The sequence below is a fragment of the Flavobacterium sp. W21_SRS_FM6 genome, assembly GCF_052119645.1.
Lineage (GTDB): Bacteria > Pseudomonadota > Gammaproteobacteria > Enterobacterales > Alteromonadaceae > Paraglaciecola.
The window spans coordinates 1-57,671 of record NZ_JBGQOM010000016.1; the positions used below are offsets into that span (position 1 = coordinate 1).

Here is a 57,671-nt window from a genome sequence, read left to right on the forward strand (position 1 = left end):
TGACCGTCTAGCGCTTTTATTACTTGATGTTTTCATAAAGAAGTCCTCTTTATGTCAACTTATTTCAGGATGGGACAAGAAGCAAAAAAAAAGCTAAGGATCAACCTTAGCTTTTTTTTGCTTCACTTGTATTCTTTAGTGATTTACAAACCGGCTAACAGTATGGATAACGCCACGAAGCTCGGCCAAGCCCTTCAAGCGCCCCACATAACTGTACCCAGGTTTAACACCTGCTTGATGTAATTCGTCCTCAAGTAAATGACCATGATCGGGGCGCATTGGGATAGACAAGTATTCTCCTCCGTCAGCAGCTTTATAACGACGTTTCTCTTCGTTTAGTAACGCTTCAACTAGACCTACCATATCATTATCACCGTCTAGATGGTCCGACTCGTAAAATGAACCATCAGCTTCACGGATCACGTTACGCAGGTGCACAAAATAAATTTTTTCACCGAAGTCGCGGGTCATTTGTACTAAGTTATTATCGCCTCTGGCACCATAAGAGCCGGCACACATCGTCAAGCCATTTGCTGGACTAGGGCATGCATCTAACAAAGCTTGTGCATCAGAAGCAGTAGAGACCACACGGGGTAAACCAAATAACGAAAAGGGTGGATCATCAGGATGAATACACATTTTCGCGCCTACTTCTTCGGCGGTGGGAATAATAGCCTGCAAAAACAAAAATAAATTTTGTCTAAAACCTTCTGTACCTAAATCAATAAATTGTTGAATGGCTGCACGGATACTATCACGGGTATAAGAGCCCTCGCCGCCAGGTAAACCAGCAATGATATTTTTCTCAAGTGCCTCACGCTCATCGTCATTCATATTCGAGAAGCGCAGCTCTGCTTTTTGTTTAACCTCATCAGAATAGCTCTCTACTGCACCAGCACGTTTGAGTAAATACATGTCGTAAGCGGCAAAATCGGTCATTTCAAACCGCAGTGCATGACTATTATTTGGTAAACGGTACATCAGGTTAGTGCGTGTCCAATCTACCACTGGCATAAAGTTATAACAGATGGTGTAAACGCCACAAGCTGCTGCATTTTTTATGGATTCTTTATAATTTTCAATAAGCTGGAGATAGTTTCCGGTCCGGGTTTTAATATCATTATGTACGGGAATACTTTCAATTACGGTCCAATCTAAACCAGCCTGCTCAATCATTCTCTTACGCTCAGCAATCGCTTCAACCGACCACACATCGCCTGTTTTCACCTCATGTAAAGAAGTGACTATGCCCGTCGCACCAGCCTGACGAATCTTTTGCAAACTAATCGAATCACTGGGTCCAAACCAACGCCATGTCTCAATCACGTAAATACCCTCCAGATAAATATAGAGCAGGCTAACTCCCCTGCACTAATGATAAACATTATGTTTTAGTTGAGTGAGTATACGGCAACAAAATTGGCTTGACCACATTTCAACAATAATTCTATGGCAATTTTTAACTGCCCTTTATTGGCATAACTGGCAATATATGGCCTTGTCATAGTGATAAGCAGGGGTAATTGCGCCTAAAATTGGCCTGACCAAAAGAGAAGCAAGTTATATTTTGGTTGATGACTGCGCCGGTTTTAGGGCAAGAGTATCCATAAGCACTGTCGTAGACTGGCTTTGATACCAATCATTTACCACTAAGGCCATATTTCTCACCCTTAATTGACCAAAATGGCGCTCTCGATTCTTCGCCAAAAACACCAGCAATTTATCAGGATCTTGTAAGCGCTGCTTAAACCTGAGCACGGTACTGTGTGCAGTTATTAAGGGATACCGCGCATCCATGCTGTGCGGTAAAGCACTTTTAGTAATGTGTTGGCGTAATTGGTCTCGTAACTGATTTAATGAATTATTACTGGGATAGCCGCACAACACGATACCGCTTTCAGACAAGGTTAAACCCGAAAACTCTATCGAAAATGGTGGCGTGTTTGCAACAATAGGCCGAATCAAGTCGATATAAGCGGCCTCATTTTCACCCGCTAATGTGTAATCCTCGATACAAGATAAAACCGACATCACCGTAACATGCAAATCGCTAGAAGGATAAGCGTACTGACCGGGCTCCACTTGACTAACCTCAGCTAAAAATTTCTGTATTGATTCACTTACAGGTGAGGTAATGCGGATCAGTAAAGTAATACCTCTTCGCGTGTCTGTTCTGCCGCTCAGGTATGGGTCGATTAATATCTCGTTGCGAGCAAGCAGAGGAGATGCGCCTTGCCACATATTGCGGTAAATCTGGGTAATCTCTTTATTTTCTGACATGTTCACACTCAGTAAAAAGTTCTTAGCCTGACTATTTGTCATAGTAAGGCGCTTTATTTAAAAAGCATATTCAAACAGTCACTCACTACAGAATTTGTTTGGTGTATTAACACCCATACCTAAGTATCACCTTGTAGATTTTTCAATCAATTTTAATAGGGTTTAATAGGTTCATCGAAACAGAGCAACTCAAACACTTTGTTTCAAACCTAAACCTAGCTACTTTACCTATTTGAGGAATTGACCATGTTGAAAATCGTTAAAACTTCTATCGCTTTAGCCGCCGCTTCTTTCATTGTTGCTGGTAATGCTCATGCTGATATCAACGAAGCACTACAAAACATCTGCACTATCGTGAAAGCTGACGATAAAGGCGAATTGCGTAAAAAAATGAAAATGGTCCAGTCTGACTACCGTTTACAATTACAAGATTATTACTCAGGGATTTCATGTGGCGGTCAAAGCTTAATTCGTACGGCCATGTTAAACGGCGCAGTAGAAACCGGCACCTTGATGGTTAAGAAAATGCCTAAAGGTGACTTAAGCTCTCCAGAAGCTGACGGTAAAACCGTGGTGGCTTGGGCAGCTGAAAACGGCTTAGATAGCTCACCTATCGTTGCCGCATTAAACGAAAGGATCTAACAACAGTTACGAGATTAGCGCCGCGAGTTGCAATCTGTAAACTGCGGCTGCGAGCCTCGCTACTGATTAACCATTCAACATGGTGGGTGAAGCGTAACACCTTCTCCTAAAAGAACGGCCTCAATTGGGGCCGTTTTTTTGTTTACTCTTGTGGCTGTGTCACTTTTTTACTAAACCAATGACTCACTGCCCCTCCAATCATCATCGCTATCGCTAAGCCAATAAAAATAGGGACTTGAATACTGAGTTCGTCAAGATTTTGGGCAATCCAGCTGCGGATAAATGGCAGAAATCCTATAGAAATTGCAATCACTACAGCACACGCAAAGGCAGCACGTTTTTTTGGCTCTGGATTGGCTCGACTGATCAAATGCACCCCAACAAAAAAACCAAGTAATACACCGATAGCGGTATACATCGGCCAGGTTTCTGAGCTTGTAAGAGCTTGGCTGAGCAAAGGAATTTCTCTTAAACCTTGGGGTAAACCCAATACCAATCCGGTAAATGCCCCAATAATCAGATCTTTGTTCACGTTCATCCAATAAGGTGCTTTCATTTATCTACTACTTCTCCAATCACGTAAGTCACTTCTCCAAGCGAATGGCTAATTAGACCTAGAAAACGAATAGTCAATATCCTATAAAAAATATAAGGTTAAAAGCTATTGGTTTTTATAATAATTAAATATTAATTAATAAAGTAAGCCAACAAGGTACTGCAGCCCCAATAAACGCTGCTTATGTGACAAAAAAGAATGAGTTATAACTAACAATACAAATTAATTTTGCATATAAATTAAACTTTTTACCTAAACTTGGCGTCATACTCTCTGACAGCGTAGTGAACTGTCATTTAAAATCCCTGGACCGCAAAGTCGTAAACAGCTTTGCGGTTTTTTTATGCCTTGAATTTATGGGACCAAGCAAATAAAAGCAGCAATATGCTTGTTGACGTTTTCAGGCTGTTCATGATGCAACCAGTGGCTCGCATCGGCAAATCGCTTAATCGCAAGGTCTGGCACATAGTCTTCTAGCCCGTTTAAAATAGCGTTTTCAAAGGCTTCATCCTGTTCGCCCCATAACACCAAAGTAGGAATAGTAATGCGTATGTTAGGTATTTTGACACTTTGCAACGCGGCTAAGCCGTCGCTTTCCCTAATGAGTGGCGGGTGCTGGGGCATCATGCGGTAATAAGCCAACATGCCCTCAACGGCTTGTGGTTGCTGCCATGCCGCTAAGTAGTTAGATTTTTCCTCCTCATTAAAAACAGCATAAGTGGTGCCAGCAAATACCATCTCCCTTAAAAATTCAAAATCATTCTTTTTGACCTGAGCGGGTCCATCTTTGGCTGTTAACTGGTGAATATAATGACTTTTTTGCTGCTGGCGGGGGTTGATGAACATTTCCCGAGTAAAGGTACTGGGATGGGCAGCATTGATAATAATCAGTTTAGTGAATAGCTGAGGATAAAACGCTACTAAGGGCCAGGCAATAGCACCGCCCCAATCATGGGCAACCAAGTACACGGGCTCATCCTGACGATGGGCTTGACACACTTCTTCAACAAACCGTGCCATAAAGGCAATGAGCTTTGGCAGTTGATAAAACGATGAGTCCAGAGGTTTATCACTCAAATTGTACCCTGGTAAATCTGGTGCGATTACCCGAAAGCCTTGAGAAAAATACTCGATTTGATGATGCCAACTGGCCCAATACTCTGGAAATCCATGAAGAAAAATAATGGTTCCACGAGGTTGAGGAGGGGTCGCTGCGACATAATGCAATTTCACCCCATCGATATCAATATATTGATGTTTCATTTAGCGTTCCTTGACACAAAAAAAAGGAAAAAAAAAGCGAATGACTCACAAATATTTGCCCGTCATTCGCCTTTACCTTTTAGCAATTTTTCAGCTAGTAGCGTCTAAAAAGCCAACCATTTCTAGCCTAAATAAAACATCTCTTGATCCATACTCATTAGGTTATCTGCGCCTGAATCCATTGATGAGACTAACGAACGAGTGCGGGTTAGCAAACGGTCAAAGTAGAACTTTGCTGTATGTAACTTCGCTTGGTAAAATGCTTCATCACCAACACTGTTGCTGTAGTCACCTGCGTCGATTTTCTCCTGCGCGGTAACCGCCATTTTTAACCAAAAATATCCAACAGTGACATAACCTGAATACATCAAGTAATCCACTGAAGCAGCACCTAATTCCTCTGGATTTTTAGCTGCGCGCTGCAAAATATCACCGGTGATTTGTGCCCACTCATCACAATGTTTATTGATCGAGTTAGACCACGCATTAAACTGGCTCTTGTCGCGAATACTTAAACAGTACTCCTTAATTTCTTGAATAAAGAGTTTGAGTAACTCACCGTTTGAACCGGCAACTTTACGGGCCAGTAAATCAATAGCTTGAATACCTGTGGTACCTTCATACATTGTACAAATACGAGTATCACGGGCTAGCTGCTCCATGCCCCACTCTTTGATAAAGCCATGACCGCCGTATACTTGCATACCATAACTGGTTGTTTCTTGAGCAGTTTCTGTTAAAAACGCTTTTAAGATGGGCGTTAACAAAGCGAGTTTACCCTCACCCACTTGTTTAGCTTTCTCGTCATCTGAATACAAACCCACGTCCACTAACTTCATACAGTAAAGCGCCATTGCACGCTCACCTTCACGCAAGGCCTTTTGCGTTAACAACATACGACGAACATCTGGGTGATGGATAATAGGATCAGCCGGGCCGCTTGGATTTTTTACGCCCGATACAGAACGGAACTGCAAACGATCTTTGGCATAGCTTAACGCACCTTGGAAAGCCGCCTCTGTTGCTGCTAAGCCCTCTAAACCAGTACCGATACGCGCCATGTTCATGAACGTAAACATGCAGTTTAAACCACGGTTTTCGGTACCGATTAAATAGCCTTTAGCGCCATCAAAATTGATCACACACGTGGCGCTGGCTTTGATCCCCATTTTATGTTCAATCGAACCACAGGCCACCGCATTGCGCTCGAGCTTTTCACCATTTGGACCTGCGTTAAACTTAGGTACCACAAACAATGAAATGCCTTTTGTACCGCTAGGTGCGTCAGGTAAACGCGCGATCACAATGTGCACAATGTTTTCTGAAAAATCATGCTCACCTGCAGAGATGAAAATCTTTGTCCCTGTGATGCTATAAGAGCCATCGCCATTTGGAACTGCTTTGGTTTTCAACATGCCCAAATCGGAACCACAGTGAGACTCAGTTAAACACATGGTGCCAGTCCACTTTCCTGATACCAAGTTAGTTAAATATTGTTTTTTCTGTTCTTCACTGCCGTGTGCTTTCAAGGTTTCCATGCAGCCATGGCTTAAACCGGGGTACATAGCCCAGCTATGATTGGCGCCAGAAAACCACTCAGCGATGATTGAGCCTAAAGAGTAAGGCAGAGCTTGGCCGCCAAATTCTTCGGGCTGAGTCATTGAAGGCCAACCACCATCAACATACTGTTGATACGCTTCTTTAAATCCTGCGGGAGTGGTCACAACACCGTCTTTCCACACACAGCCTTCTTCGTCACCACTGGCATTAATCGGCGCCAACACGTTTTCAGTAAATTTAGCCGCCTCAGAAAAAATCGCTTCAACCATATCGGGCGATGCGTCATCAAACCCATGCTCAGCATAATGTTTATCAAAACCAAGCAACTCGTTCATCACGAATAGTGCGTCTTTTTGTGGGGCTTTATAACCTTGCATAAACTACCTCTTATGTTCTTTTACTTATAAAAGCTGATAGGGGTTTATCAACTAATCATTTCATTGTGCTTTTTATTTCAAGCGAGCAGCGACTAGAAAACTTCAAATAAACCCGCTGCGCCCATACCACCGCCAATACACATAGTACACACCACGTACTTGGCTCCACGGCGTTTACCTTCAATTAAGGCATGACCTACCATTCTGGCACCGCTCATTCCGTATGGATGGCCAATAGAAATAGCTCCACCATTTACATTGAGCAACTCGTCAGGAATACCCAATTTGTCACGGCAATACAACACTTGCACAGCAAAGGCTTCGTTTAGTTCCCACAAACCAATATCGTTCATGGTTAAGCCGTGTTGCTTTAATAGTTTAGGAATAGCAAACACGGGGCCAATGCCCATTTCATCAGGTTCACAACCCGCGACAGCAATACCACGGTAGGCACCTAAGGGCGTCAAGTTTGATTGTTCAGCCAATTTGCCGTCCATAATGACACAAGCAGAAGCACCGTCAGACAATTGACTGGCATTACCCGCAGTGATCACACCACCTTCGATAACAGGTTTTAAACCCTGCAAGCCTGCTAAGGTAGTATCAGCGCGATTACCTTCGTCCTTACTCAGAGTGACTTCTTTGAAACTTTCTTCTTTGGTCTCTTTATTAAAGATCACTTGAGTAGCGGTGACTGGCACAATTTCATCGTCAAATTTTCCTGCTGCTTGGCCAGCTGCAGTGCGCATTTGGCTTCGTAAAGCATATTCATCTTGCAGCTCACGGCTAATACCGTAGCGTTTCGCCACAATTTCTGCCGTCTGTAACATCGGCATATAAATATCTCTGTGCTTTTTCACTAATGCAGGATCAACCATTCTGTGGGTATTCATGCTTTTGTTTTGCACCAAGCTGATAGAGTCTAAGCCACCGGCTACCATAATAGGCACATTGTCGGTAATGATGTGTTTTGCTGCTGTGGCAATGGCATACATACCTGAGCTGCATTGACGGTCTAAGGTCATTCCTGAAACAGAAACGGGTAAGTCACCTGCTAATGCAGCCAATCGACCTATATTCATACCGCCGCTGCCTTGAGTTAACGCACTGCCCATGATGACATCATCAACACTGGCAGGATCAACACCGGCACGTTTAACGGCTTCGCGAATAGCGTGACCACCAAGGCTTGGTGCCTCTAAATTATTAAAAGCCCCTTTATAAGCGCGGCCAATCGGCGTTCTGGCAGTTGAGACAATTACAGCTTCTTTCATAATATTTACTCTTATTTTATTACCAAGCTAACTGATTAACTTAGCGTAGGTTAACATTCTAAAATTGGATTACAGATCAGAAAAGCGTTTGCCTTGCTCTGCTAATTTTTTCAACAATGGCGCAGGTTTAAACCAGTTTTTACCATGTTCACCCAGTTCGTCACGGTATTTACACATTGCGTCGTAAACGGTTTTTAAACCAATTTCATCGGCGTATTGCATAGGACCACCGCGATATACAGGAAAGCCATATCCGTAAACGTAAATAACATCAATATCACTGGATTTTGCTGCTATGCCCTCTTCTAAAATAAGTGCGCCTTCGTTTATCAAAGGGAAAATAATGCGTTCAAGGATCTCTTGGTCACTGATATTGCGTTGCTCAACCCCTAAACGCTCTGCTTCTTGTTTGGCTATTTCTGTTACTGCAGGATCTGGAATGGGTACACGGCTTCCTTCAGCATATAAGTAGGCGCCCTTACCTGCTTTTAAACCCACTCGGCCTTGTTCAACCAAACGGTCAGCAATGACGCAGTAAGAGGGGTCATGTTTAATAAACTCTTGACGAGACTGACGCACAAAATAACCAATATCCTGACCGGCCATGTCACCCATAGTGAAGGGCCCCATTGGCATACCAAAATCGTAAATTACCTTATCGACATGCTCAGGATTGGCGCCTTCAAGCATTAGTCTATTGGCTTCACGGCCATAAGATTCGATCATGCGGTTACCTACAAAACCAAAACACACACCCACTAACACCGCGACTTTATTAATTTTCTTCGCCATCATCATGGTGGTTTTTATCACATCCGCTGAGGTCTTTTCACCTTTCACGACCTCAAGTAGTTTCATCACATTGGCAGGGCTGAAAAAGTGCAAACCAATGACATCTTGAGGGCGTGTAGTGGCCGCAGCAATTTCATCTAAATCCAAAGTAGAGGTGTTAGATGCTAAGATGGCGCCAGGCTTGCAAACCGCATCCAGTGACTTAAATACCGCTTGTTTCACTGACATTTTTTCAAACACTGCTTCAATCACTAAATCAACATCAGACAAATCATCATAGCTTGTTGAACCACCCAATAACGCCATCCGCTCTTCAACTTGGGCTAAGCTTAACTTGCCTTTTTTCGCTGAATTTTCATAATTTTTACGAATAAGGGCCAGGCCTTTATCCAAAGCGTCTTGTTTCAGCTCAAGCATCGTGACCGGAATACCCGCATTCGCAAAATTCATCGCAATACCGCCACCCATGGTACCAGCACCGATAATACCAACTTTACGGATGTCTCTGGTGGGCGTAGTTTTGTCGTAATCTTTTACGTGTGATGCTGCACGCTCGGCAAAAAAGAAATGTTGTTGGGCTCGGGCTTCTTTGGAGGCCATGCACTCCATGAACAACTCGCCTTCGCGATCTAGACCTTGTAAAAATGGTAGGCTTACCGCAGCTTCGACAGCTTGTATACAGCGTTCAGGGGCAAAAAAACCTCTGGCCTGTTTAGCGATTCCTTGACGATATTGTGTAAACAACTCAGCGGGAGCTGTATTGGGATCGATAGTTACTTCACTGGTTCGTTTGATGATGGCGCCATCGTTAATCACTTTGTTGCAAAATGCCATGGCTTCATTTAATAACGATTCAGCTTGCTCGACCACTAAATCAAATACCCCTGGTAATTTTTTAGCAGCAACCGGGCGACCAGACACTATCATGTCTAAGGCTTGGGCCACACCCGCTAAACGAGGTAATCGTTGGGTCCCTCCCGCGCCGGGTAAAATACCCAAATTAACTTCAGGTAATCCCACTTTGTTAGCGGCAAAGGTGACACGATAATGACACGACAATGCCACTTCTAAGCCACCACCAAACGCAGGGCCGTTTAATACAGCAATCACGGGCTTACTGGCGTTTTCAATTAAATCTAATACTTTGGGTAGAGGCGGCTCGAAATCACCACCTGAAAATTCGCTGATATCAGCGCCCCCCGAAAACAAGGTTTGTTTAGACGAAATAACAATCGCTGCGACAGAATCGTCAGATAGGGCTTGTTCAATTGCGGCTATTAATCCTACGCGCACTGATTTAGATAAGGCGTTAACCGGTGGATTTTGCATCCAAACTAAAGCTACGTTCTTATTATTACCCTGCTCCAGTACTTCGTAAGCAACGGCTTGCATTGAATTTTGTGTCATAAACAGCTCCAACCAGATCATATTAAGTGCAGTGATACTAGGTCAGCATAGCCAATCATCCAAATTTATTGGTTTTATGTAGACATATAATGATGAGTTATAGCTAAGCCCCATCCTTGTATTCATTAAACTCATACTGATTTATCAGTGTACGCAAGTTGACTTTAACTACGCCATTTGATGTTCTAAGCGCGAAACAAGTTTTTTACATTAATTTCACAATAGGGTTTATTTTGCACTATTTAACCACTCCAGCAGTTTGTTTTGCCGATGTACCTGACTACAGGTTTGCGGAGCATTATATAAAGGTAAGTGATCAAGAAGGCGAATGGTTGCATCTGCATTACGTAGATGAAGGCCCCTGTGACGGCGAAATTATATTAATGTTGCATGGCGAGCCAAGTTGGAGTTTTTTGTACCGAAAAATGATTACCCAGATGGCGAGTCAAGGCTACCGTGTTATTGCCCCTGATTTAATTGGTTTTGGTAAGTCAGATAAACCCACGCAACAATCAGACTATACCTATCAACGCCATGTCGATTGGATCAGAGCCCTACTTATTAAATTAAAACTAAGTAGCATCACTTTGGTTTGTCAAGATTGGGGCGGCTTGATTGGTTTAAGACTTGTGGCTGAGCACCCAACATTATTTGCCCGAGTACTCGCCGCGAATACCATGTTACCCACCGGTGATCACCCCGCTAGTGAAGCATTTTTACAATGGAAGGCCTTTTCGCAACAAGTCGAGATTTTTCCGGTCGCAGGCATTATCAAAGGTGCAACGGTGACAGAGCTCAGTAAAGAAACCCTAGCGGCTTACGACGCGCCTTACCCCGACGAACGCTATAAAGCGGGTGTGCGACAGTTTCCTTTATTAGTACCTGTAACACCAGACGATCCAGCGAGTGCCGCTAACAGAGCTGCGTGGCAGGTGCTACAGCAATTTACTAAACCTTTTATCACCGCCTTTAGTGACAGTGATCCTATTACTGCTGGTGGCGATAAAATTTTGCAAAAGTTGATCCCTGGCTGTGCGGGACAAGCCCATACCACGATTAATAACGGCGGACATTTTCTTCAAGAGGATCAGGCTGATTCACTGAGTCAAGTTTTGCTGATGTTCATCCTAGCCAATCCGCTCAATATACAATAAAAACCAATATAGAAGGACTTCCAAATGGATGAGTTACTCGATTTTACTGGGCAAGTAGCCCTCATTACTGGCGCGGGCAGCGGCTTTGGGCGTTTATTGACCTTGGGTCTAGCAAAACGCGGTTGTCGCCTCGTTATCAGTGATATTAACGAAGCCAATCTAGCGCAAACGGTTGCATTGACCTCAGATAATAAAGAAAACATTGTGAGTCAAATTTGCGATGTCGCCAATGAACTCGATTGTAAAGCCATGGTAGACAGCGCAATGCAACACTTTGGCCGAGTAGATATCGCGGTAAATAACGCTGGTATCGCACACGAAATGGCCCCCTTACATTTATTGACAGCTCAAACCATGGATAAACAGTGGGACGTCAACGTGAAGGGTGTGCTCTTTGGAATGAAGTATCAGATTGATGCAATGATGGCCCAAGGCTCTGGTCATATTCTGAACGTTAGCTCAATGGCCGGTATTGGCGGGGCACCAAAAGGCGGGGCATATGCTGCGGCTAAACATGCGGTAGCAGGACTAACTAAAACTGCAGCCATTGAATACGCCAGAAAAGGGATACGCTGTAACGCTATTTGTCCTTTTTACAGTCCTACCGCTATATTGAAAGGCCATGACTCTCCAGAAAGCCAGGCACAACTTGCCCGTGGCACACCCATAAAACGTCTAGCACAACCACAGGAAATCGTTAACACCATGCTACTGATGTTATCTCCGGGTAACTCGTATATGAATGGACAAACCATCGCCGTAGATGGTGGTGTATCAGCGTGGTAATAAGCGCCTATTTAACACAGCGACCTGCAGACAAGGTCTTGTATTTTTCAACATTATAAATATTTAAAAAGGATAAAATGATGCAAGCATTGATGATGAATTCACAATTGATGATTTCTTCGATTTTAGTTCATGCTGAGCGCAACTTTCCAGAGACTGAAATTGTGTCGGTTACCGCTGATGAACCACTTCATCGCTATACCTACCAAGACTTCGCTGCACGTTCACGCAAATTGGCTAATGCGCTTGAGAAGTTGGGTGCCAAATTTGGTGACCGAATCGGCACGTTAGCCTGGAACGATTACCGGCATTTAGAGCTTTACTATGCAGTTTCAGGCAGTGGTATGGTATGCCACACCATCAATCCAAAACTTTTTCCAGACCAAATCGCCTACATTATAAAGCACGCACAAGACAAACTGTTGTTTGTTGATGTATTGGTTATGCCCCTCCTTGAAGCATTGAAGCCACACTTATCAGAGGTAAGCGGCTTTATTGTGATGACTGACAAAGCGCATATGCCACAAACCAGCTTAGAAAATGTATGGTGTTATGAAGAACTAATAGCAGAGCAATCAGACGTATTTACTTGGCCTCATTTTGACGAAAATACCGCAAGTAGTATGTGTTACACCTCTGGCACAACAGGCAATCCAAAAGGCGTTGTTTACAGCCATCGTTCGACTCTATTGCACGCTTTAGGCGGCTCTTTACCTGATGTCACAAATGCTTCTACCCATGAAACCATTATGCCTGTCGTTCCCATGTTTCATGTTAATGCTTGGGGTATCCCCTACGCGGGTATCATGGCGGGATCTAAATTAGTATTGCCTGGGCCCAAAATGGCAGACGGTGAAACCTTACAATTTTTGATTGCAAACGAAGGGATTACCTATAGTTCTGGCGTACCCACTATTTGGTTGGCCTTGTTGGATTATTTGGATAAATCTAAAACAAAAGTCCATAAATTAAGCCGAGTAACGGTAGGTGGAGCCGCATGTCCGCGCAGCATCATCGAGCGTTTTAAAGCCTATGGTACAACCGTAGTTCAGGGCTGGGGGATGACAGAAACCAGTCCTTTAGGCACCGTATTTTGTTTAAAACGTGGTATGGAAGATTTAAGCGATAGTGAACTGGTGGATTTGCAATGTAAACAAGGTCGTGGAGTATTTGGCATTGAAATGCGCATTGTCGATGAAAATAACCAAGAACTGCCTTGGGATGGTGTTGCTTTTGGCGCACTTAAAGTTCGCGGACCTTGGGTGGCGAGTGGTTATTACGGCATGTCACAAGAGCCTGGAACCGAAGGGTGCCCAGTAGATGAACATGGCTGGTTTGAGACAGGGGATGTGGCTACTATCGATCCCAATGGATTTATGCAAATAACCGATCGCACTAAAGATGTCATTAAATCGGGTGGCGAATGGGTCAGTTCGATTGAAATAGAAAACGCGGCCCTAAGTCATCCCAAGATAGCTGAAGCGGCAGCGATAGGGCGCTATCATCCGAAATGGACAGAACGTCCTCTACTAGTCGCTATTTTGGCGGAGGGTGTGGAAGCCACTGCCAGTGAGATTATTGCATTTTTGAGTCAAACACTACATAAGTGGTCATTGCCTGACGACGTCGTATTTGTAAAAGAATTGCCCCACACCGCTACCGGTAAATTAAATAAATTAGCCCTTAGAAAAACCTTCGAGGATTATCAATTTCCTGAAAGTCATTAACTCCTGACGACATACATCGACCCTCGTTCATGGGTCGTTGTATGTCTTTCATTCCACTTATTGACATATTTTTTAACGCTTTAAAACTTGCTTTTGACCCTCATTAAATTACTGTTCAGCGCTTTTTTCTTAAAATTATAAACAAGGATACCTTATGACGTTTTTTCGTATGCGTTTTTGGTTCTCGTTGATGTGCTTACTATCATCGACTGCCATGGCTCAAGAGACGAATTTTCGACTCACCGACAAAGTTACCCCCACGTTCCAACAAATCAGTCTAAAAATTGATCCCGATTCGCCTTCGTTCAGTGGCGAGACCACCATCACGATCAATGTTAATGAAGCGACCGATACCATTGAGTTTTATCAATTAGACCTTAACATCATTAAAGCCGAGTTATTGGATGGTGCGACCACCATACCGTTAACGGTTAGCGCTCATGCCTACGATATTCAGCATGCCAAAGCGGAAAAGGGCCTAGAGCCTAAGTTATACAAATTGCATATCGTGTTTGATGGCAAAGTCAACACCACCTCTGATGGCATGTATTTATCTAAGTTTGAAGACAACAACTACATCTTTACCCAATTTGAAGATATGCACGCCAGAAGAGCGTTTCCGAGCTTTGATGAACCCGCATTTAAAATATCTTATCAAATGACCATCACTGCCCCAGAAAAACTCACGGTACTCTCTAATACCTTGGTGAATAAACGCCGGGTAAAAGAAGGCTGGCAAACGGTTGAATTTAACTTAACCAAGCCAATGCCTTCCTACATCATTGCGTTTGCAGTGGGTGAGTTTGACTCCGCAGAAATCCCTGATCTGAAAGTCCCGGGTAAAATATACACACCAAAAGGCCAAGCGGGCCGCACTAAATTTGCCGCCAAACATACGGCGGGCATTCTAGCCAGTTTAGAAAATTATTTTGGTAGCCCCTACCCTTTTGAAAAGCTCGATTTTATCGCAGTGCCTAATTTTACCCATGGAGCGATGGAAAATGCGGGCTTAGTGACCTACCGCAGTAGCCTATTATTGTTGGACGACGAGCCCCGTTTAACTGAACAACGTAGTCCTTTAAATGTTATCGCTCACGAGCTTGCTCACATGTGGTACGGCAACCTTGTCACCATGGCGTGGTGGGATGACCTTTGGCTGAACGAAGCCTTTGCCTCTTGGATGGCCTCCAAAGTCATGATGGAGCTTTATCCTGAGCAAAACTTTCAAGCAGCTTTAGTACAAGAGGGCGCCTTTGGCGCTGACTCAAGCCCCACTGTAAAGCCAGTTAAAAAGATTGTAAAAAGTCAAACAGATGTGATGGACGGTTTAGGCCTCAATTACAGCAAGGGTGAATCGATCTTAACCCTGATTGAATCTTTAGTTGGTGAAAAAGCCTTTCAAAAAGGCGTACAAACTTACATGAAAAATAATGCATGGGGTAACGCAGAAGCCGATGATTTGTGGGCTGTTTTGTCTGATGTTGCTGATTTTGATGTGCCCGCGCTGATGAAAACCTATCTTGAACAACCCGCTTATCCTTTGGTAACGTTTGATAGCAGTGGCAAAATACAACAAAGTCGTTTTCACTTGTTAGGCGCTAACGTCACGCCACAAACTTGGACCGTTCCTTTAGCCATTAGTTACAAGAAAAACGGCAAAATTCAGCGCACCCAGTTATTTTTAAAAGACAAAAGCGCCGTAATTGCTGAACTGAGTGAAGCAGATTGGATATTCCCTAATGACAACGCTATGGGCTATATGCGCTGGAAGATACCCGCCAAACAGCTCAGTGCCTTACTGAGTGATATCAACTCATTAAACGCCAGAGAAAGAAAAAATGTGTTGTACAACACTGATGCTTTATTTGCCGCCGGTGAAATTGACCTCGCTCAATATATGCAAGTACTTGATGTGTTGGCAACAGACACTGACCCTGTAGTTGCCAGCTCGGTAGTAAGTTCAATGAACGATCTGACTTACCTCGTTGATAAAGATAATGAAGCAATGTTTGGCAAATTTGCAGCTCAAAAGCTGCTCAATTGGTTTGACCGTTTAGGTGTTGAAGAACAGACTGCCGACACGACCGATGTGAGCCGTTTGCGCAATGCAGTATACGGCGTACTCGCCCGTTATTCTAACGATACCAAAGTTAACAAGGTCAGCTTAGACTTAGCACAACAGTTTCTAGACGAGCCTAGTAGTGTACCCAGAGGTATCGCCTCTGTTGCACTACGTAATGCGGTAAGAAATGGCGATTCAAGCTGGTTTGAAAAACTAGAAGCGGCTTATCTACAACACACAGATGCCAATATTCGCGGCACTTTACGCAGCGCCATGGTCTTTCCACAAAACGAAAATGTGCTTAAAACCTTGGATTTTGCTCTAAGCGATACAGTCAGCCCTGCTAATGTCATTAGCTTTGTGGCAAGAGCAGATAGCGCTTTGGATAATCATGACTTGCTGTATACCTGGTTAGAAACCAACTTCGCTGTGTTAGTCAAAAAAATGCCTGCCTATCACGTAGCGCGTTTACCCGAATATGCATCAACGTCTTGCAGTCAGCATGATTTGGACCTAAGCACTCAATTTTATGCTGAGCGTAAAAAAGATATCGATGGCATGCAAAGAAGCTTTGATATTTCAAAAGCCAGTACTGAGCAATGTATTGCCCTTAAATCAGCAAACCAAGGCGCTTTTAACGACTACTTAAAACGAGCCGTTCGTTAAGTTAGTCATCAACGATGAAATACAAGAGACCCACCTGGGTCTCTTTTTTTATGCCTAAAATTTTATTTAAGGAAAATGGAGCTAATAAATTTTACTGAAAACTGTTTAGTTGTTTTAAATTTAAGTGGCCGTAGGAAAACCAAAGAAAGTGAACTTAAGAAACGCAAAAAATATGTTTTATACTTTTATAGAGACTTAAAATAGATCCCTAATCACATCCTATGACTGAGATAACACGGCTGATAGTTGACTCGCGACGTAATGAAAATAGTTTTTTAACGGCTGGATCAGCGATGAATGCCACTAAATTTGAATTATTCTCAAATTCAATCAATACCACTTGTTCTGGGCACCAATCCCCTTCAATACTATTTGGCAGCCCCCCTTTGACCAAATACCTGCCCTGATATTTTTCCACAAACTCAGGAATACGATGCAGATATACCGCAAATACTTCGGTATCCCTCACATATATTTCAGCAATTAAATACACTTTTATTGTTTATGGCCTTATTTACTTGTGACTCTGTTAATTCTGTCTAACACAATTTATTTCAGACTCTTTGTTTTAACCAGAGCGGTTATTAAAACCCATACCTAAGTATCACCTTGTAGATTTTTTAAACAGCCTTAATGGGCTTTAATAGCCTCATCGAAACGGAGCAACTCAAACACTTTGTTTTAAACTTAAACCTAACTACTTTACCTATTTGAGGAATTGACCATGTTGAAAATCGTTAAAACTTCTATCGCTTTAGCCGCCGCTTCTTTCATTGTTGCTGGTAATGCTCATGCTGATATCAACGAAGCACTACAAAACATCTGCACTATCGTGAAAGCTGACGATAAAGGCGAATTGCGTAAAAAAATGAAAATGGTCCAGTCTGACTACCGTTTACAATTACAAGATTATTACTCAGGGATTTCATGTGGCGGTCAAAGCTTAATTCGTACGGCCATGTTAAACGGCGCAGTAGAAACCGGCACCTTGATGGTTAAGAAAATGCCTAAAGGTGACTTAAGCTCTCCAGAAGCTGACGGTAAAACCGTGGTGGCTTGGGCGGCTGAAAACGGCTTAGATAGCTCACCTATCGTTGCCGCATTAAACGAAAGAATCTAACAACAGTTACGAGATTAGCGCCGCGGCCTGCAAACTGCGGGCTGCGAGCCTCGCTACTGATTAACCATTCAACATGGTGGGTGAAGCGTAACACCTTCTCCTAAAAGAACGGCCTCAATTGAGGCCGTTTTTTTTGCTTTAAGTCAAGGGCGCAAACTCATTTTCCCTTTTACTTCTCTGCCCATTACTTTATTTAAGGCATCTTTCGCATTGGCCAAAGGGAGTACCTCATCAACGATGACTTTCACCTTTCCTTCGACATACCACGTTAATAATTCTTGCATATTGGCGGCAAAATCTTTGGGTTGATACTGGGTAAACGAGCCCCAGAAAACGCCAACCACTGAATAGCCTTTAACGAGACTTAAATTAACTGGGAATTCAGGAATGGTTCCCCCAGCGAAGCCCACCACTAACAAACGGCCATTCCACGCCATGCTACGTGAACAAGCGTGAAAGGTATCACCACCAACGCATTCATAGACCACATCGACGCCCTTGCCATTAGTCACTTCTTTGATCGCCGTTTTGAGGTCAGTTTCGGTGTAGTTAATTAAGATATCTGCACCGTTTGCTCTAGCGACATCAAGTTTTTCTTGGGTTGAACATACCGCAATAACGGTTGCCCCCATTAGTTTACCAATTTGTACTGCGGCTAAACCCGTACCACCGGCAGCTCCGGTCACCAATAAAGTTTCTCCTGGCTTAATATGGGCTCGTTGTTTTAAGGCATGATGCGCTGTAGCGTGAGCAGTCACTAAAGCGGCCGCTTCATCATCAGGGATAGCATCAGGGATAGGCATAACATGGGTGACCGGTACTGCCACTTTTTCTGCGTAACCGCCTAACATACATAATGCGATGACGCGCATACCCACTTTCAGGTGGCTAACGCCCTCACCCAGTTCACTGATTACGCCGGCCACTTCATTGCCCGGAATAAACGGTGTCGGCGGCTTCATTTGGTATAAACCTTGTACGAGTAAACCATCAGGGAAATTTACCCCGCAGGCTTTAACATCGACAATGACCTCTCCTTTTTTTACCACTGGATCAGGCACATCTTGGTACTTAAGGGCTTCTACAGGGGCAAATTCGTTACATACAATCGCTTTCATTTACTACTCCATCAATTCGTGGGGTTACCGGCCTTGAGTCAATTGCAAGGCATACTGAGCTAAAGGCTGTACTATTGCGCCAACCTTCATCGCTTCTTTATTTGATGCGTTGCCGTCTTGCGCCCGTTTAGCGACGCCTTGGGCGATAGCCGCTAAGCGGAAAAAACTGAAGGCCAGATAAAAGTTCCAATTTGGAATGTTGTCAATCCCCATGAGTCGACAATACGTTGCAACATACTCTTGTTCTGTAGGGATCCCCAAAGGAGCACGGTCAACGCCACCTAAACCTGTGGCTTTCCCCACATTTTCGGGTAAGCGTAATTGCATACATTGGTAAGCTAAATCTGCATAGGGATGCCCTAATGTCGACAATTCCCAGTCAAGTACAGCAACAATTTTAGGCTCACTGACATGAAACATTAAATTGTCCATGCGATAGTCACCATGAACCAACGACACCTTGCCATCATCTGCTGGTAAGTGAGCGTTTAACCAAGCAATGAGCTGGTCCATTTCAGCAATTTCGTGGGTTTCTGATAATGTGTATTGCTGGCCCCACCGGCTTAGCTGGCGTTCAAAATAATTACCCGGGCGGCCATAGTCTCCAAGGCCTACTTTTTCAATATCCACACTGTGCAAAGCTACGAGTACTTCTGCCATTTGCTGATACATTTGCCCGCGAATATCACTGCTCGTAATCTCAGGTAGCGAGCTATCCCAAAATACGCGGCCTTCAACATATTCCATTATGTAAAAAAGACTGCCAATCACACTGGGGTCTTCACATAAATGATATACCTTTGCAACTGGCACTTTAGCGTGTTGTAAGGCAGCCAGCACCTTGTACTCGCGATCAACCGCATGGGCTGATTTGAGTAACTTACCGGGTGGTTGGCGTCTTAATACGTAAGTCCGGTCTGAGGTTTGTAATTTAAAGGTTGGATTTGACTGGCCACCGGCAAATTTAGTGGCGCTGACGGGGCCTTTAAAATCAGGCAAATGCTGAGTTAAATACTCAGCTAATACCTGCTCATCTAGTTGATCAACTTGATTTGAATCGCTCAATGTCATTCCCTCTTAAGCGTTAGCATCTTTAATAAGATTACGCCCTAGTTGCATCATATGCACTTCATCAGGACCATCTGCTATACGTATGGTGCGAGCATAAGCATAGGTGGCCGCTAGAATAAAGTCCTGACTGGTGCCTGCAGCGCCATGCATCTGAATCGCTTGGTCGATAACATTGCACGCCATTTTAGGCGCAACAATTTTAATTGCAGCGATAATATCGCGGCTGACTTTATTGCCATAGCGATCCATTTTATCAGCTGCTTTTAAGGTCAATAAACGAGCTTGCTCGATATCGCAATGCATTTGGGCAATGCGCTCACGGATCGATTGTTGCTTACTTAATGGCTGACCAAAGGCGATACGTGACTCAACACGCTCACACGCTAAATCAAGGGCGCGTTGGGCACAGCCAATTAAACGCATACAGTGGTGAATACGGCCAGGACCTAAACGGCCTTGGGCAATTGCGAAGCCCTCGCCTTCTCCCACCAACAAATTAGTCGCGGGCACTTTGACGTTTTCAAACAATACTTCGGCATGCCCAACCGGCTCATCAAGGTGGCCCATGGCAGCCATTGCTCTGACTACCGTCACGCCGGGGGTATTCATTGGTACCAAAATTTGTGACTGTTGCTGATGTCGGGCCGCACTGGTATCCGTTTTTCCCATCACCACCATAATTTTGCAATTGTCGTTCATTGCACCACTGGTGTACCACTTGCGACCATTAATGACATAGTTATCGCCCTCTTTGACAATTGAGGTTTCAATATTGGTCGCATCCGATGACGCCACTGCAGGTTCAGTCATCGCAAACGCTGAGCGAATTTCACCGGCCAATAAAGGCTCTAACCACTGCTTTTTGTGTTCATCAGAGCCGTACTTGGCTAACACTTCCATATTGCCTGTGTCAGGTGCACTGCAATTAAAGACTTCAGAACTCCACATTGCGCGCCCCATTAATTCGCATAAGGGCGCATATTCTAGATTGGTTAAACCCGCGCCATAAGGCAAATATTCGTGCGGCAAAAATAAATTCCACAATCCTGCCGCTTTGGCTTTTTGCTTCAAATCCTCCATCATCGCAGGAGTGTGCCAGCGAGTTTCAGGTGATTGCGCATTAGCATGCACTTGCTCAATATAAGCTTGCTCAACAGGATAAATATGCTCCTGCATAAAGGTTTCTAACCTTTTTATTAAACCGGACGTTTTTTCAGAGTAATCAAAATTCATGTTAATTCCTGTAAGCAATTAATGAGGGTTGATGGGTAACCTAGCTAAAGGTAATTGATGGCAGTCGTTCAAGCGTGTCCAAATGCGGCACGTTGTTAAAACTACTCAAACGGATGTTATGTTGATTGAAATAAAGATGGCTAAAACTGGTGTTGCGAATTTGCATATTAAGTTCAATCACTTGCACGGCGTCTAATCCTAAGATCACGCTCATCATCATTGCTATGGCACCACCTGAACTTACTGCGAGAACGGGTCCTTCTGCTTGCTGGCTTTTTATGCACTCGATAGCACCTGATGTTCTAGTTTTAAAGTCTTGCCAACTTTCACTCACGTCATCAGGATTTAACTGATTTTGCGACCAAGCCAACATGGCTTTTTTTAATAAGCGATAAAATTCAGATGGCGAAGCAGAGGCAGCTAGGGTCTCAGTGGGATAAAGATTTAGATAAGCTTGGCCAATGGTAGCAAAATCAAATTCGTTAAAGCGTGCATCAATTTTTGGCTCAGGAGCCTCATCTAACCCCTGCAAAATACCCGCAGCCGTTTCTTGATGTCTGACCAAAGTGCCGGTAAATACCTGACTAAAATGACATTGCCGCTCGGTAAAATACTGCCCTAGCCACAGGCTTTGCTGGTGCCCCAAAGGGCTTAGTTTATCGTAATTCTTTGCACCAAATGATGCTTGGCCATGACGCACTAAAAACAGTTCAGGCATGAATATTCCTTTAATTCTTAATGCCAGTCAGTGTATGCAGAAACCATCTATTAGTTTAATTGATTATTTTAATAGGATTCCATTCTCAAAACTAATTAACACCATCAATAATGTAAAATTAAGCTACATTCACCAAACAAATACCCAGCATGAATAACATTTTAAAAACGTTTTATTTACATTTGGGTGAAAACATTGTTAGCTTAATAGAGGTAAGAGCAGTTAAAAGCCCAAAAACCAAAGATGCTCTGCCGAACACAACCAATAAAGTCGTAGCCAAACTAGTCTGTTTTTTTACTAGTAACGAGAGAAATTTAAATGAGCCACAGCCACTTACCACGTTTCAAACGCACCCCCATAGCACTTATCATCGGTCTTAGCCTCGCTTTTAGCGGGACAGTTGCGAATGCCCAGGAACAGGAACAGCCAACTAAACCTGAAAAACAAGGCTTAGAAACCATCACGGTTACTGCGCAGAAACGCGCGCAAAATTTACAAGAAGTCCCCGTCTCGGTCACCGCCTTTACCGGCGACGAAATGGCTGAATCTGTCATCAAAGACATGTATGACTTACAAACGAATGTGCCAGGTTTAGGAGCCTTTCAAAGTCAAAGTGCCACTAACTCAAGTTTCTCTATTCGTGGTGTCGGTACATCTTCGCAAAACTTTGGTCTTGAATCCTCGGTTGGTTTGTACGTTGATGGCGTATATCGCGCTCGTCAAAACTCGTTAATTAACAACTTAGTGGACGTAGCGGCAGTTGAAGTATTACGCGGCCCGCAAGGTACCTTATTTGGTAAAAACACCCCATCTGGTGCCGTACTTGTTACCACAGCGTTACCTAGTCATAGCGGTGGCGATGCGTTTTTAGAAGCCACAGTGGGCAATTACGGTTTGGTGAATCTCTCTGGTGCAACTTCCATTTCAGCTATTGAAGACGTATTAGCCTTTCGTGTTACTGCATTTGGTAGCCAACGAGACGGTACAATTAGTGATAAAGAATTTGGCAGCGATATTGTTAATGATCGTGACCGCTGGGGTGCCAGAGCACAAGCACTTTATACACCCAACGAAGACGTAACATTACGTGTTATTGCCGATTATGCTGAAATCAATGAAATTTGCTGTGGTGCCCCCGTTCAATTAAGTAACCTTAGCGCCAAAGAGATTGACGGTAAGTTTGGTACTGACGCTGCACTACCCACTCTTGGTGGAACCGTTTTCGCTGGTGGCGATGCCTTTTATGATCGTGAAATCGCAGTGTCATTTTTACCTGAATCCAGCATGAAAGACCGTGGTTTATCGGCCCAATTAGACTGGGATTTGGATGAAAACTATACCGTAGTATCTATCTCTGCAATCCGTAAATTTGAGTCATACGATAATTTGGATACCGACTTCACTGACGCAGATTTATTTGGCACATTAAACGATTCTCAGCAGAGTTCATTTTCACAAGAATTACGCATTGACTATAAAAGCGACAAGCTAAATTACATACTAGGTGCTTACTATTTTGAGCAGGATTTAGACTTAGAGTACAGCCTTTACACCGACAACATTTTTGATGGTTTTGCTCTGGGAGTGTTGGGACAAAACGTTGATGCATTAACCGGTAGCCCTGGCAGTTTTAATGCTTTGTTGGGGGGTATTGATAACTTAGCTGCTAACGGTTTAATCGCCCCGCGCGCTGCCGGTGCACCGGCAGGGACTGGCTTTAACCACGTGGCAAAACAAAAACATAAAAGCTATGCCTTATTTGGTCAATTTGATTACAAATTTACTGATGAATTAACCCTGACCGCCGGTTTACGTTTCACTAGCGAAGACAAAGATTTGTCGACAGTGTTCACCGAAGTGGGCCCTGGCATTAACGGTTTAGCCAACAACACACCAGTTAATTTAGTTGGTGCCTTAACTACCTTAGGTGGCATTGGTGCAGGTTTAATTGACTTAACCACCGCTGAAGGACAAGCCAGTCTAGCCAATTTTTCTGGCTTTGATCAGGCTGGCTGGGCGTTCTTGTTGCTAGGTGATACAACTAGGCCTCGAGCAGATATTAATGAGACCCTTTCAGACGATCAGGTTACCGGTACCATCAAATTAAGTTATCAACCAGATAGCGATACGCTTTGGTATGCCTCGTACGGCGAAGGCTATAAGTCAGGCGGGACTAATACAGACAGGATTGCTACCGGTTTTAATCCATTGTTTGATGCGGAAACCTCTCAAGCATTTGAAATTGGTTTGAAAAAGGATTTTCCAGACCAAGATTTACGCATTAACGCAGCCACTCATTACACCACCGTGAATGACTTCCAAGCGAATACTTTTACGGGTAATGGCTTTAACTTACAAAACGCCGGTGATTACGAGATAAAAGGTCTGGAGTTAGAAGCAACATGGTTGCCTACGGACAGCCTAGAAGTTAATTTGGGTTATGCGTTGGTTAAAGCAAAATACAAGACCTTTTTAGCGGGTAACTGTTGGACGGCTTACACGTGGCACACCGGAATTGCTGATCCCGGTCGTGGTACAGACGCTGATGGCAATCCAAATCGTTTCTGTGATCGCTCAGGTGACAGACCAGGTGGCGAGCCAGAAAACTATGCCGTATTGTCGTTAAAACAAGATATCGAGATGTCAGATAGTATTTACGCCTACGTGCAAGGTGAATATACCTACACCAGCGAAATTATCTTAGATGGCAGTAACGACCCTTATGCCGTGCAAGATGGCTATAGTTTAGTTAACGCTCGTTTGTTCATGAACTTCCTTGATTATGATATGGACGTCATTGTGTGGGCCCGTAATCTATTAGACGAAGAGTATATTAACCGCACTAACTTCAACACCCCTTTACAAGAGGGTAAATTGAACGCCTATATGGCTGAGCCAAGAACCTTTGGTGTAACGGTTAAAAAACGTTTCTAATAGCGAGAAATGAATAGAGCCGGCTGTATTGCCGGCTTTTAAATGTATGAGGTCCCCTTCGCAAACCCCTAAATTTACTATAAAATCCGCGGCCTTATTTTACAGACCTAACGAGCAGTTATGAGCACAGCCTTATACACTGATTTATCCGCCTACTATGATCTGATGTGCGCTGAAATTGACTATCAAAGTCAAAGTGATTGTGTCCGTCGCTTGCATCATATCTTTGGTAATGAAGGTCTACAGCATATTGATTTGGCCTGTGGCACTGGCCCGCATATTCAGTATTTCCTTCAGTATGCTTATCTATGCCGCGGTTTAGATCTTAACCAACCGATGTTAGACATAGCGCAGCAACGATGCCCACAAGCCACATTTACACAGGGCAACATGGCAAATTTTGCGGTGCAAGAAAAGGCCGATTTAATTACCTGTTTTTTGTATTCGCTACATTACTGCCAAGATATCGACATGCTTAAAGACTGCTTTAAATGCGTATTTGAGGCATTGAGTCCCGGTGGTATGTTTTGTTTTAACAGCGTTGATAAAACCCAAATCGATAACTATAAATCAGAGCAACACTATGCTCAGTTTGAAGGTAGCGAGTTCAAGTTTAGCTCTGCGTGGCATTATCCGGGGCAAGGCAATCTACAATCTTTGTTGTTGAGTATTGATAAAAACACTGATGGACAGCAACGAAGCTGGCAAGACCGCCATTCAATGGTAGCGCTCGATTTTAATGAGCTGCAAAGCCTACTATTGCCTTACTTTGAGGTAAGCGTGTTTCAACACGATTACAGCAAGTTAGTAGAGTGGGACAATAAATCCGGTAACGCAATCTTTTGTTGCATCAAAAAATAGTCATTCAAAGGTGTATGATTCAATATTAGAAGGCGGTGATTCACCACTATCATTGATGGCGGTCACTCGGTAAAAATATTTAAGACCCTCTACCTGCGGTGGATTATCCCAGAATAATCGGTCAACTTCGGGGTCAAATCGTAGTTTACCATCAGAAATATTCTCTCCTACCACTTGCCAAGGACCTTCAACGTTGGTGCTGCGCTCAATACGATAAGTCTGACCTAGTGGAGCGCCTAACCAACGAATATTATCTACACCGTCAATAACACGCAGTTTAGGTGCCTCCGGAATGGGTAACCGGGGAGCTTCGTTTAATCCCGCCATTTGCGCTTGTGCTTTGCGTACTAATGCCACTACTTGTTGTTCTTGATTATCCTGACCTTCAACAAAGCCCGGTAAACGATAACTATAATGACCGGTGTATTCTTTATGAAAGTAAAACCCCCCGTCATGTCTATGACCACGAAAACCCCAGATAAAGGCGCCGACCGCTTGTGCACCTTGATAATCGTGATGCACAGCTGTTTGCATAATATCATTTAGGATACTTGCATCGGTTAAACCAAACTCACCCACCATATAGGCTTTACGTCCCGCTATCTGGGCCAAATCTTGTTTAATGGTTTCGGGTTTATTGTTGTTATTAGTGGTGTAAAAGTGATTGGAAATAATATCCACATGGGGATTGGTAATGGCATAGTCATTTAATTGCAAATAATTGCCATCGACGATTAATTGCTGAGGTGCTAATTTATCGATTAAAGCGACAGTCGTTTCTAAAAAGGGCCGCGTCGTGTCCTTTAACTCATTACCCGTTTCCCACGCCATAATAGCTTTTTCAGCATAATAATAGCGGCCTGTAAGGGTATTTTTTCGCTTAATAACTTGTTCAATGATACTCAAATAGGCTTTATAGGTTTGACTGCGCACATCGTAAAAGGCCTCTTGTGGCTCATCATAAAAAGCAGCGAGTTGTTCACGTCCACCCCACCATTGCCAATGATCAATGAAAGGTAAAATCAAGCGTAAACCATGTTTATCAGCCAAAGCTATCATGTTGTCATACACTACCATGGCTTTTTCATTCAAACGTGGTATGCCACCTTTGCTAAGCGGAGCGAGTATATGTGTCTCACGACCACAAGCCTTATCTGACTCTTGTTCCACAGATAACACATAAATGCGCATGGCCTTGTGGCCACTTTTCACTAAAGCCTTGATCCAGTTTTCTTGCTCATCGGCCGTTGGCCACTGAAAATACTGGCCCCAACCACGAGGATCATCAGGGCATGTACCTAAGGCATCATTTTCAATGCGATGTAACTCAGGGGCATGTAGGCCAGCAAAGCGAAATACCTGTTCACCATCAAGTAACTGATGGCCTTTACGCGAGATAAAGTGTTCAAAAGCCATCATTTGGCTGCTAAACAAACAACAAAGTAGCGCACTACTTAGCCATTTCATGCTCCACCTCCTGCTCCATTTGCTGTAACAGACGGGTGGCTACCATCATAGCGCGGCCATTGTGATAAGGCCCTTTCCAAAAACCCGCTTTGTAGGTGTCATCCACTAAACCCTGATCACATAACGCCAACCAGAACCACTCACCATATTCACGATCAATATGTTGCTGTTGAATAAATTGCCAAACCTTTTCGGCGGCCAATTTGAATTTTTCGCCACCACCAAGTTGGTAAGCTTGCAAAAAGCCCACTAGTGCTTCGGCCTGTACCCACCAAAAACTCTCCGGATGGGTTTGTTGATCAACAAAAGTATACTGATCACACACCTGCCCATGTTGACCTATGGCTTGGTTAAGGCACACCTCGGCCATGGCCAAAACGATTTTTTTATACTTATGGGTCAAAGCTGGCTGCTTGAGTACTTCAACGGCTTCCCACAATAACCAACTGCATTCAATGTCATGACCATAGGAAAAAGCAGGCGATTGATCTTGCCATTCAATGTTTTGAAATAAACTAAGGTGCATACTAGGTTGCAAAATAATGTGCTGTTCAAATACCCCCAACAAGGAGCTTAAAGCTTGCCCCACCTGAGCTTTACCACTCACATGATATAAGCTGGTGTAAGCTTCGATAACATGTAGATGGGTATTCATACTCTTGGGATAATTAAGGTCTTTATCACTTAAACGCATGTCATCCAATGGCTGCCAATCCTGCGCAAAGGCTTCTAAATAGCCACCAAATTGAGGATCTATGGCGTGTAATTCTAACAAGTCAAAGTATTCAAAGGCCTTAGCAATAGCTGTTTCATCACCACTTAGCCGGTAATAAGCGCATAAGGCATAAATGGCAAAAGCTTGGGCATAGGTTTGTTTTTTACCACTGACACATTGTCCCTGATAATCAAGCTCCCACAACACTCCGCCATACTGCTGATCTTCAAAAGAAGTGAGTAAATAATCAAAGGCTCGTTTGGCTATTTGAGTATATTCAGCACTGTTATAGGTGTAAGCAGCCTCGCTGAAAAACCACAAAATACGGGTATTCAGTACGATGCCTTTATTAGCAGCGATCACAGGATTGGCTTTAGCATCTATTTCACCAAAAAAACCGCCGTGCAGATGATCGACACTGTGTGTTGACCACCACTTTGCAATCTTATGGCACTCTCTGTCTAACAAACGTGGATCTAGCTTGCTATAAACCGCTGCTTCTATCATGCCTACCCTACCCTTTAGTCTGCTGTAACAGCAGCAAGTTTTTATCAATCAAACTGTTTAAGGTTTTAACTGACTCAGCAGAGCGCAAACCGTCTTCAGGCGTATTTAAGGTGTAATCAATCAATTGCTCTATGGTCGTGGTAGCAACGTGCATACGAGTATCTGATGAAGCGTAATAGATAAATACTTCATTGTTTTCATTCACTATCCAACCATTAGCAAAAGTCACATTGGATACGTCACCAATACGCTCCTCACCTTGTGGCGCAATGAAATGGCCTCCTGGACGATGAATCACACGCCATGGTTCGATTAAATCTGTCATAAAAACATACAGCACATAACGTAATCCCGCGGCGGTATTACGTACGCCATGAGCAAGATGCAACCAGCCATTGGCTGTTTTAATGGGAGCCGGGCCTTGACCATTTTTAATTTCTTTGATGGTGTGGTAAGCCTTGCCGTCAACAATCAGCTCTTGTTTAATTTCGGCTTTTTCCATTGAGTCACATAGACCCCAGCCTATACCGCCACCAATACCTACGCTAATAAAGCCATCTTGCGGGCGGGTGTACAGAGCGTATTTACCATTGATAAATTCAGGGTGAAGTACCACGTTACGTTGCTGCCCTGAATAGGTAATTAAATCAGGTAAGCGCTGCCATACTTTGAGATCTTTAGTGCGTGCAATGCCACATTGTGCGGTTGCCGCAGATAAGTCCTCAGGGCGAGTCTTATCTTTACGCTCGGTACAAAATAAGCCATAAATATACCCGTCTGCATGTTTAATTAAACGCATATCATACACGTTAGTATCAGGCTCGTTGGTTTCAGGCATCGTGATGGGGTGATCCCAAAAACGAAAGTTATCTACCCCATTAGCACTTTGTGCCACGGCAAAAAATGACTTACGATCATTGCCTTCTACCCTGACCACCAATAAATATTGTCCATCAAGATATATCGCCCCTGAATTAAAAGTGGCATTGATACCAATGCGCTCCATCAAAAAGGGATTCGTTGTCTCATTTAAATCGTAACGCCAAAACACAGGTGTATGTTCTGCAGTCACTATGGGTAACTGCCAACGCTGATAAATGCCGTTAGAACAAGGAGTTGGACTATTTTTTAAGCCAATCAGTGATTCATAAGCAGAACACAATTTTTCAACTTTTTGTTTAAAACTCATATAAGACTCTTCTTTTCTAATTAATCTGAAAGTGTGACTTATTTCTTTGCCACACATTTTAACATAAAGCCTAGTTGGAACCGGTTACCAAAAATAACAATAACAATGCCTTTATCTGTTTAAATCCCTCTTTTAAAGCTGCCGTGAACTTTGACTATCGAAATGCCACAGGCATATCTGCGGGATAATCTTCAAGGGTATTCCACCAATACACTTTCAAAAACATGGAACACAGAATCACCACACCTAAGGCAACTGTCATTGGCATAAACTGTTGAATGACCAAAAAGATGGGCGCAGCAATCAAAGCGCTATGCCAAACTATGCCAACCACCACATTTGCCATATCACGTTTAAAATGGTGGTTAGCCTGAATCTCTGGGTAGTCTTGTTGGATTGCCAGTAACACTGGTTGCCACCACCCCCAAGGGCGAGTTTTTAAATAGAATTTCTTAAGCACTTGCATATCATCAGCTGGCGTTAATAAAGTCCCCATTACACAACCAATTAGGCACAATAAAAATAAGGCAGGGAAAGCATGTAAAGGCGATATATCAGTAAACATCATAGGTAAAGCAGCCACAATGCCAGTTAACATGCCATAAAAATAACCATAACCATTAAATCGCCACCAATACCATTTGAGGACATTGGCTGCGGTATAACCGCCATACAGAGCTGAAACTATCCACATGATCAAACCGTTTAGCGTGGGGATAAACAAACCTATGGCAGTGCCCAACACCACAAACACAATAGAAACGATATAGCTCAGATACACATAAGTTTTATCTGCAGCATTAGGATTAATATAACGTTTATATATATCGTTAACTACGTAGGCAGGGGCCGCATTGGTGGTAGCTGCAAAGGTAGACATAAAGGTTGCTAGTAATCCTGCTAACACTAATCCCAACAAGCCAGAAGGAATATAATTGGCTAGGGCAAAAGGTAGAATTTGCTCAAAATCCACATCACTTCCCATGCCATTTAATTCATCATTAAAAAACACTAAGGCTAGGATGGCTAAACCAGTGATCATCATATAACGAGGGATCAGTAATACTACGCTCACAAACCAGCTCATTTTAGCCGCATCAGTAGGTGAACGGGCAGACAATACACGCTGCATATCGTAGTTAGGTGCTGGTCCTGCCATACTTTGCAATACACCTTTAAAAATGACCAACATCATAAAGATACCAAACATAGAGTAACCATCTTGCTCTATTTTAGCGTTTGCAGAAGGTAAAATGGCCGCCCAATCCAAATTTAAACTCCAGCCAAATTGAATTTCATCCCAGCCCTCGGGTACTGCTTTGGCCAACATTTCTGGAGAGACCTGCTGCATAGCGATAATTCCAATAGCAACACAGGCAATAGTCATGATGAAAAACTGTACAACCTCGGTGATCACTACGCTATACATGCCGCCTTTAACCACATACAACATGGTGATAAAGGTAAGAATTAATCCGTAATAAACTTCGTTTAAATGGGGGTCGATAGACAATTGAAACGGCATAAAACCAGCGGAAAACTTACCAATACCAATGAAACTATAGGCCAGAAAACCCAAGACATTCACTAAGGCAAATACCACTACTATGATATGACTTAACTTGGCGCCTTTGTTATCGCCAAAGCGAAAACGTATCCATTCAGCCCCAGTCATTACGCCCGAGCGACGTAACCAAATAGACAAAAACACCAACATAAAAATCTGATTAAACGCCGGCCACAACCAAGGAATAAAAATACTTTTTAAGCCATAGATAAACAGTAAATACACCATCCACATAGTGCCACTGATATCAAACATGCCTGAGGCATTGGATAAACCCAAGTAATACCACTTAAGCTCATTACCACCGAGAAAATAGCCTTCTATATTGCGACTAGCTCTTTTAGATATCCAAAAACCAATGCCCAAAGACATGACCAGATAACCAGCAATAATACTTAGATCGAGAAAAGATAAATTCATTGTGACTACTTTTTATTGTCGGGCTACTGATTGCAACTGTTGGACAAAACAATCAATGTAACCGGTTACTCAACATTTAGAGCGATTGTTACTTAAATGTAACCGGTTATCAAGCTATTTTGTTGATGTTGCTATCGATATCATAAAAATAATGTAAAATGTTTCATAGCAATGCTTAATTATCACGCTTTGGGAGCGCCAGTATGTCAACAATTAGAGATGTATCAAAAGAAGCGGGCTTGTCCATCGCCACCGTTTCCAGAGCTTTAAGTGCGCCAGAAAAAGTCACTAAAGAAAGTCTTAAAAAAGTACATGAGGCCATCGAGAAATTACAGTATCGGCCCAACATGTTGTCGCAAAAATTTAGAAATAAACAAGCCAATACTATTGTTATTTTAGTACCTGATATTGCCAATTTATTTTTTGCAAAGGTGATCAGTGGTATTGAAAGTGTCGCGCAGAAAAAGGGCTTCAGCGTATTATTGGGCGATACTCGTGATTCAAAAGCGCTCGAAAAACAATACATTAACTTAGTTGAAACCAGACAAGCCGATGGTATTATTCAGTTACGTCCCTACAGCGAAAACGATTCATTGTTACCTATCTCCAGAGTACCGGCAGTGAATGCCAGTGGCTGTGAAAACACCCCCTATCCTACTGTGCGCATTGATAATGTGGGCGCCGCTAAAGAAGTGGTTAAATATTTGATATCACTAGGACATAAACGCATAGGTGTAATTACTGGCTTGCAGCGCAATCCGCATACTATCGACCGCCTGAAAGGTTATAAACAAGCTTTGGCCGAAGCTAACATTCCCTTTGATGAAAGTTTGCTGTCTGAAGGTGATTTTACCTTGTGGTCAGGTTTACAAGCCAGTGAGCATTTTAGCCGCATGACAAATATGCCCACAGCGATATTTTGTATGAACGATGAGATGGCAATTGGCGCAATGAAAGGACTTAAGTCCAAAGGTTTACGCTTACCGCAGGATATTTCCATCACTGGCTTTGATGACTTAGATGTATCTCGTTATTGCGATCCTCCTCTGACTACCGTCGCGCAGCCTGCAGAAAAAATTGGCGAACGTTCAGCTGATTTATTGTTTCAATTATTGGACGAGCAACAACCCACTCAAACCGAGTATGTATTGCCCATTGAGTTTATTATTCGTCAAAGTACGGCTCCACCACGAGCTAATTAAAAGCTAAATTGCTGTGTTGTGTTTAAACACAACACAGTAAATTTTTTGCTTGCCTCGGCAAATGTAACGGGTTACATTTTAAATATAATTTCTTTGTTATTAAAAATATGTCTACCTCATTCAAATTACATGCGCGTATTAATCAATTAACTGACTGGCTAAAAGAAGATGCCTTACCCTATTGGAGCACCACTGGCATCAACCAACACAACGGTGCCGTTTACGAACAAATGCTATTTAATGGCCAAGCCGACTTAGCCGCCAACCAACGAATTCGCGTACAAGCACGGCAAATAATGGTGTTTTGTGCCGCACAGCAGCAGCAATGGCTGAATAATAGTTTGCCTATTGTTAGCCGCATCGTAGCGTTTATGCACTCTCATGGACGAATAAATCCTACGGCCATAGGATATGCACAGCTACTAACACCTGATAACCAAATAGTAGAACCAAAACTTGATAGCTATGACTTTGCCTTTTATTTTTTGGCTTGTTTTCATCGTTTTTCTACTTTTAACGATAAGCAGGCACTAGCTGAAGCCAATGCCCTGTTACAGCATATAGAGCTAAATTTTAAAGATAGTTCGGCAGGTTGGTTAGAAGGCAATTACCCAGCGCCACATAGACGCCAAAATCCTCACATGCATTTGTTTGAGGCTTTTATGACCGGCTACGAAGTAACTCATGAGGCCAAATGGTTAGCCAAAGCAGGTCAGATATATAGTCTATTTGAACAGTTCTTTTTCAACCCAAACACACAGGTATTACATGAGCATTTTGACCACAATTGGCAACTTGCTAAAGGTCCATTAGGAGAGCAAGTTGAGCCGGGACACATGTTTGAATGGGTATGGTTACTGCGTTGGTACCAGCAACTTACCGGTACCTCTGTCAGCCACTACTGTGACGCTTTATATAACAAGGCCTTAGAGATAGGTTTTGATCCGCAAAGTCAGCTAATTTATGACGTCACTGATCTGCATGGTAAGGTTGTAAATGGCACCAAACGCTGCTGGCCTTTAACTGAATTAGTTAAAGCCAGTTTGGCTCAGGCAACGGTATCACCGCCCGAAAAACGAAGCTTTTACGAAGAAAAAGCCACTCTGGGAATACAACTCTTGTTCGAATTTTATATGCACCCAACTATCAGAGGCAGTTACATCGATCAAATAGCCCAAGATAATAGTGTGCAAGCCAATCACGCCCCCGCCAGTACCCTTTATCATTTTATGGTGATGGGTATAGAAGCCAACAAATACGCGAGTCGATTCCTATGCGAGTAATAGTTCCACACGCTTTTAGGTTGTGAATTGGGCTCAGGTGAGTAAATTAAGAAGAATTTATTTGTTAGAGGCTAATATCACGATAAGCAGTGGCGAGCTAAAACGTTACGGCTCACTGCTACCACAATAAATTGAATGCAGTTGGTTTATGTTTTTAGGCCGTATTCTAAAAAGTCCCGCTAAAAATTAAACCGGTAAAATTTACCGGTTTATTTTGTATTTTAAGTTCTTACCTTAATTTTAATGTGAGCCATCTTTACGTTTAGGCGCAGGCTCTTTGCGGCGCAAGACTAAAAATGCCACTGCAAACAACATGAGCATTATCGTATGTGGTTCAGGTACATCGGTATTAGGATTGGCTGGTGCACCAAATACATCCACTGCAAAACCGCCGTTGACGTCGTCCCACACCACTGCCCAATCAAAACCGTCCATTAATCCCGTCACAATAAAATTAGTAATGCTTAATAAATCAAAGTTAATAAAGTTATTAGCAAAGGAGAAATCAAAGTCAAAGCCATCTAGCGGATTATAATCAGGCTCGAACACCAACTCAAATTGAGTCGACGTATCTACCGTCACCTTACCGCGCACATCCAACATGTCATACAGACTGGAGTTAGTCATATCGATTTCTAGGGTGCCAAATAAGTTCAGATCCTGCATTAAGATCAAACTGCCACGGCCTATTTTTCCGTCTGCATTAACGGTGACATCAGCATCAACCACACCACTACCGGCCAAACTGCCTTTATCAATAGTCACATTACTGGCCACTAACTCACCATCTACATTCAGCTCGCCAGCTTGTTGAACAAAGTTGTTGGCCAAGGTCAAAGTTGATTGCACATTCACTTTGCCATTATTAAGCACTTCACTGTCGTCGATTTGCATGCCACCAGCACCACTTACTTCAACAGTACCATTGTTAGTAAATAAATCGCCTTTCAAATCAAAGATTAATGCTTTGCTGCCATCGGCATGAATAGTGCCCTGGTTATCCATGGCTAACTCATCCACTCTGCCCTCACCTTTAAAGGTGCCGCCTGCAGCAATATTTAACTGACCATTACTGGCTACCGGTTCAAAGGTCACACTGCCATCAGGATGAGTAATGGTTTTTAAGGTATAAGCCGTAAGATTGGCATCATGCATCACAATTTCGCCACCGTCTAAGGCGGTGAGTGACGAGGTATTTATGATAGTGCCATGTAAGTTAAATTCACCGCCGTTGGCCACTTCGGTATTCGCGTTAAAACTCATGTTAGTAAAATCACTTGAGCCAAGATCAATGATTTTGCCATCACCTATGGTTTCTAATCGGCCACCATTCATTGAGATATTTTTAATCTCAACCACCGAGCCTTCTCTGGCTTGAATTAAGGTGCCACCGCCGTTATCAAAATCACCTTGAGTTAACAATAAAATACCGCCATTTTCGGCCCGTAAAGTAGCGCGCATCAATTGTGCGGCATCGCCAGGATCAAGAGTTAAACGCTGGCCATTCACATTAGCAGTAACCGTACCTTCCGATATTTGCAGAGCAATATTATCCAAGGTGCCATAACCACTTAAAACTGAACCATTGCCTACTACGTCAATAGCACCACCCAGCACGGTTATGCCTTGCAGTTGCAACTCGCTATTGGCTCTGGCGGCAAGTAAACCACCGGTATTTTGTAAGCTATCACCTTGTAATGCGAGTACACCCGAGCTGACTTCAATCAAACCACTGTTACTTGAGCCGGAAGCAAGGTTAATACTTAAGCCAGTAGCATCCGCAGAAATAGTGCCTTTGTTGTCGAGCAGCACATTATGTAAGACACCATCACCGTTAAGTAACGCATTTTGGCCTACAGTTACATTACCACCGTTGATGGTGGCAGAATTTAAATGTAATACATCGCCATATTGCTCACCGGTTTGAATACTACCGCTGTTGGTAATCGTATTGTGCAGGTTAAGCTGCCCACCTACCGCACTAATAACACCACTATTTTCAATGTTGTTCGTAACAAGATCACCATGGCCGCTTACTGTCCCGCTGTTAACTATATTGCTCACGCTTAAGTCAGCGGCTTGCAGTTTAATGTGACCTTGGTTATTAAGATCGTTACTGGCAACAAACTGCTGGCCATTAGCCAAATGCAGGCTTGCGGTTGCATTGATGTCTTTCAGAGATTCTTGCAGATTGATGATCTTAGTTGGGCCATCCGTTGGATATTGCGCTTCCAAATTAGCATAAGTACCGCTGAGTTTTACGGTGACATTATCTAGATTGGTCACACCATCTGGGCCTAAGTCTATTGTGCTAAAGTTATTCAGCGCAATAGTGGCCTCAGCCGTTTCGCCATAAGCCGCCCACGTACCGCCAGTGCCATTAAATACATTGTAGGTATAGCCACCAAAATATAAGTTTGAACCACCCATCACTTCCACTGTGCCGCGGTTAATAAAGGTGCTAGGCACACTATTATCAAGGTTACTAATGGCTAAGTAGCCACCGTCAGACCGAATGGTACCTTCGTTGATCAGTTGTCTTACCCCAGTAGAGGCATCAGTCGTGTGATTTATATAGACTTGCCCATGGCCCTGCACTAAACCGCCAGCTTGGTTTTCAAGGCCTTTAACTGTGGCATTAGCTAAATTAACCGTACCAGAGTTTTGCAGTTTGGCAGAGTCGAACGACGCACCATTACTTAAGCTAAGCGATCCATTTTGCTGATTATTAAATACTGCAAAGGTTTCGATAGATTTACCGACTTTAATCTCTGCGGTTGCGCCATCTAAACGAATGTCGGCACTATTATTAAAGCTTGTATAATTACTCGCTGCGGATGCACGGCCAAGATCGATTCTGCCACCGTTGCTGGCTTCCCATAGACCGTCGGTTAAACTGATACTGTTGCCAGCAACAGTTAAATTAGTAAGGTTAGTTGTGCCTTGTGCCAATAATATATCGTTTGTAACAGTGCCCGTACCGTTGGCAAATACACGACCGTTATTGCTCCAAGCCCTTGTGGTATATAAGTTACCGCCAGAATCTGCGCCCAAATTACCATTATTAGTTAGCGAAGTGTTGGCCAAATATAACTCGTCGCCTTGTGCAACGATGGTGCCTTGATTATCAATGCTGGCAAATCTGACGATTGCCCCGTTACCACGAATAGTATGTTCAGCACCATTGACTAAATCGATGCCTGAACCACTGGCGCGCAGTGCCGCCCCCTCGCCCATGCGGTTTACACTATCTTGGGCTCCCCACAAAGTAACCGTGCCATCCCCTGCTAAGGTAAAATCTTTTTTGACGGTTAAAGACGATTGATTAGCGACACCAAAACTATTGATCACCTTGCCGTCATTGTCTGACGAAATAATAATATCGCCGTTATTAACTAGGGTATTATTCCCATTAATACCATCTAATATCAGAGACTTAACATTAGCCGGATCGCGACTTCCACTAGTGCTAAATACCTCAACACTGCCTTCTAATGCCAACACACCTGAGCTGCCCGCTTTCCAAGTGACATTATTAATATCTTGCACTAGATAACAGCCCGATTCAGCATCACCTGAGACACAAACTCTATTGGTTTTATCACCCACATAAAATTCGCCGTTTAAAACGACACTATCTAAAGTGGTTGAGTTGAAGGCCATAGAGCCACCAGCGGAAGTGCTCAAGACTGTATTGCCATCACCGGATAGATTAGCTTTGGTGATATTCAACGCGCCGCCCGCGGAGTGCAGAGTACTGCCCTGACTAAAATCGAGATCAATATTTTGAATACTCGCATTATCCCAAGTTTGAATGGTTTGGTTTTTAAGAGTAACTACTGAATTTGTACTTGAACTCGAGGTTAAGGTCGCGTTGTTTTGCAGGTTAATTTTACCCGTGCCGGACACTTCTAAATTGTTGAGTTTGAGTGTTCCCTGATGGGTCACGGAAATAAGACTATTATTTTTGATTTGTTCGCCTTCTACAGACAACACACCACTGTTTAATATTACTAGAGCACTGTCGCCAATTAAATTGAGATTGCCACTGGACGCGCCAGTCCTGACTAGCGCTATAGTATCTGGCCACCCTGGGTTAACATCTGTACCACTGATAGTCACATCATTGATAAGTGGCACTGAGCCATTCTCCCAACTGCTTGCATCTGTCCAGTTAAATACCCCGCCTGTTTTCATGTTGACGTTGTCGGTACTGAATAGAAATTTATTACCTTGTTGGTCGCCAAAGCCCCCTAAGGCAAAACTGCTATTAAACAGTGGTGGCAGTTCTATACTACCTAAATCAAATGGAATTTGGGCTAGCGGGCCAAACCTACTGGTACCCATATCTATGCCAAAAACTTCGCCCGAAATACTGCCCTTAAGAAGGTCTATATTAAAAGTAGTATCAATACGCAAGCCGGTTTTGTTGGTTAAACTTACCGCAATGTCATAAATTGGCGTGATACCCAATTTTTTATTCTCGTCCCATTCCACTTCTATTTGCTGATCTAAATTGAGATCATTAAGGCGAGTAACGCTGCTTAATGGCCCACCACTGATACCAGCAAATACCGCTTCATCAAAGGCATAACTGATGCCGATTTTACCAATGGATAGGCTAAAGTCTTGGGTTAAGGCAAGTGAAGGAGTTAGGGTCAAATCGATTAAATCCACCGAGGCAGAGACACTACCAATACCAAAATCAACGTCTGCGGTTACCCCTAAAGGTGGCAATATGCCCAGACTGGTGCCAAGTTGATCAACATCTAAACTGATATCTAAAAAGTTATCCGAGCCGCTAGTAGAAAGTACGTTAAGTGCACCACTTGCCCCAACATTAAGACCAGCACCGCCTAAATATTCTTTTTCGATGATATCGGGCAAACGCACTGCCACTTCCACCAAGGGAGAACCGCCCACGCTCACTTTGGGTTCTAAATCTATTGAGACTTTTTTCTTCTTTTTACCTTCGGGATCTTCGGGATCTTTTTCTTCTGTCACTTCAATCACACTGGCTACCGATTCACCAGCGGCAAACAAACTACTAAAGCCATCCAGCACTCTCACTTCACCACTTTTATCGCGGTTGAGAGACAGTAACTCAAAACTTTCGTCAATATTAAATAGGGTTGCAGTCTCACTACCACATTTAGTGCTAACCCAGACGTCATAACAGCCTTTGGCCGTTACCGAAGCAGTAGCTTCAGTGATCAAATCTACATAGGCTTGTATGGTGGGTGAAATGGACTGCAAAAACGCACCACCTAACAACTGTGAAGTTACCACCCCCATAGAAAAAGGTTGACCATGATTTAAGTCACTGAGGCCAGGTAAATCAAAAGTAAACTCAAAAGGTAAGCTTGAATTAATGGTACCGCTATCGATTTCCCAACCAGTCTCCAGACCAATTCGGCCGCTGGTCGCTCCACTGACTCGTAAACCATTGCTGCCATATGTGGCATTACCTACTTCAAAAATTTTGCCGCTTTCATCCCATTCCACACCTAAAAATAAAGGGTTATCCAGATTAGAAAATGCTATTGAACTGCCTGTACCCCACATACTTTGCCCGCTCGTTGAAAACGTCACTTGTTGTGATACTTCAACAGCTACCGCTGTTGGTACTCCCCACAAATACAAAGCGGTAGAGATGGACAAAGCAAGCGCTTTTTTAGGCGGCAAGTTTTTTATGGGTAAATTCAACATAATCATTCCTTAAATTGTTTAACCCTAAATTCAGCCACTGACGGCAGTGAGGCTGTTAATCAAGGCGGCGTGGAGCAAACACTTTAGAAATCTTGTGTTAGTAATCCTTGCCAAATGGCAAGCCTAAGCACAGACTTTTTACAATATTTATCATAGAGTTAACTTGGGAATGTGGTTTGTACAATATGGCCAATTGTTTGCACAAACTGGCCAAGTTACACCGTACATGGGGTTAAGAGTCTGTTTAACTCTGTTACTGTCTAATCGATGGCGGAGGGGCTTTTACCGTAGAATTTTTTAAAGGTTCGGGAAAAATACGACAAACTCTCATAACCAGTACCGTAAGCTATTTCACTTAAACTGAGTTTGTTGTCATTAATTAATTTAAGTGCTGCTTGCATGCGTATTTCAGTAATAAATTGGCCAGGTGTCTGCTGACACTCTTCCTGACATTTACGACTCAATGAACGGCGGCTCATGGCCATTGTTTGGGCTAAAAGATCAATAGAAAACTCAGCGTCGGTTAAATGGGCAAGTACCTCTTTACGCAACTTGCTTACAAAACGGTTTGAGCTTGTTTCTGGATTGTCGCTTAAGATAAATTCACTTTGCAGTTTTTGGCGGATCTGTTTTCGACTTTTAATTAAACCGTCGACCCGTGCGATGAGTTCTGATGTATCAAAGGGTTTAGTTAAGTAGTCATCTGCCCCTGTTTGTAAACCGGCAACGGTGTCTCGTTTGGCAGATTTGGCACTGAGTAAAATAAGAGGAATAGTATTGGTAATGGCGTGTTTTTTAAGCTCAGTGAGCATCTCAATGCCATTCATTTTAGGCATCATCACGTCTGAAATTATAATATCGGGTAACAGTGTCAAGGCCTTGGCTAACCCTTCCTCGCCGTTGCTGGCTTGTATAATATGATAATAGCCAGATAAACGCAGAGCAATAAACTGGCGCAACTCAAGATTATCATCCACCACCAGGACGGTAGCCACATCTTCTTTGCCAGACAAAGTGCGGGGCGGGAGTAATTCAACGGGGCTGAGGGCTTCGGTTAGTGATTCAGTCGTTGATACAAGGTCGATATTTTCCGCTAGCTCTGCTTCATTAAAATGTTGTTTACCACGTTGCAACCACAAGGTAAAACAGCTGCCCTGGCCCAACTCACTGCTGACTTCAACGCGCCCATGGTGCAAGTCAATCAACTCTTTAACTAAGGCTAAGCCGATGCCAGTGCCAGGTTGAGACACTGAATCCGCGGTTTTGCCCTGATAATAACGTTCAAAAATATGGTTTAGTTCTTCACTTGCTATGCCAGTGCCATTATCAGCCACTTGAATACCCACTTCTGTTTCATCTCTGACTAAGGTGATCACAATCTTACTTTTTTCACCACTGTACTTAATGGCATTAGATAGTAGATTAGCTAAACATTTATCTAACTGGTCACGGTCGCAATACAATAACAGGGGATCTTGGGCATCAGTTACCAGCAAAGTTTGCTGCTGTTGGCTGGCTAAAGTAGTAAAACGTTGTGTTACGTTAGTGATTAATTCAGCCACATTATATTGGGCAATATGCAGCGGGAACTGCCCCAGTTCTAAGCGATTAATATCCAAAATATGGCCGACTAAGCTCAACATATTTTTGGCATTATTAAGTGCGGTAGTCACTGGATAAACAATAGTTTGTGGTAAGTCTTGTTGCTCACGCAATAACTCTTGCAATGGGGCAATAGTTAAGGTCAACGGGGTACGAAATTCATGGCTTACATTAGTAAAAAATCGCTCTTTTAAGATTTTTTGCTGCTCAAGCTCATCCACTTTAACGGCTAATTGTTGGGTTCGCTGAGTCACGGTTTGCTCTAAGGCTAGATTTTGTTTACGCAACTTATTAGTACGCCAACGTTGGGTTAGCCAACCACTCATGCCTAGCATTAACAATAACAATGTTAGGTAAATAAACCAGGCTAAATGACTTAAATACCAAGGTGGCTGAACGGCAAACACCAACTGTTGGTTATAAACGCGGCCCCACTGATCCTGGGCTTGCAACTCAAAACTAAACTCCCCACCCGGCAACAAGGTATAATCTTTTTGGTGCTCTGGGCTCCATTCACTCCAATCATCATGGCCACTGCCAAGCAAACGATGTCGATACACAGTACTTTGTTTAATACTGGGATTGGTAAGTGAATATGCAATACGAATGGAATTACCATTGTGCTCAAGTGTGGGCAAAGTAGCTGTTGGCAGCAGACCACCATAGAGCAAACTATTATTATTGAGGTCGGTGATCTGTCGAATCGCTAATTGACTAGGCTCAGGTAAAAGTTCACTAAGTTCAATATTGGCGCGATATACTTCACCTGAACTTTGCGCAAACCAGATAGTGTTTTCCGCCACACTCAGAAAGTCTTTAAATCCCGAGTCAGCAAAGGGTTTAAACAAAGTCTCATTATCTTGCCAAACACCTGTTTCATCCTGTTGTATATAACCGCTATCTTGACCGATGCGGTACCAGATGCGGCCTTGTTCATCAGCATGTAAACGAAAAACGTCTTGACCCTTGATGGTAAATTTAGCCGGAAGCCCTGACATAAATTGTAACTCAGGTACGCGACCAGCCCGATAATCCATCAAGCCATCTGTAGTCGCGATCCCCACACCAAAGGGCAACTTAAAAGGCATCACATTACCGGGCGGTAAACCATCTTGCTCAGTAAATTTGCGTACATTGGTAGCACGCTCTGCAAACTGGGCATTTTCAATTCGATATACTTCTTGGCTGGGTGTGCCTGCCCACACCACGCCACTATCTTCAATGGCGACAAATTCAAGTTCATCTTCGGTTTGCTCAATGAGTTGTGCGACCCATTGTTGTTGGTCTAAGGTTAGATGATACAAACCGGCGTAAGTGGCGACAAACAAGGTATCGCTGATGGGATCAACACTCAGCCCTCTAGCCCAACTGGTAACAATAATATTCTCAAAATCTTCAGTGTTGGCATTTATCGCACGGGCAAATACGCCACCACTACCTGCATAAAGAAAATATCCATGGTATTCAAGTACATCAAAATTAATGTGTTTACTGACAACAAGGCTGTCAAACTTAGCGGGTGAGAGCTTAGCTGCACCTGGTGTAAGTCCAAATAGTCCATCACCAGCAGCGATAACTCGCTTATTGGCCAAGGCCAATTTATCAATAATGGTGGAGTTATCACCTATGTCATAGGTACTGTAGCGATGAGGTGGCACGATTTTAATTACATTTGGAATGCCTGACAGCCATATATTGCCGTGTTGGTCTTCTAATACCGAGTACCAGCTATTGGCAGTTAAATTATCTTGTTGTTGATAATGTCTGACTAACTCAAGTGAAGGATTGAGAATAAACAGTCCATCATACAAAGACGCTAAATAATAAAAACCGTCACTGGCCTGAATGCTATTGTAAATAATCACATCTTGACCAAAGAGCTGGGCATCCACTTTCAGTGCGAGTTCACCAGCCTCTTGCTCAAATACACCGTGTTGAGAAGTGACTACTACCAACTTACCAGCTTGATTAGTAAAAATACTGCGTACATAAGATTTAGCGGGCAAGGAAAAATTGCTTGCTTCTAATGTAAATTCAGTCCCAGAGGCAGAAATCTGAATTTTATACAATGTGGGATCATCAGCCTGTTTAAATAAAAAATCGCCATCTAAAGCAAATAGTCGATGTTTACCGCCGGGTATATTAGGCATAGCCTGTAGTTGCGTACCATCCCAAAAATACACCTGTTGATTACTGATAAAAGCCACACCATGTTGATTGGCGGCTGTAGACCAGATTTCACCAAACTGGCGCTGCTCAGTGGGTAAGTTTTCTAATAAAGATTGGTAGTGCAAACGGCCAAGTTCATCAGGCAAAAAACGACCAATTTCATCAATGGTGCCGACATACAAACCACCGTCTGCCCAAGGAGCAATTGAACGAATACGAGTATTATTAGGCGTCGCGTATTTATGCCATTGTTCGCCATCCCATTGGCTTAAGCCGGTGCCTGAGCCAACATAAATCAAGCCATCATCGGTTTTGCTTAGCCACCAATTTTGGTCACTACCTTGGTGCTGTTTAAGGCCAAACACTTGGGACACAGGTAAGCCGATTTGGCTATATTCATTGGCTTTAAGCAATTCAATGTTTACAGTGAATACAAGCAAGATTAACAGCTTAATAATCTTCATGAATTTATAAAAAGGCCAAATAATCAGATATTTATGTGAGCTTAAGCCTAAGCTAAGAGCAAAATTTATTCAATTAAAAAGACCTTAGCCTCTTAAACAAAAAAAGGGCTCAGTGTAAACACTGAGCCCTTTGCACACTATGATTTTTACACTTTTAAAGTTTGACTTGCACACCTAAGGTCACACGACGTTCACCGTAGACCCGACTGTCAATATTCGACTCCCACTGATGGTAGTTTTCTTGATATTCCTCGGTCAGGTTGGTGCCTTGCAAAGAGAGGGTCACCATCTCGTTAATGTCATAACTCACAGAGGCATCCAAGTAGCTAGTCGCTGCTGTCCAATAAGCAAACTGATAAGCCCCTTCGTATTTTACCCCGTTAAACATTTCACTACGGTAGTTATGGGCGATACGTGCCTGTATACCATCTTTTTCATACCATAAGGCTAAGTTGGTTTGATGTTTAGAATTGCCTACCCCCGGCAAAGAACCACCGTAGAAATCCATGTCATTACTTTCGCTAGGTGAATAGGTGTAGTTGGCAGTAATACCAAAACCACTCCAAAATCCATCTAGAAAATCCAAACCTTGCTGATAACCCATTTCTAAACCGGGTTTATCAAAGTTCCAGTCACCGGTGATATCAAAGGTTTCGGTGGTTTGAATGGGTACAGTACCGGTAAATTCACCGGTAGATAGATTATATCCGCGCACTACCCCATCACTATCAACTATGTCATCACGCAATACCAATGAGGTTCTGAATTCAGTATTGCCTCTACCCCAAAACAAACCCACATTAAACATACCCGTTTCACTAAAGTACCATTCATAGGACATCTCTAGATTGTCATTACGATTAGGTTGTAAATTGGGATTACCATCTTGACCGCCGCCTGTGGCACAAAAAACTTCTTCGCCTTGGGCGTTGTTGATCTCACAGTTTTTAACCCGATTAACCGTTAAACCACCCGCTAATTGATCGGTATTGTGAGTCGATACGGTCTCAGTGTAGGAAAAACGCAATACTTGCTCTTCATCCAAATTTAAGGCCAAGTTCAAGGCTGGTAATAAATCACTGTAGGCGTTAATGGTATTAATTTTGTTACCGTCTGGTTGCAAAATCCCTGGTCCGATTAAAAAGTCCTGACCATTAAAATTGGCTACGGTGCCTTGCAAACCTTCACTTTGAGTAATATCAAACTCGGTTTTTATGTAGCGAAAACCAATATTACCAGTGTACGACATACCAGCGATGTCACCGTCTAGGTTAGCCTGAAAATACACAGTCTGAGTTTGCTCTTTAACGTTGTAAACGTTAGCCGCATCGGGTACCAGTGCGTTAGTACCATAAATTTCGTTGTGCCATGCAATAGGATCTTTCATGGCCTTTGGATCGATAAAGTACATAGTACCTAAACCCGTTGAGCCATGAAAATCACTAATACCGGTGATCATGCCTTTGGCATCTAACTCGGTAAATGACATGGGCGGAATATAAGATTCTAAGGTTAATGGTGCTTGAGTAGCGGTATCTTTCCAACGAGCTAAAAACGCATCACCATAGGCATTTGTGCGCGCCACACCACCATACCAACCACTTTTAGACACTTCCCGTTGACCATGACGTAGACCAAAATCCACTGAACTGACTATGCTTAAGGCATCTATGTCGATAACATAAGAACCATCAAAACGAGCTATGTCCAGGTCAGCATTGGAAAACTCACCATACAGGTTACTGGATTTATTGCTGTAACGATTGAGATTACTGCCAAACACTTCGTTAGTAATGCTGCCGTCCTGCTCTGTGACATCGATAGAACCAAAGTTCCAGTTTTGTTGACCTCCACGATAGCTAATGGACACAGGGATCTGAGTATAAGCATCAACCGCTGTGCCATCAGGCAAAGTAGCAGATACGCCATCATAGCCCCACGGGTTGGCATTACTTATAAATTCAGTGCCAGGACCATGATAAGTATCACCAATTTGTGAGCCTGAAGTAATAAAGGAGTCAATAACACTGCGACTCATATCATTGTTTGCTTCACCATGTACCCAACGTAGTTTGCCAGTAAAAGCGCCGCCGTTGTCAAAAGCCAGTTCAAGATTGGTATTTAATGCTTCTTTTTCTACCGCCCAGGTTTGCGAGTGGGTTTTAACTGCACGGGCTTGGTAGTCAGCATCTTGAATAGTGAAATAACTGCCTTCGTTGGTGGTAAAGACTCCATCTTGACTGGTAATATTAGGATATTCTGTGGTTTCGGTAGGGGTATACCAACCTGTTACACCTTGCCACGCTTGACTTGCCACAACGCCAGCAAAATATTGGTATTCTTCCAGCTTGGTATAAAACACATCACCGGTTAATTTCAGCGAATCCGTCAACTGGAATTGTACTGAACTGTTTACCCCCGTGCGGTCCCGGTCGATAAAACGGTTACTGGCTTGATGCCCCTGAAAACCATAATAAACATCATTAAAGTCGCCATCGCCATTTACATCGACATTTTCTTGCACAAAGTTAGCCGCTTCGCTGGCGTTAAATGACCAACCACCGTATTGCCCAGGCTCTCCACCTTGAGCGCCATTGGTATAATCAGCTAAATGACTAGATGATTTAGCTAAGTTTAAAGTGAAACCATATTTATCATCGTTGTTATAACCGATAAATGCCGACACTAAACCATCGTTTTCTTTGCCTAACGAGCCACGTGTTGCCTCAGCTTTACCTAGTACTGTCCACTCTTCGGTTAACATAAAAGGACGATTGGTTTTAAGATCGATAGTACCGGCTAAACCACTGACCACGTTGCGTGCTTGTGATGATTTATACACATCCAAGCCCGATACCATGGTAGAAGGAATATCAGCAAAATCAGGGGTGATGGTGGTGACGTTACCCGCCGATAACATTTGCTCACCGTTTAAGGTGGTTGATACGTTGCCGTTACCACGAATATTAACCAATGCACCTTCACCACCAGAACGGGTAATTTGAATACCGGTAATACGCTGCAATGAGTCAGCAATGGTGCTATCGGGCAATTTACCGATATCCACCGCGCTAATGGAGTCAACCACGCTGCCGGCATAACGTTTGTTGTTCATGGATTGAATAAGGGAGCCACGAATACCACGTACTGTGATCACTTCGGCATCATCTAAGGCTTCAACTTCAGTTTCAGCTTCATCGTTTACTTGTTGTGCATTGATACTCAGGGGCAACAACATTAGTCCAGCGAGCACACTGACAGACAATAAATTGTGTTTGAATTTTTTATTAGCAGGCATGTTTTATCCTTGTTACTTTTTGTTCAGTTTGGGCCCGGCATTCAATGCAAAGCTTGCAATGAATACCGGCCAGATTAGGGTTTATTAGCAATAGGGCTTATTCAAAAACCACTTTATCGATATAGTATTTGGATTCACTGGTGCTGTTGGCTGGGCTCATAAAACGCACACCAAAGCCGCTTATTTCACCCATATCAGCAATATCCAAACTGAGCTCTACGCCATCTGCTGTCATGGCAACCGCTCCACCATCACGCCAAGCGCCATCTTTATCTTTGGCAAATAATTGCACCTGCACGTTGTCACCTGCATCCATCACTTTAGCCGTGACTTTTAAGGTAGTTACGCCACCCAATAACAAACCGCCTGCGGGATAAACTTGCAAAATGACGTTGTCATCTCCATCGACCAACTGCGTCACACCGGCTAAGGCATTTTCGCCATCCGCTGCCCAATCTTGGGCTAATTGCACACCTTGAGTAGGTGACCAATTAACTTGAAACTCCCAGCTACCCGTGCCTTCAAAGTCGTAAATATTTGTTTCATCAAGACGCACATTATCTAAATAGAAACGCGCATCTGTGGCGGTGGCATCGATACCTTCATACTGAAAACCTAAACCTGCTAACCATTGGTAAGCGGAGACATCCACTTCTAGCTCAACACCGCCGTCAACAATGGCCACGGCACCGCTGTCGGTCCAGGCCCAGTCGTCACCGTATTTCACGAACAACTTCACTGTGGTACCAACTCCGGCGCCAATAGCATTGCCACTGACTTTGACTTTAGATACTTGGCTAACATCGATGCCGCCTTCTGGGTAAACCTGAAACATGGCGCCAGTAGGCTCAGTAAAGGTAGTAAGATCTTTGATCATGGTTAAGGCGCGCTTACCGCTGCTCGCCCAATCATTAGTGACGGTAAGACCTGGCACACCTGTCCAGTTAATTTGGGATTCAAAACCGGAGGTATCAGGCTCAAAATCATAAATTACCGCATCATCGAGTCGTACGTTATCAAGGTAAAATTCAGCTGCTGTGGCGCTGGCATCAATGCCTTCATATTGGAAACCTAAACCGGCTAACCAATCATAGGCAGACACATCCACCTGTAACTCGACACCACCATCAACAATGGCCACTGCTCCGCTGTCTGCCCATTCCCAATCATCGCCGTATTTAACAAACAATTTCACGGTAGTGCCGGGACCGGCATTTATAGCATTGGCACTGACTGTCACTGTGCTGACGTCACTCACATCAAGCCCACCCGTTGGATAGACTTGGAACATGGCACCAGTAGGATCAGTTTCTAAGGAGAGATCTTTAGCTAAGATGAGTGAGCGCGAGCCACTGGTTGCCCATTTGTCAGATGTGGCAATACCTGTGGTTGCTGCCCAATTAATTTGTGCTTCAAAATTTGCGGTGCTGACTTCAAAATTCTGCCAAACGCCAGCTTCAACTTTAGCCCGTCCACCAGGAATATCAGCTAGGTTAAGCACGCCATGAAAGGCATAGTTAGAATCGATAGTTGCTGCTTCAATACCATCAGGACCTAAGTCACCGCCAGAGTTCCAAGTAATGAAAAAAGACCACCAGGCATTTTGCTCATGCATTAAGGCAACATTAGGAATGGTACCGGTTTCAGTCAAAGCCACAATTTTTTTGCCATTGTGACGATCTTTTAAAGTGGCGTATTGGCCTTTGAAGGGATTGTCAGGATTATTACCGTCGTAGCCGTCGTAACCCACAATGTCCACATAGTTGTCACCGGGATACCAGTTTGCGTCAAGGCTTTGCGCATGGGTGTAAACCCAAATCAAATTGTTGAGGCCATGCATGTTTGTCATGCGATCGTACATCAATATCCATAACTGTTTTAAGGCTTCAGGTCCTGCAGCCCCCCACCAAAACCACTGACCTTCAGCCTCGTGTAACGGACGCCATAAAATCGGAATATCAGCATCGGCAAACTTTTTAAGCTCAGCTGAAACCGTATCGATATCGGCCAACAGTGCCGTATATTCAGGGCTATTGGTGTCAGCTAAGGCTGCAGCTAAATCAAAGGTTGTTGCGCGTGAGTAAAATCCAGCCCACCATGCTTGTTGATCACTGCCTGATTCGTCACCTACCCCATCACCATCGGCATCGAGTAAATGCATTGGTGCATTCCAGTGCCACAGTGCAGAAAGCATGACGTTTTTAGTTTGATGTTCGGCAATCATGGCTTCTGACAAACCACTAGTATCACTGCCGTTGGCCACTCGAGTGGCAGAAAAATCAATAAAGTCAAAACCCACAATGGCAGGAGCATCATCGCCAGTGGCCGCCACAACCTTATCAAACTCGGTCAAAGGAAAAGCACCTTCGACCTTATTGGGATATTCAGTTTGGCCAGATAAAGTGGCCGTACCATAATTAGCCGCCAAAAACTCCATGACTGCTAAGGCTGATGCTTGAGCATTAGGGTTAACTAAGGTTGGTGCTACCGCTAATGGTGCGGGTGGCTCAGCGGCGGGGATCATCAAAATACTATCCAAGCGATAGTAATTCCAACCACCACCCACTTCGATAATATTCTCCCCAGCAGTTAACTTGATAATCCCTACCCGGTAGTTGGAAAAACTGCCCGTAGCATTAATCGAAATTTCAGTTTTAACCCCATTAACCGTCACTATGGCATTTTTACTACCATAACCCGCTGAAGGAATGCCAAAACGCGCATACAAGGTAAAAAAGGTGTCATTTTCTTGATTAATGGTAAATTTAACTGAGGAGCCAGGCACGATATCAGCCGTATGTGAGCCAGAAGCACCGCTAAGATAAGCTGCATCACCAGAAGACACGGTTGCCACCGCAACAAGTTCAGCAACTGAGGCATCTTCGATTTCGTAAGTGACTAATATAGCTGGATCAAACACGGTAATACTGGTGGAGGCAACCAGAGGGTTACCATCTGCATCGTTAATAACATTTCCGTTGGGATCTAGCGCTTTGATCTCGAAGGTAAAGGTTTCAATACCGTCGATTTCAGGTGTAGGGAAACTGAGGTTTTCCTTAGTCCAATCAATGTCACCGGCCAGTGGCGTACCACCCGTTTGGGTCCACATCACGGTTTCTGATGTAACAGTGCCAACTAAACGTCCAGTGAGCGTAATGTTTGCCGTTTCACCTAATGCATATTCGGCTGGCTCACCGGCAATAACCCCTAGCGGTCTTTCTTCAGGTGTATACACCACAGTATCAGTATTGAGTTTTGCTTCTTTTACACAGCCTGAACTCAAACTAGTAAGTAAAGCTAGGGCAACAAAAGACCCTAGTGGTTTTATTTTGGTTTTAAATGTCATTATTAACCTCTTACATGTATGTCATTTATTTATTTGTCTGCGAGCTAAATAACATCTGTTTAACTCGCTGTTTTAAGTTCCCGATATTTACCTGTACAAAATATATTCATCGCCAATACAAAGTAACCGGTTACAATTTAATTTAAAAAAAATGCAACTGCATTGTGTCCTTAAGACGACAAGCTTAACGTAACCGGTTACACCAGATCAACAATTAATTTACAAATCACCGTTTGTTTTCACAAACCAGAAATATGTCATTGTTTCTTAAGAAAAAAGAATATTATTAGGATATAAATATTTATACATCATTTTCTGCTAACACTTGGTTATGCCATGTGCGATGTCGCCATCTAATACTCGCTCTAAAAAAAACCGGACATTGCGTCCGGTTTTAATAAAGACTTACTTAATAATTATTGGCCAAATCCTGCAGGCACTGAACTTGCTTTAATACCATTGGGTCCATTAACTATCTCATTACCTCGAGTGGTTAACTCAACAGTGTTTTCTGAGGTCGACATATCCAAGCCAATAGTGGCTTCACCATTGCCTTTCCATGACCATGCCATCCAGCCATAAGGGACTACCCCAAAACCATGTACTTTGGCTTCACTTAGCACCTCTTCATTAAAGCCACCTTCGGCGTAATCCAAAGTCCATGCATCAACTTCAGTTGAGTTGTTAAAGCTCATGTTAAACAAGGTTTCTAACTCCAATGGCACTAAGCCAATCTTCTCCACTTTGACATAATCAATCAGAATAGATTCCGCTTTATCAGCACCAACACCCCCCACTTGAATACCAAGGCGTTGTAGCGTTTGTACCATGGTAAAATCGACATCTTCGAAGGTCACGTCAGTCCAACCACCAACATTAAAATCAGCGAATACCTTATCTTCAGTGGTATTCCAACCAGACCAATCGTCACCATGCTGCACATAGAAGCGGAAAAACAAATTGCTGGCATCACTGTATGAAGCAGGAATATATACTCGTGCGCTCAAAGTAATAGGTGCACTGGTATCTAGATTGGCAACACCACCACTGACATAGAAACCAAGTTGATCTTTACTTGACCATTGCTGGCTCAACGCTAAATCAGTACCTTCTACCGCGATAGCACCAGTAGTATCTTCATATGTATCACGTTCCCAACCACCTAGTTCACCTACAAAGTCTTGCTCATATTGAGAAATTAAACCCAACACACCACCAGCATCAAGTGATTGACCATCACCTAACACTGCCATGTAATCTATCAAGATTGGATCAGTATTTTCTGTCGTCAAAACGCCGCCCATCTCAATACCAAAACGTTGGAAAGGTGCAACTTGTGAAGATAAATCAACATTTTCAATAGTAATTTCAGTCCACTCACCTGGCGTAAAATCAGCTATAGTCAAATCCGGTTGGGGTACAGAGAACCAGCCCCAGCCTTGATCCTGCACAAATACTTTGAAATACAATCCACTTTCTTGTGCATAAGAGGCAGGGATAAAGATTTTGGTTTTGATAGTAACTGGCGCTGACGTATCAATACTGCTTAAGCCAGCAATACCAAAACCCAGTTTACCTTCAGTTACCCAATCAGGCGTAATAACCAACAAACCTGCGGCATCAGCAGTAACCGTTGTATCACCACCCCAAAATTTAGTCCAACTTTCCGCATCGGCATCAAATTGTGCGTTGTACATAGGTGGCTCACCGGCACTTTCAGTGGCTTCTGGATCAACCACTGTAATAGAGTCGACTAAAATTGATTCGGTTTTACCCGCGCTAACGCCACCAAATAACAGACCAAATTTTTGTAAAGCGCCTAAAGTAGTCCAATCTACATTTTCAAATACCACCTCACTCCACTCACCCGGGGTAAAGTCAGCAATTGTCGCCGTACTCGTTTCAGCCCACTCCCAGCTATCGCCATGGTTAACATAGATTTTAAAGTACAAACCAGTTTCAGTTGCGTACTCTGCAGGCAAAAACATATTGAGTTTGATGTTAAGCGGTTTACTGGTATCAATACCGGTATTGGCACCACCAACAAAAATAGCAAAGGAGTCACTGGCCGCCCAATCCTGAGTAATAACCAGATTTTCGGCATCAGAAGACACGACAGTACCCGCAGTCCAATCTTTGCCCCAACCTTCAGTCTCGCCAATAAAGTCAGCTTGATACATGGCGGGTACCGCACCACCGGCTTCAATTTTGATATTATCAAATTTGATATCACCAACAACATTGGTAGGTTTACCATTGGCGGATACTTCGAAGCCTATTTTTTTCACATCAGCAAGATCAAAACCCTCTTCAACCCAACCACCGAAGTCAGCGACGGTTGCTACGCTAAAATTCAGTTTGGTCCAAGCATTACCTTTTAAATCGGTATCGTTAGCTTGCATAAAACCCAAACTCGCATAACGGTCAGAACCATCACGTAAGTACATTTGCACACCTAACTTACCATTTTCCACATAGCGCACAGGAACGTACACATCGGCACTAATATTTGAACCTTGTAAGTCCAACGCTTCTGGCAATTCATGCTGATAGGCAGATTTATTTTCAGTTCCATTCCACGGAAAGTTAAAGACCATTGCTTGATCGCCAACCCCTTTGGTAATCAGATCGGTATGGTCAATAGAAGTGGCACCAAAGGCCATTGAACCACCAAATTCTCCAATGATAAAAGGCACACCGGTTTTCGACATCGCGTCAGTTGCAGCAACAATCTTATTACTCGAATTCCACTTAGCACCGTAAGCATGAACAGATAAGACAATATTAGATTCAACATCAGCCGCTTGTAGTTCTAGAGCACGGTCAGCTAAAAAAGCGTTGTAATCTTGGCCACAATGAGGTGCATCAATAACCAAGGGCACACGAAAACCAATTGTTCTAAATTCACGAATAATCGACTTATAAACATCTATATATTCAGCATAACCCACGCTATTGGCGTCCCACACATTCATGGGGCCCCATTCGTTGGCAATATTAATCATGAGATGAGGTTGGTATTTGTCTTTTACTAATACATCTATCCAGCGGTCAAACCATAATTCTTGAGTATATTTTTCGAGAAATTCAGCGCTTTCGGTACAGGTAATTTCACCCTCACCTTCCCACAACATAGGCATGGCGATCATACCGTTAGCCACAATTTCGTCCAACGCAGCTTCTAATTGTTCAGCAGTGGTATTGGCTCTCAGTTGCAATCTAACTACATTAGCGCCGGTTTCTTTAATGGCCGCTATACCACCTAAACGCACTTCTGGATTGTCACCATATTGCAAGTTAATCCCTCTTAATAAGATGGGATCGGTTGAGGCATCAAAAATTTCATTATTACTGGTGGCAATAACCAACGCATCTTCTGAAGGCGATGGGCGATCGGGTAATTCAACCGGAGCCTCTGGCACCAAGGTGTCAATATCGGCATTTTTATCCAATAGATCAGAACCGCAGTTTTGCAATAATAATCCCGCCATGACCACAGGTAAAAATCCGAGATATCGGCTTATTTTTGAGCGCTTACTATTTATTTTTTTCATATTTCTCTCTCTTTACAGCACCAAGGCTGTCTGCTCACATTTGGGTGAATTATTTAAATTAAAAGCTCAACGACATACCTAAGGTATAACGTCGCTCTTGTACCCAAAGTGATTGAAATTGATTTTCAAACTGTGCATAGGATTTACGGTCTTCTGAGGTCAAGTTAGTGCCACTCAAAGAGAAGCTAACATGCTCATTTACCCAATAATTAATTTGCGCATCCAAATAACCTATGGACTCATTCCAATTGCCCAAGTTGAGCGGCACACCGTTAGTATTAAGTCCAACACGACCAATATATTCTTCACTGCGCCAGTTATAGGCCACCCGCATATTCAAACCATCTTTGTCGTACCATAAAATGGCATTGGACTGATGTTTAGAGTTAGAAGGTAAAGGTAGGGCATTACCTTCTACGTCAATATCAGGTGATTCACTGTCTGAATAGGTGTAGTTAAATTCAACCCCTAAAGAACTCAATATGGGATTTTCAAAGAAGGTAAAAGGTTGTTTGTAGCCAATTTCTAAACCCATCAAATCAGAGGCGTTTACGTTACCTGTGGTCCACACGTTAACAGTTCTACCGCGGTTGATTCCATCAGCGTCGGCAAAATTACGTTGCTCTTGATAGCTAGCGACAGCGCTTTCTACATCAATTAAAAACATGCCAATGCCGATAATCGAATTCTCAGCAAAATACCACTCTACAGAACTGTTATAGACAGTGGCGCGCCAAGGTTTCATATCAGGATTACCGTTATCGCTGCCACCACCTGAGCAACCCACTAGCGCATCACGTAATTGGCCGCTGCCATCACGTACCTTAACGGGAAAACCATCAGCTGCGGTTTTAACACATTGCTGATACCACAAAACCAAACCCGAACCGAGATTTTCAAGATTATTACGGGTCATATTTTTAGATACACCTAAACGTAATATCACTTCATCACTTGGGAAAAAGTTTAAGTTTAGTGAGGGCAAAACGTCAGTAAAAGAACGGTCAACGGTTTCGGTATCAGACACAAAGGCAATTTTCTGCCAAGGCTGTGAACCAGCGCCCACAGAATTATTACGATCTAGTACCGCAGGGATCACCGCTTTGGTAATTTCTCTGTCAGTACGTACTACACGAACCCCTATATCACCTTGCACTGGAATACCAAAAAACACTTCATCATTAGCGAAGTTGGCTTGTAAAAACGCTGAAGTAGAGGTTTCTTTCACAGCATAAGTAAACCCCGGATCTTCTATGGTTTTAGTACCAGGATAAAGGGTATTAAGAAAGTCTAAGGGACTATCCCAATTATTGGGATCAAGCGACGACACCCCATTTTCAAAACCTGTAATCGGACCAAAATCAGTAAATACATCAGTGTCTCTTACACTAAAACCATTATCGATATAATCATCTTGAGCAGTTAAGTTGGCATCTTCTAACTCATAGTAAAAATCGCGCCATTCAGGGTATTTTTGCCACACTTCGTTACCCGGTAGCAACTTATAACGCTTGTCTTCTGGCACGGTTGCATCATTCCAGGTTGAATAACGTCCCGTAGGAGTAGCATAGAAAAACTTGGTATGGTCAGCTTGACGTACACCACGGCGCAGTCCGCCATCAACTGACTGGATAAAATTGTTACTGTTGAGGAAATAGGTTACGTCGGCGCGCAGCACATCAAGATCAGCTTCAGTATTACTCCCATCCCCAGCGGCCTGATATTTTCTTAGATAAGAGGCTTTTGACAGGTCATTGGCAATAGGATCATAAGCAAAGCTTGGCACGTCGCCACGATAATCCACTACTACATCATAAACATTGATAGGATCATGTCCTGAAATCCCGTCTTCATCAACCCATAACCAAGCAGGCGTACCTTGGTTTAAAGTGGCTGTACGATATTGTTTTTCAGCATGGGCATAAACATAACGAATTGACGCTTCAATATTGTCGTGATTGTTATAGTCCAATTGCAGATTAGAATTAATCGCCGCAGTATGATTAATAGTATTGTTAGAATTAGTTTGAAAATCTCGAGAATTAATATGGGCCACTTGCACTGTGTGTATGGTTTTTGTTTGGGTATTACCGTCAGCATCCACATAATTAATATCCGCGCCTGGTGAGGTAATGGTGCCCTCTTTAACCAAGACGTTATACAGATTTTCTTGCTCTTGCGGACCATTATTAATAGAGATGGAGTTAATACTGGATTGACCATTAAAATTAATGTTTACCCCACGATCATACTGATCCATCTGGGTGTAAAACACATCACCACTTAATTTAAAATTATCCGTTAATTGCACTTCAATACCAAGGGCACCGCCACTGCGTTTACGCTCCATAAAATTACTACGAACGCCAAAATTGCCTGGTACCATGTACCAGTCATTCACTAAATCCCCATCGTTATCCAAATCGAGAGGATCACCCGGTTGGCCACCTTGTGAGTCTAAAAATGCCAAACGGTTATCGTCCCACATCTGGTAGTTTGCCGCGTTTGACTCAGAGTCAAACAAACCCGCCGTAAAGCCAAACTTCCCGCCGTTATAACCAACAAAGGCATTTATATTATGATCAATACGGGTTGTGACCGTTCTATCACTGTGCACTTCTTCTTTTGTCAGGTCACCCTGAGAGCCTTCCATTCTCAGATTTCCTGTCCAGCCTTTTTTAAGGGTTAAGGCATTAGCGGTTTTTAAATCAACTAAGCCAGAAATACCACCGGACAAAGCTTTTGCATTAATGGATTTATATACATCCACCCCAGTGATCATACTGGCCGGAATATCCCCGTAATTGGCGCCCACATCGGTGATGGTCCATGGGCTTAAAAATTGTTCCCCGTTAAGGGTAGTTAATACCTGAGGCATACCCCGAATATTCAATGACGTCGCCTCATTCGCTTCACGTTTAACCTGGACTCCAGATATACGCGAAAGCGAATCAGCAATAGTCGCGTCAGGCAGTTTACCGATGTCTTCCGCTACAATCGAGTCAACAATAGTGGCGGCAACCCGTTTTAAATCAATCGCTGCAGCTTGTGAACTACGAATACCTTTAACTTCGATCACTTCCGTCGAATCATCTAACGGAAGTGTATTGGCATCGGATTCTTGGGCCAATACTGCACCATGGATCAGTGCACAACTCACGGCCAAGGCAATGGTTTTTACTTGTGTTTTCAATTTACTCTTTATAAACATTAGGAAGGGTCCCTGTTTTTATTTTTAAGCAACAATTGGCCTTACAACCTAAACCCCAAAATAAATGGAGACTTATTTGCCATGAGCCGCATTTTTCATCATTCACCACATGTTACCGGTTACAACTTTATTTACAAAAGTGACTGAGCCGAGAAACGTAATTTAACAAAAAGTTTACAGTAACCGGTTTCAAAGTTACAACTGCTGATTTAAAACATTTAGCAAAAAAACTTAAAATAATCCATATCTATTTGATTTTAATGTTAATTTTTTACTAATTAAGATTTTAATTTAGACTTTTAACCACAATAAAAATGTAACTAAAAAAAGAATATGTAACAAATAGCGAGAAATACTCTTATTTCAC

32 protein-coding genes are annotated in these 57,671 nt (G+C 43.1%); 10 read left to right on the forward strand and 22 right to left on the reverse strand.

Translation table 11 applies throughout. The annotated features are described in order from the left end of the window. Positions 1–135: 135 nt before the first annotated feature. A complete protein-coding gene (uxuA, locus tag ACEN2L_RS19465) occupies positions 136–1,326 on the reverse strand; it encodes a mannonate dehydratase (RefSeq protein WP_441745781.1) in 1,191 nt (396 codons plus the stop codon). Positions 1,327–1,560: 234 nt separating this feature from the next. Beyond that, complete coding sequence (locus tag ACEN2L_RS19470; RefSeq protein ID WP_441745782.1) at positions 1,561–2,322, reverse strand: 2'-5' RNA ligase family protein; 762 nt, start codon at positions 2,320–2,322, stop codon at positions 1,561–1,563. 204 nt (positions 2,323–2,526) lie between these two features. Here ACEN2L_RS19470 and ACEN2L_RS19475 point away from each other — a divergent pair, with 204 nt between their 5' ends. Then, the gene (locus ACEN2L_RS19475; RefSeq protein ID WP_441745341.1) at positions 2,527–2,922 is read left to right on the forward strand and encodes a DUF3718 domain-containing protein; all 396 of its coding nucleotides are present in this window, start codon (positions 2,527–2,529) and stop codon (positions 2,920–2,922) included. A 142-nt stretch (positions 2,923–3,064) separates the two neighbouring features. On the opposite strand, the gene ACEN2L_RS19480 is transcribed toward ACEN2L_RS19475, so the two are convergent. The 5 genes from ACEN2L_RS19480 to ACEN2L_RS19500 form a co-directional block, all read right to left on the reverse strand. Beyond that, on the reverse strand, positions 3,065–3,478 hold the full coding sequence (locus tag ACEN2L_RS19480; protein WP_306022261.1) for a hypothetical protein: 414 nt from the start codon (positions 3,476–3,478) through the stop codon (positions 3,065–3,067). Positions 3,479–3,832: 354 nt separating this feature from the next. Next, positions 3,833–4,741 (reverse strand): alpha/beta fold hydrolase, encoded by a 909-nt coding sequence (locus ACEN2L_RS19485; protein ID WP_441745783.1) that lies wholly within the window; start codon positions 4,739–4,741, stop codon positions 3,833–3,835. 122 nt (positions 4,742–4,863) lie between these two features. Then, positions 4,864–6,678 (reverse strand): acyl-CoA dehydrogenase C-terminal domain-containing protein, encoded by a 1,815-nt coding sequence (locus ACEN2L_RS19490; protein ID WP_441745784.1) that lies wholly within the window; start codon positions 6,676–6,678, stop codon positions 4,864–4,866. 92 nt (positions 6,679–6,770) lie between these two features. Next, on the reverse strand, positions 6,771–7,952 hold the full coding sequence (locus ACEN2L_RS19495) for an acetyl-CoA C-acyltransferase (protein ID WP_441745785.1): 1,182 nt from the start codon (positions 7,950–7,952) through the stop codon (positions 6,771–6,773). A 69-nt stretch (positions 7,953–8,021) separates the two neighbouring features. Further along, positions 8,022–10,151, reverse strand: coding sequence for a 3-hydroxyacyl-CoA dehydrogenase NAD-binding domain-containing protein (locus ACEN2L_RS19500; RefSeq protein ID WP_441745786.1), 2,130 nt, complete (start codon positions 10,149–10,151; stop codon positions 8,022–8,024). 233 nt (positions 10,152–10,384) lie between these two features. On the opposite strand from ACEN2L_RS19500, the gene ACEN2L_RS19505 reads away from it, so the two are divergent. From ACEN2L_RS19505 to ACEN2L_RS19520, 4 genes are all read left to right on the forward strand, one after another. Beyond that, positions 10,385–11,305, forward strand: a complete 921-nt coding sequence (locus ACEN2L_RS19505; RefSeq protein ID WP_441745787.1) for a haloalkane dehalogenase — start codon at positions 10,385–10,387, stop codon at positions 11,303–11,305. Positions 11,306–11,329: 24 nt separating this feature from the next. Further along, positions 11,330–12,091, forward strand: a complete 762-nt coding sequence (locus ACEN2L_RS19510) for an SDR family NAD(P)-dependent oxidoreductase (RefSeq protein WP_306022267.1) — start codon at positions 11,330–11,332, stop codon at positions 12,089–12,091. A 77-nt stretch (positions 12,092–12,168) separates the two neighbouring features. Next, positions 12,169–13,818: a long-chain-fatty-acid--CoA ligase gene (locus ACEN2L_RS19515; protein ID WP_441745788.1), complete on the forward strand. Its 1,650-nt coding sequence runs from the start codon at positions 12,169–12,171 to the stop codon at positions 13,816–13,818. Positions 13,819–13,972: 154 nt separating this feature from the next. Beyond that, the gene (locus ACEN2L_RS19520; protein ID WP_441745789.1) at positions 13,973–16,546 is read left to right on the forward strand and encodes a M1 family metallopeptidase; all 2,574 of its coding nucleotides are present in this window, start codon (positions 13,973–13,975) and stop codon (positions 16,544–16,546) included. A 208-nt stretch (positions 16,547–16,754) separates the two neighbouring features. Here the strand turns inward: ACEN2L_RS19520 and ACEN2L_RS19525 are convergent, their stop codons facing one another. Then, positions 16,755–17,039, reverse strand: a complete 285-nt coding sequence (locus tag ACEN2L_RS19525; protein WP_441745790.1) for a DUF1330 domain-containing protein — start codon at positions 17,037–17,039, stop codon at positions 16,755–16,757. 231 nt (positions 17,040–17,270) lie between these two features. Here ACEN2L_RS19525 and ACEN2L_RS19530 point away from each other — a divergent pair, with 231 nt between their 5' ends. After that, entirely contained in the window at positions 17,271–17,666 is a 396-nt protein-coding gene (locus ACEN2L_RS19530) for a DUF3718 domain-containing protein (RefSeq protein ID WP_441745341.1), read from the forward strand. Between the two features lie 143 nt (positions 17,667–17,809). Here ACEN2L_RS19530 and ACEN2L_RS19535 read toward each other — a convergent pair whose 3' ends face one another. The 4 genes from ACEN2L_RS19535 to ACEN2L_RS19550 are packed head-to-tail and all read right to left on the reverse strand — an operon-like array spanning position 17,810 to position 21,806. Next, on the reverse strand, positions 17,810–18,784 hold the full coding sequence (locus tag ACEN2L_RS19535) for an NADPH:quinone oxidoreductase family protein (protein WP_441745791.1): 975 nt from the start codon (positions 18,782–18,784) through the stop codon (positions 17,810–17,812). 24 nt (positions 18,785–18,808) lie between these two features. Then, the gene (locus tag ACEN2L_RS19540; RefSeq protein WP_441745792.1) at positions 18,809–19,849 is read right to left on the reverse strand and encodes a phosphotransferase; all 1,041 of its coding nucleotides are present in this window, start codon (positions 19,847–19,849) and stop codon (positions 18,809–18,811) included. A gap of 12 nt (positions 19,850–19,861) precedes the next feature. Continuing rightward, complete coding sequence (locus ACEN2L_RS19545; RefSeq protein WP_441745793.1) at positions 19,862–21,088, reverse strand: acyl-CoA dehydrogenase family protein; 1,227 nt, start codon at positions 21,086–21,088, stop codon at positions 19,862–19,864. A gap of 40 nt (positions 21,089–21,128) precedes the next feature. Beyond that, positions 21,129–21,806, reverse strand: a complete 678-nt coding sequence (locus tag ACEN2L_RS19550) for a histidine phosphatase family protein (protein WP_441745794.1) — start codon at positions 21,804–21,806, stop codon at positions 21,129–21,131. 318 nt (positions 21,807–22,124) lie between these two features. Between ACEN2L_RS19550 and ACEN2L_RS19555 the strand changes: the two genes are divergently transcribed. After that, on the forward strand, positions 22,125–24,740 hold the full coding sequence (locus tag ACEN2L_RS19555; protein WP_441745795.1) for a TonB-dependent receptor: 2,616 nt from the start codon (positions 22,125–22,127) through the stop codon (positions 24,738–24,740). Positions 24,741–24,860: 120 nt separating this feature from the next. Next, the gene (locus ACEN2L_RS19560; protein ID WP_441745796.1) at positions 24,861–25,601 is read left to right on the forward strand and encodes a class I SAM-dependent DNA methyltransferase; all 741 of its coding nucleotides are present in this window, start codon (positions 24,861–24,863) and stop codon (positions 25,599–25,601) included. Here ACEN2L_RS19560 and ACEN2L_RS19565 read toward each other — a convergent pair whose 3' ends face one another. The 4 genes from ACEN2L_RS19565 to ACEN2L_RS19580 all read right to left on the reverse strand — a co-directional run bounded on the left by ACEN2L_RS19565 (position 25,602) and on the right by ACEN2L_RS19580 (position 31,466). Then, positions 25,602–27,068, reverse strand: coding sequence for a hypothetical protein (locus tag ACEN2L_RS19565; protein WP_441745797.1), 1,467 nt, complete (start codon positions 27,066–27,068; stop codon positions 25,602–25,604). Then, positions 27,052–28,290 carry an AGE family epimerase/isomerase gene (locus ACEN2L_RS19570; protein WP_441745798.1) on the reverse strand — a complete coding sequence of 413 codons (1,239 nt, stop codon included), beginning with the start codon at positions 28,288–28,290 and terminating at the stop codon, positions 27,052–27,054. The genes ACEN2L_RS19565 and ACEN2L_RS19570 overlap by 17 nt, the downstream gene beginning before the upstream one ends. 7 nt (positions 28,291–28,297) lie before the next feature. Then, on the reverse strand, positions 28,298–29,479 hold the full coding sequence (locus ACEN2L_RS19575; protein WP_441745799.1) for a glycoside hydrolase family 130 protein: 1,182 nt from the start codon (positions 29,477–29,479) through the stop codon (positions 28,298–28,300). 154 nt (positions 29,480–29,633) lie between these two features. Next, positions 29,634–31,466 carry a sodium:solute symporter family protein gene (locus ACEN2L_RS19580; RefSeq protein WP_441745800.1) on the reverse strand — a complete coding sequence of 611 codons (1,833 nt, stop codon included), beginning with the start codon at positions 31,464–31,466 and terminating at the stop codon, positions 29,634–29,636. Positions 31,467–31,669: 203 nt separating this feature from the next. Between ACEN2L_RS19580 and ACEN2L_RS19585 the strand changes: the two genes are divergently transcribed. Together ACEN2L_RS19585 and ACEN2L_RS19590 are read left to right on the forward strand one after the other, a co-directional pair. Further along, positions 31,670–32,668, forward strand: coding sequence for a LacI family DNA-binding transcriptional regulator (locus ACEN2L_RS19585; RefSeq protein WP_441745801.1), 999 nt, complete (start codon positions 31,670–31,672; stop codon positions 32,666–32,668). Between the two features lie 107 nt (positions 32,669–32,775). Further along, complete coding sequence (locus tag ACEN2L_RS19590) at positions 32,776–33,951, forward strand: AGE family epimerase/isomerase (RefSeq protein ID WP_441745802.1); 1,176 nt, start codon at positions 32,776–32,778, stop codon at positions 33,949–33,951. Between the two features lie 240 nt (positions 33,952–34,191). Here the strand turns inward: ACEN2L_RS19590 and ACEN2L_RS19595 are convergent, their stop codons facing one another. The 6 genes from ACEN2L_RS19595 to ACEN2L_RS19620 all read right to left on the reverse strand — a co-directional run bounded on the left by ACEN2L_RS19595 (position 34,192) and on the right by ACEN2L_RS19620 (position 57,286). Continuing rightward, a complete protein-coding gene (locus ACEN2L_RS19595; protein ID WP_441745803.1) occupies positions 34,192–39,660 on the reverse strand; it encodes a PEP-CTERM sorting domain-containing protein in 5,469 nt (1,822 codons plus the stop codon). Between the two features lie 260 nt (positions 39,661–39,920). After that, complete coding sequence (locus ACEN2L_RS19600) at positions 39,921–43,895, reverse strand: hybrid sensor histidine kinase/response regulator transcription factor (protein WP_441745804.1); 3,975 nt, start codon at positions 43,893–43,895, stop codon at positions 39,921–39,923. Positions 43,896–44,049: 154 nt separating this feature from the next. Next, positions 44,050–47,193 (reverse strand): TonB-dependent receptor, encoded by a 3,144-nt coding sequence (locus ACEN2L_RS19605; protein ID WP_441745805.1) that lies wholly within the window; start codon positions 47,191–47,193, stop codon positions 44,050–44,052. A gap of 97 nt (positions 47,194–47,290) precedes the next feature. After that, positions 47,291–50,539, reverse strand: coding sequence for a glycosyl hydrolase (locus ACEN2L_RS19610; RefSeq protein WP_441745806.1), 3,249 nt, complete (start codon positions 50,537–50,539; stop codon positions 47,291–47,293). 416 nt (positions 50,540–50,955) lie between these two features. Next, positions 50,956–54,093 (reverse strand): cellulase family glycosylhydrolase, encoded by a 3,138-nt coding sequence (locus tag ACEN2L_RS19615; RefSeq protein WP_441745807.1) that lies wholly within the window; start codon positions 54,091–54,093, stop codon positions 50,956–50,958. A gap of 58 nt (positions 54,094–54,151) precedes the next feature. Then, positions 54,152–57,286, reverse strand: a complete 3,135-nt coding sequence (locus ACEN2L_RS19620; protein ID WP_441745808.1) for a TonB-dependent receptor — start codon at positions 57,284–57,286, stop codon at positions 54,152–54,154. Positions 57,287–57,671 lie beyond the last annotated feature (385 nt).

Coding starts and splice junctions, on each gene's coding strand:
- ACEN2L_RS19470 (WP_441745782.1), bottom strand. CDS start 2,322: ATGACAAATAGTCAGGCTAAGAACTTTTTACTGAGTGTGAACATGTCA.
- ACEN2L_RS19475 (WP_441745341.1), top strand. CDS start 2,527: ATGTTGAAAATCGTTAAAACTTCTATCGCTTTAGCCGCCGCTTCTTTC.
- ACEN2L_RS19480 (WP_306022261.1), bottom strand. CDS start 3,478: ATGAAAGCACCTTATTGGATGAACGTGAACAAAGATCTGATTATTGGG.
- ACEN2L_RS19485 (WP_441745783.1), bottom strand. CDS start 4,741: ATGAAACATCAATATATTGATATCGATGGGGTGAAATTGCATTATGTC.
- ACEN2L_RS19490 (WP_441745784.1), bottom strand. CDS start 6,678: ATGCAAGGTTATAAAGCCCCACAAAAAGACGCACTATTCGTGATGAAC.
- ACEN2L_RS19495 (WP_441745785.1), bottom strand. CDS start 7,952: ATGAAAGAAGCTGTAATTGTCTCAACTGCCAGAACGCCGATTGGCCGC.
- ACEN2L_RS19500 (WP_441745786.1), bottom strand. CDS start 10,151: ATGACACAAAATTCAATGCAAGCCGTTGCTTACGAAGTACTGGAGCAG.
- ACEN2L_RS19510 (WP_306022267.1), top strand. CDS start 11,330: ATGGATGAGTTACTCGATTTTACTGGGCAAGTAGCCCTCATTACTGGC.
- ACEN2L_RS19515 (WP_441745788.1), top strand. CDS start 12,169: ATGATGCAAGCATTGATGATGAATTCACAATTGATGATTTCTTCGATT.
- ACEN2L_RS19520 (WP_441745789.1), top strand. CDS start 13,973: ATGACGTTTTTTCGTATGCGTTTTTGGTTCTCGTTGATGTGCTTACTA.
- ACEN2L_RS19530 (WP_441745341.1), top strand. CDS start 17,271: ATGTTGAAAATCGTTAAAACTTCTATCGCTTTAGCCGCCGCTTCTTTC.
- ACEN2L_RS19535 (WP_441745791.1), bottom strand. CDS start 18,784: ATGAAAGCGATTGTATGTAACGAATTTGCCCCTGTAGAAGCCCTTAAG.
- ACEN2L_RS19545 (WP_441745793.1), bottom strand. CDS start 21,088: ATGAATTTTGATTACTCTGAAAAAACGTCCGGTTTAATAAAAAGGTTA.
- ACEN2L_RS19550 (WP_441745794.1), bottom strand. CDS start 21,806: ATGCCTGAACTGTTTTTAGTGCGTCATGGCCAAGCATCATTTGGTGCA.
- ACEN2L_RS19555 (WP_441745795.1), top strand. CDS start 22,125: ATGAGCCACAGCCACTTACCACGTTTCAAACGCACCCCCATAGCACTT.
- ACEN2L_RS19560 (WP_441745796.1), top strand. CDS start 24,861: ATGAGCACAGCCTTATACACTGATTTATCCGCCTACTATGATCTGATG.
- ACEN2L_RS19565 (WP_441745797.1), bottom strand. CDS start 27,068: ATGAAATGGCTAAGTAGTGCGCTACTTTGTTGTTTGTTTAGCAGCCAA.
- ACEN2L_RS19570 (WP_441745798.1), bottom strand. CDS start 28,290: ATGATAGAAGCAGCGGTTTATAGCAAGCTAGATCCACGTTTGTTAGAC.
- ACEN2L_RS19575 (WP_441745799.1), bottom strand. CDS start 29,479: ATGAGTTTTAAACAAAAAGTTGAAAAATTGTGTTCTGCTTATGAATCA.
- ACEN2L_RS19580 (WP_441745800.1), bottom strand. CDS start 31,466: ATGAATTTATCTTTTCTCGATCTAAGTATTATTGCTGGTTATCTGGTC.
- ACEN2L_RS19585 (WP_441745801.1), top strand. CDS start 31,670: ATGTCAACAATTAGAGATGTATCAAAAGAAGCGGGCTTGTCCATCGCC.
- ACEN2L_RS19590 (WP_441745802.1), top strand. CDS start 32,776: ATGTCTACCTCATTCAAATTACATGCGCGTATTAATCAATTAACTGAC.
- ACEN2L_RS19595 (WP_441745803.1), bottom strand. CDS start 39,660: ATGTTGAATTTACCCATAAAAAACTTGCCGCCTAAAAAAGCGCTTGCT.
- ACEN2L_RS19600 (WP_441745804.1), bottom strand. CDS start 43,895: ATGAAGATTATTAAGCTGTTAATCTTGCTTGTATTCACTGTAAACATT.
- ACEN2L_RS19605 (WP_441745805.1), bottom strand. CDS start 47,193: ATGCCTGCTAATAAAAAATTCAAACACAATTTATTGTCTGTCAGTGTG.
- ACEN2L_RS19610 (WP_441745806.1), bottom strand. CDS start 50,539: ATGACATTTAAAACCAAAATAAAACCACTAGGGTCTTTTGTTGCCCTA.
- ACEN2L_RS19615 (WP_441745807.1), bottom strand. CDS start 54,093: ATGAAAAAAATAAATAGTAAGCGCTCAAAAATAAGCCGATATCTCGGA.